The 57,671-nt window shown below is 49.8% G+C and carries 49 protein-coding genes and 3 tRNA genes (1 of these 52 only partly in view); 32 read left to right on the plus strand and 20 right to left on the minus strand.

Translation table 11 applies throughout. From position 1 onward, the window contains the following. The 3 genes from ACY0JR_RS03015 to ACY0JR_RS03025 all read left to right on the plus strand — a co-directional run. Positions 1-599, plus strand: partial view of a metallophosphoesterase family protein gene (locus tag ACY0JR_RS03015; protein ID WP_462632380.1) — the 3' portion only. The gene continues 214 nt to the left of window position 1, outside the view; 599 of the gene's 813 nt are visible here — the last part of the coding sequence; the start codon falls outside the window, past its left edge; it ends in the stop codon at positions 597-599. A 2-nt stretch (positions 600-601) separates the two neighbouring features. Further along, positions 602-1,192, plus strand: coding sequence for a hypothetical protein (locus ACY0JR_RS03020; RefSeq protein WP_462632382.1), 591 nt, complete (start codon positions 602-604; stop codon positions 1,190-1,192). A 984-nt stretch (positions 1,193-2,176) separates the two neighbouring features. Further along, a complete protein-coding gene (locus ACY0JR_RS03025) occupies positions 2,177-2,452 on the plus strand; it encodes a hypothetical protein (protein WP_462632384.1) in 276 nt (91 codons plus the stop codon). Between the two features lies 1 nt (position 2,453). Here the strand turns inward: ACY0JR_RS03025 and ACY0JR_RS03030 are convergent, their stop codons facing one another. Continuing rightward, positions 2,454-2,579 carry a nuclease A inhibitor family protein gene (locus tag ACY0JR_RS03030; RefSeq protein WP_462632494.1) on the minus strand — a complete coding sequence of 42 codons (126 nt, stop codon included), beginning with the start codon at positions 2,577-2,579 and terminating at the stop codon, positions 2,454-2,456. A gap of 388 nt (positions 2,580-2,967) precedes the next feature. Between ACY0JR_RS03030 and ACY0JR_RS03035 the strand changes: the two genes are divergently transcribed. From ACY0JR_RS03035 to ACY0JR_RS03045, 3 genes are all read left to right on the plus strand, one after another. Continuing rightward, positions 2,968-4,110 (plus strand): putative sensor domain DACNV-containing protein, encoded by a 1,143-nt coding sequence (locus tag ACY0JR_RS03035; RefSeq protein ID WP_462632385.1) that lies wholly within the window; start codon positions 2,968-2,970, stop codon positions 4,108-4,110. Between the two features lie 78 nt (positions 4,111-4,188). Then, positions 4,189-4,575, plus strand: a complete 387-nt coding sequence (locus tag ACY0JR_RS03040) for a (deoxy)nucleoside triphosphate pyrophosphohydrolase (protein WP_462632386.1) — start codon at positions 4,189-4,191, stop codon at positions 4,573-4,575. Between the two features lie 35 nt (positions 4,576-4,610). Then, on the plus strand, positions 4,611-7,712 hold the full coding sequence (locus ACY0JR_RS03045; RefSeq protein WP_462632495.1) for a DUF3427 domain-containing protein: 3,102 nt from the start codon (positions 4,611-4,613) through the stop codon (positions 7,710-7,712). Between the two features lie 13 nt (positions 7,713-7,725). Here the strand turns inward: ACY0JR_RS03045 and ACY0JR_RS03050 are convergent, their stop codons facing one another. Further along, positions 7,726-8,679 carry an HNH endonuclease gene (locus tag ACY0JR_RS03050; RefSeq protein WP_462632387.1) on the minus strand — a complete coding sequence of 318 codons (954 nt, stop codon included), beginning with the start codon at positions 8,677-8,679 and terminating at the stop codon, positions 7,726-7,728. 289 nt (positions 8,680-8,968) lie between these two features. Here ACY0JR_RS03050 and ACY0JR_RS03055 point away from each other — a divergent pair, with 289 nt between their 5' ends. Further along, positions 8,969-9,376, plus strand: coding sequence for a cupin domain-containing protein (locus ACY0JR_RS03055; RefSeq protein WP_462632388.1), 408 nt, complete (start codon positions 8,969-8,971; stop codon positions 9,374-9,376). 153 nt (positions 9,377-9,529) lie between these two features. Here the strand turns inward: ACY0JR_RS03055 and ACY0JR_RS03060 are convergent. The 3 genes from ACY0JR_RS03060 to ACY0JR_RS03070 form a co-directional block, all read right to left on the minus strand. After that, positions 9,530-9,594 (minus strand) — tRNA-Phe (locus tag ACY0JR_RS03060). Between the two features lie 96 nt (positions 9,595-9,690). Beyond that, entirely contained in the window at positions 9,691-10,797 is a 1,107-nt protein-coding gene (locus ACY0JR_RS03065; RefSeq protein ID WP_462632389.1) for a Fic family protein, read from the minus strand. 223 nt (positions 10,798-11,020) lie between these two features. Continuing rightward, positions 11,021-11,096, minus strand: a tRNA-Phe gene (locus ACY0JR_RS03070). Positions 11,097-11,279: 183 nt separating this feature from the next. On the opposite strand from ACY0JR_RS03070, the gene ACY0JR_RS03075 reads away from it, so the two are divergent. From ACY0JR_RS03075 to ACY0JR_RS03100, 6 genes are all read left to right on the plus strand, one after another. Beyond that, positions 11,280-12,632, plus strand: coding sequence for a 4Fe-4S dicluster domain-containing protein (locus ACY0JR_RS03075; RefSeq protein WP_462632390.1), 1,353 nt, complete (start codon positions 11,280-11,282; stop codon positions 12,630-12,632). Positions 12,633-12,729: 97 nt separating this feature from the next. Then, on the plus strand, positions 12,730-13,536 hold the full coding sequence (locus tag ACY0JR_RS03080) for a (Fe-S)-binding protein (protein WP_462632391.1): 807 nt from the start codon (positions 12,730-12,732) through the stop codon (positions 13,534-13,536). Positions 13,537-13,927: 391 nt separating this feature from the next. After that, positions 13,928-14,419 carry a hypothetical protein gene (locus ACY0JR_RS03085; protein WP_462632392.1) on the plus strand — a complete coding sequence of 164 codons (492 nt, stop codon included), beginning with the start codon at positions 13,928-13,930 and terminating at the stop codon, positions 14,417-14,419. Between the two features lie 15 nt (positions 14,420-14,434). Beyond that, positions 14,435-16,363: an OmpA family protein gene (locus ACY0JR_RS03090; protein WP_462632393.1), complete on the plus strand. Its 1,929-nt coding sequence runs from the start codon at positions 14,435-14,437 to the stop codon at positions 16,361-16,363. A 162-nt stretch (positions 16,364-16,525) separates the two neighbouring features. Further along, the gene (locus tag ACY0JR_RS03095; RefSeq protein ID WP_462632394.1) at positions 16,526-17,695 is read left to right on the plus strand and encodes an AIR synthase related protein; all 1,170 of its coding nucleotides are present in this window, start codon (positions 16,526-16,528) and stop codon (positions 17,693-17,695) included. A gap of 152 nt (positions 17,696-17,847) precedes the next feature. After that, complete coding sequence (locus tag ACY0JR_RS03100; protein WP_462632396.1) at positions 17,848-18,534, plus strand: DUF4476 domain-containing protein; 687 nt, start codon at positions 17,848-17,850, stop codon at positions 18,532-18,534. A gap of 124 nt (positions 18,535-18,658) precedes the next feature. Here ACY0JR_RS03100 and ACY0JR_RS03105 read toward each other — a convergent pair whose 3' ends face one another. Then, on the minus strand, positions 18,659-19,135 hold the full coding sequence (locus tag ACY0JR_RS03105; RefSeq protein WP_462632398.1) for a DUF4293 domain-containing protein: 477 nt from the start codon (positions 19,133-19,135) through the stop codon (positions 18,659-18,661). A 250-nt stretch (positions 19,136-19,385) separates the two neighbouring features. Between ACY0JR_RS03105 and ACY0JR_RS03110 the strand changes: the two genes are divergently transcribed. From ACY0JR_RS03110 to ACY0JR_RS03125, 4 genes are all read left to right on the plus strand, one after another. Further along, complete coding sequence (locus ACY0JR_RS03110; protein WP_462632399.1) at positions 19,386-19,823, plus strand: hypothetical protein; 438 nt, start codon at positions 19,386-19,388, stop codon at positions 19,821-19,823. Between the two features lie 203 nt (positions 19,824-20,026). Continuing rightward, complete coding sequence (gene truA / locus ACY0JR_RS03115; RefSeq protein ID WP_462632400.1) at positions 20,027-20,821, plus strand: tRNA pseudouridine(38-40) synthase TruA; 795 nt, start codon at positions 20,027-20,029, stop codon at positions 20,819-20,821. Positions 20,822-21,515: 694 nt separating this feature from the next. After that, the gene (locus ACY0JR_RS03120; RefSeq protein ID WP_462632401.1) at positions 21,516-23,282 is read left to right on the plus strand and encodes an ABC transporter ATP-binding protein; all 1,767 of its coding nucleotides are present in this window, start codon (positions 21,516-21,518) and stop codon (positions 23,280-23,282) included. A 129-nt stretch (positions 23,283-23,411) separates the two neighbouring features. Beyond that, on the plus strand, positions 23,412-23,936 hold the full coding sequence (locus ACY0JR_RS03125; RefSeq protein WP_462632402.1) for a GyrI-like domain-containing protein: 525 nt from the start codon (positions 23,412-23,414) through the stop codon (positions 23,934-23,936). Positions 23,937-24,055: 119 nt separating this feature from the next. Here ACY0JR_RS03125 and ACY0JR_RS03130 read toward each other — a convergent pair whose 3' ends face one another. The 4 genes from ACY0JR_RS03130 to ACY0JR_RS03145 form a co-directional block, all read right to left on the minus strand. Beyond that, positions 24,056-24,721: a hypothetical protein gene (locus ACY0JR_RS03130; RefSeq protein WP_462632403.1), complete on the minus strand. Its 666-nt coding sequence runs from the start codon at positions 24,719-24,721 to the stop codon at positions 24,056-24,058. Between the two features lie 300 nt (positions 24,722-25,021). Then, positions 25,022-25,150 carry a hypothetical protein gene (locus ACY0JR_RS03135; protein ID WP_462632405.1) on the minus strand — a complete coding sequence of 43 codons (129 nt, stop codon included), beginning with the start codon at positions 25,148-25,150 and terminating at the stop codon, positions 25,022-25,024. A gap of 605 nt (positions 25,151-25,755) precedes the next feature. Continuing rightward, complete coding sequence (locus tag ACY0JR_RS03140; RefSeq protein WP_462632406.1) at positions 25,756-25,929, minus strand: hypothetical protein; 174 nt, start codon at positions 25,927-25,929, stop codon at positions 25,756-25,758. A gap of 333 nt (positions 25,930-26,262) precedes the next feature. Further along, entirely contained in the window at positions 26,263-26,667 is a 405-nt protein-coding gene (locus ACY0JR_RS03145) for a hypothetical protein (RefSeq protein ID WP_462632407.1), read from the minus strand. 314 nt (positions 26,668-26,981) lie between these two features. On the opposite strand from ACY0JR_RS03145, the gene ACY0JR_RS03150 reads away from it, so the two are divergent. Then, positions 26,982-27,404, plus strand: coding sequence for a response regulator (locus tag ACY0JR_RS03150; protein WP_462632408.1), 423 nt, complete (start codon positions 26,982-26,984; stop codon positions 27,402-27,404). A gap of 79 nt (positions 27,405-27,483) precedes the next feature. Here ACY0JR_RS03150 and ACY0JR_RS03155 read toward each other — a convergent pair whose 3' ends face one another. From ACY0JR_RS03155 to ACY0JR_RS03190, 8 genes are all read right to left on the minus strand, one after another. After that, the gene (locus tag ACY0JR_RS03155) at positions 27,484-28,851 is read right to left on the minus strand and encodes an ATP-binding protein (protein ID WP_462632409.1); all 1,368 of its coding nucleotides are present in this window, start codon (positions 28,849-28,851) and stop codon (positions 27,484-27,486) included. A 4-nt stretch (positions 28,852-28,855) separates the two neighbouring features. Next, entirely contained in the window at positions 28,856-29,899 is a 1,044-nt protein-coding gene (locus tag ACY0JR_RS03160; protein WP_462632410.1) for a SpoIIE family protein phosphatase, read from the minus strand. Then, a complete protein-coding gene (locus ACY0JR_RS03165; protein ID WP_462632411.1) occupies positions 29,889-30,302 on the minus strand; it encodes an anti-sigma regulatory factor in 414 nt (137 codons plus the stop codon). The genes ACY0JR_RS03160 and ACY0JR_RS03165 overlap by 11 nt, the downstream gene beginning before the upstream one ends. Then, on the minus strand, positions 30,286-30,684 hold the full coding sequence (locus ACY0JR_RS03170; RefSeq protein ID WP_207433808.1) for an STAS domain-containing protein: 399 nt from the start codon (positions 30,682-30,684) through the stop codon (positions 30,286-30,288). Before ACY0JR_RS03170 ends, ACY0JR_RS03165 begins: the two co-directional genes overlap by 17 nt. Positions 30,685-30,696: 12 nt before the next feature. Beyond that, complete coding sequence (locus ACY0JR_RS03175; protein ID WP_462632413.1) at positions 30,697-31,584, minus strand: STAS domain-containing protein; 888 nt, start codon at positions 31,582-31,584, stop codon at positions 30,697-30,699. A gap of 305 nt (positions 31,585-31,889) precedes the next feature. Next, positions 31,890-34,301: an ABC transporter permease gene (locus ACY0JR_RS03180; protein ID WP_462632414.1), complete on the minus strand. Its 2,412-nt coding sequence runs from the start codon at positions 34,299-34,301 to the stop codon at positions 31,890-31,892. Positions 34,302-34,312: 11 nt separating this feature from the next. Beyond that, the gene (locus ACY0JR_RS03185) at positions 34,313-35,002 is read right to left on the minus strand and encodes an ABC transporter ATP-binding protein (RefSeq protein ID WP_462632415.1); all 690 of its coding nucleotides are present in this window, start codon (positions 35,000-35,002) and stop codon (positions 34,313-34,315) included. 247 nt (positions 35,003-35,249) lie between these two features. Then, positions 35,250-36,500 (minus strand): efflux RND transporter periplasmic adaptor subunit, encoded by a 1,251-nt coding sequence (locus tag ACY0JR_RS03190; protein WP_462632416.1) that lies wholly within the window; start codon positions 36,498-36,500, stop codon positions 35,250-35,252. A 518-nt stretch (positions 36,501-37,018) separates the two neighbouring features. Between ACY0JR_RS03190 and ACY0JR_RS03195 the strand changes: the two genes are divergently transcribed. The 13 genes from ACY0JR_RS03195 (at position 37,019) to ACY0JR_RS03255 (ending at position 54,223) form a co-directional block, all read left to right on the plus strand. Beyond that, on the plus strand, positions 37,019-37,555 hold the full coding sequence (locus ACY0JR_RS03195; RefSeq protein ID WP_462632417.1) for a YceI family protein: 537 nt from the start codon (positions 37,019-37,021) through the stop codon (positions 37,553-37,555). A gap of 117 nt (positions 37,556-37,672) precedes the next feature. Next, complete coding sequence (locus ACY0JR_RS03200) at positions 37,673-38,383, plus strand: pirin family protein (protein WP_462632418.1); 711 nt, start codon at positions 37,673-37,675, stop codon at positions 38,381-38,383. Between the two features lie 9 nt (positions 38,384-38,392). Next, on the plus strand, positions 38,393-39,334 hold the full coding sequence (locus tag ACY0JR_RS03205) for a ring-cleaving dioxygenase (protein WP_462632419.1): 942 nt from the start codon (positions 38,393-38,395) through the stop codon (positions 39,332-39,334). An 80-nt stretch (positions 39,335-39,414) separates the two neighbouring features. Continuing rightward, positions 39,415-40,053, plus strand: coding sequence for an alpha/beta hydrolase (locus ACY0JR_RS03210; RefSeq protein ID WP_462632420.1), 639 nt, complete (start codon positions 39,415-39,417; stop codon positions 40,051-40,053). Positions 40,054-40,083: 30 nt separating this feature from the next. After that, complete coding sequence (locus tag ACY0JR_RS03215) at positions 40,084-40,362, plus strand: GNAT family N-acetyltransferase (RefSeq protein WP_462632421.1); 279 nt, start codon at positions 40,084-40,086, stop codon at positions 40,360-40,362. A gap of 288 nt (positions 40,363-40,650) precedes the next feature. After that, positions 40,651-42,030: a sigma-54-dependent transcriptional regulator gene (locus tag ACY0JR_RS03220; RefSeq protein ID WP_462632422.1), complete on the plus strand. Its 1,380-nt coding sequence runs from the start codon at positions 40,651-40,653 to the stop codon at positions 42,028-42,030. Continuing rightward, positions 42,020-43,378: a sensor histidine kinase gene (locus ACY0JR_RS03225; protein ID WP_462632423.1), complete on the plus strand. Its 1,359-nt coding sequence runs from the start codon at positions 42,020-42,022 to the stop codon at positions 43,376-43,378. Before ACY0JR_RS03220 ends, ACY0JR_RS03225 begins: the two co-directional genes overlap by 11 nt. 167 nt (positions 43,379-43,545) lie before the next feature. Further along, positions 43,546-45,519: a DUF3857 domain-containing protein gene (locus ACY0JR_RS03230; RefSeq protein ID WP_462632424.1), complete on the plus strand. Its 1,974-nt coding sequence runs from the start codon at positions 43,546-43,548 to the stop codon at positions 45,517-45,519. Positions 45,520-45,643: 124 nt separating this feature from the next. Next, entirely contained in the window at positions 45,644-46,918 is a 1,275-nt protein-coding gene (locus ACY0JR_RS03235; RefSeq protein ID WP_462632425.1) for a carboxypeptidase-like regulatory domain-containing protein, read from the plus strand. Positions 46,919-47,296: 378 nt separating this feature from the next. After that, positions 47,297-49,333, plus strand: coding sequence for a DUF3857 domain-containing protein (locus tag ACY0JR_RS03240; RefSeq protein ID WP_462632426.1), 2,037 nt, complete (start codon positions 47,297-47,299; stop codon positions 49,331-49,333). A 30-nt stretch (positions 49,334-49,363) separates the two neighbouring features. Next, positions 49,364-51,277 (plus strand): DUF3857 domain-containing protein, encoded by a 1,914-nt coding sequence (locus ACY0JR_RS03245; RefSeq protein ID WP_462632427.1) that lies wholly within the window; start codon positions 49,364-49,366, stop codon positions 51,275-51,277. Between the two features lie 74 nt (positions 51,278-51,351). Further along, the gene (locus ACY0JR_RS03250; RefSeq protein ID WP_462632428.1) at positions 51,352-53,367 is read left to right on the plus strand and encodes a DUF3857 domain-containing protein; all 2,016 of its coding nucleotides are present in this window, start codon (positions 51,352-51,354) and stop codon (positions 53,365-53,367) included. A gap of 172 nt (positions 53,368-53,539) precedes the next feature. After that, the gene (locus ACY0JR_RS03255; protein WP_462632429.1) at positions 53,540-54,223 is read left to right on the plus strand and encodes a DUF2490 domain-containing protein; all 684 of its coding nucleotides are present in this window, start codon (positions 53,540-53,542) and stop codon (positions 54,221-54,223) included. 112 nt (positions 54,224-54,335) lie between these two features. On the opposite strand, the gene ACY0JR_RS03260 is transcribed toward ACY0JR_RS03255, so the two are convergent. Both ACY0JR_RS03260 and ACY0JR_RS03265 read right to left on the minus strand, forming a co-directional pair. Then, a tRNA-Pro gene (locus tag ACY0JR_RS03260) sits at positions 54,336-54,409 on the minus strand. 132 nt (positions 54,410-54,541) lie between these two features. Continuing rightward, positions 54,542-56,329, minus strand: coding sequence for an ABC transporter ATP-binding protein (locus ACY0JR_RS03265; RefSeq protein ID WP_462632431.1), 1,788 nt, complete (start codon positions 56,327-56,329; stop codon positions 54,542-54,544). Positions 56,330-56,474: 145 nt separating this feature from the next. Between ACY0JR_RS03265 and ACY0JR_RS03270 the strand changes: the two genes are divergently transcribed. After that, a complete protein-coding gene (locus ACY0JR_RS03270) occupies positions 56,475-57,575 on the plus strand; it encodes a Glu/Leu/Phe/Val dehydrogenase dimerization domain-containing protein (protein WP_462632432.1) in 1,101 nt (366 codons plus the stop codon). Positions 57,576-57,671 lie beyond the last annotated feature (96 nt).

The raw sequence follows: 57,671 nt of genomic DNA on the forward strand, positions 1-57,671 counted from the left end.
TGGCTTTTGTAGAGAAGGCCAATACCTTCCAGAACATAGACTTTGTGATTCACCTGGGTGATATCTCAGACTTTGGTATGTCACGGGAGTTCAGGTGGGTGCATGACATCATGAAAGATCTAAAGTGGCCGTACCTCACCGTCATCGGGAACCATGACATGTTGGGGAATGCCCGCAAGCTGTACGGCCAGATGTACGGGGCCCTGAACTACACCTTTACTTACGGACATGCCAAGTTCGTCTTCCTGGACACCAACAGCCGGGAGTACGGGTTCAACGGCAAGGTGCCTGATCTGGACTGGCTGGGGCAAGAACTGCAACGCAAACCCGATGAGCGTTGGAGCCAAGCCATAGTGGTATCGCACATGCCGCCGTTTGACACAGATTTTGACCCTCAACTAGAAATGCCCTTCCATCAGGTGCTGGCTTCCAGTGCCAATGTAGGGTTGAGTTTGCATGGACACCGGCACAGCTGGCGCTCCGAAACTACCTATGATGATGACATCCTGTACCACGTGACCACCACGGTGAAGGAACGCGGCTTCACGTACCTTAAGGTGTGGGACAAAGGGTATTCAGTAGATCAAATAGCCTACTAGCCATGAAACGCATTGCTATTCTTTTGCTCAGTCTGGGGCTGTTTTTCTACTCTTTTCCTGGTTTCGGCCAAAATCCGGAGAAGGAAAGCTCGCCGTATTACGTTAAAGCCCAATTTGCCGGTGACGTGGGGTTGGTGTCAGGTGGTATTGGCCGCGAATCTTTTAACCGGCGGCTGGAGACGGACCTCTCTCTGGGGTATCTGCCCAAGAAGTTCGGCGGAGACCACATTTTCACTCTGGCGCTCAAGTCTACCCTTTTGCCTTTTAAACCTGTCAAGATCAAGGCGGTAGACTGGTACGCGTTCACTACCGGCATGCAGGTGAGTTACACGTTTGGCGAGGAGTATTTCGCGTCTGAGAAGTTCCTGAGCCGGTACCCTAACAGCTACTATCGGTTCTCTACGGCGTTCAGGCTTTACCTCTTCGCGGGTGGTCAGGTGAACTTTACCCGCGTGCCAAAGCTCCACCGGTTCAGTACGTATTATGAGGCGGGCACCATGGGCGAGTACCTGATTTCCTACATTCAGAATCCGCGGTACCTGAGTCCTAGTAAAATCTTCCATTTGGCGCTGGGTGCGAAGATGCAGCTTTAGGGTCAAGTAAGGTTTTTTGTGAAAGGAAGTTGGGGGTTGATATGATAGGGTTGCGCTGATGCCTTGACTTGGCCGCTTTCTGGGTGGGTAGATGTAGGTGCATGCAGTTTGCTGTTCCCTTGGCTTGTCTGTTTTCTTCGTGGGTGCAAGTGCTGTGTTGTTTCATTTTAAGCGATAAGCGCTCACGGCCGCGAGGCCCCGCCTTCCGCCTTCGCGCTGTGATTTCTCCTTCGTCCACTTCGCTCTCGCTCAGGAACGGTCGAACTCTAGGCGCTCAGCCGAAAGGCTGGAACTTGGGAAAGCGGAGACTTCCCCTTTGAAGGGGGCGAAGGTAGATGTTTACACCTGCCGGTCACACGCATTCCCTTCTCCAATGAACATGGTTCAAGTCTGTGACTTGGACCCACCATGACCGGAAGTTTGCAACTTCCGTGAGGCGAGAGCCTCAAACTGGTATTGCTGAATCACAAACGGTAATCATTGCGCAATATCGCCTCTCAACAGGCCTCGTAGTGTCTGGAGGCCCTGCGTGTGTCTATGCTCGTGTCGTTCTCACCACCATCTTCTTTAAAGCAAGCTGTTTCTTTCCTTTCAGGGATTCACCCAAAGGCTTGTTTGTTTTAGGGCTGTTTTAAGAAAAATAAGGTTAAAATTGGACCGAAGAAAGAAGAAGATTAGATAATGAAACGACGGACAAACCAAGTAGCAAATCCCATCGTTGTAGAACTTGAATCGCTGTTCTAGGTGTGTGGGCGTTTACCTGTGCTTTTAGAAAAGGAGCTTGTAAATAGGAAAAGGTAGCTCATGGATTACGTTTCTAAGCGGCAGATAATAACGGTATTATCAACTTTTACACTAGGAAAACAGCGCAGAAGTAGTGAGAGAATAGTGCCCTAAGGGTGCTGCACCAAAATAAAAAAACTGTATCTTAAGCACTAAAGCAGTCTTTTAGAGCGTAAGAGAGAACAAATAGGCCATGCAGAGATGGAAATAAAAGTGAAGGAGTTCAGCCAATTGCCCCTGACAGATCAAATCAACTATGTGCAAAATACGGGTAGGTACTTACATGCCCGCTTGAAAGGCTGGTGCCACATCAGCTTATACTTTATGGGCTCTTTCTACGCCGAGGTCTGGTTTCTGGAGCATTGCGGCAGCGTGGGCATGGTGCGTACTTTCACCTCGCAGGAGCAATTGGAGCCCTATCTGAAGACTACCTCCATGGACAAACTCGTGCAAGACCTGTTGCACCCCAAAAGCTAACTCAGGTTTCTATCAGCGGGGTTTTCAAACCCAGCCACGTGCCAGCAGAGGTTTTCCCTACTTTATACGCCTGTATTCTTCTTTGTCCCACTCTATACACGCGTACGTCCTGTAAATTGCTTTCCAGTCACTGCTGTAAGGTTCAAAATTGTCGTGCTTCGGCCTGGGTATTGCCTAGGTAGGCACAAACCCTGAAAGCAGCATATTCAGGCAATCCTTTCTGGGCCGTTTTCTGTAAATCAGGCTCAAAACCACTTATTTCTTCTTAGGGCAAGAAGCAATTGGTTCAACTCACAGGAGAGTGATGGTTCTACCTACGCGGCTTGGCTGGGTTTGCTGAAACAATTTGTTTCCAGGGCTTGTACACAGGCAAACTTAACGTAAGTTAGAATCTGAAATCAGCGGAAACGCGCTCCTCCTATAAGAGAGAACCGCCTCCGGGTGCTTTACGCCACAGGGCCGGAAAACCGCAACGCTGCTACCCAGGATTTCTTTAGAAAAGCATACCTGTTTCCATGATCCGTAAGACCACCTACGCCGCGGCCAGAACCGTAGCGCCTGCCATAGAAATACATTTTGCGCAGCATCAGGCCGAGGCCCGGCAACGAGGCGAGTTGAATCTGGCCCCGGTTCCGTCTGTGAAGCTGATAGAAGCGCTCATTGACGTGGCTTTCTGGGCCAGCCTTAGAAAGGAAGAAGGACAATCGCCCAGAATCTCCCTTGCCTTTTTGCCGCCCGAGCAGGCCGGTAGTCCGCTGCTGTTCGCCCAGCGCCTTCCGCTTACCGCCTACAACCTCACCAAACTGGGTCCGGGGGTAGAACGGGCCGGTATTCACCTGGGCGTGTGGTTTGAGAAAGGCGAACTCTACATTTGGGGCACCACCCGCGAGATCCTCAGTTTTTGCTTTGTGCTGGATGTGTCTGAACCGGGTTTGCTGGTGGTCAAGTACCGGCGGACTAGCGGATTTGGGAAGTTCGCGAACGTAGCGGTGCTGAAAGGAGACGTGATCAAGCTCATAGATGAACACAGCGACAGCCTACCCGATTGCCCCGAGGTGCTCACCTCTCTGCTAGGGTTCACCAACCCTTCTACCTGGAACAACTCCGTCAATATTCTGGTGCAGTTGGCCGTTTCTATGCGCGCGCACGGCAATGGCGGCACGTTGCTGGTGGTGCCCACTGGTTCTGATGCCTGGCAAGAATCGGTGGTAAAACCCATGCAATACGCCCTTTCCCCGGCTTTCTCGGCTTTAACTGATCTAATGCAGCAGGAAAAGGAAGACCGCAGCCGAAGTATCTGGCAAGGGGCCCTTCGCCGTGAAATTGACGGCGTAGCGGGCCTTACCGCCATAGACGGCGCCACCGTGATCAATGACCGGCATGAGGTACTCGCCTTCGGGGCCAAGATTGTGCGGTCCTACGGAAACCAACCCGTAGAGCAGATAGTGGTCACCGAACCCGTACTGGGAAACGAGGCCCTTATCATTCACCCCAGCAACAACGGCGGCACCCGGCACCTCTCCGCCGCTCAGTTTGTGCACGACCAGCGCGACGCCACCGCCTTGGTCGCCTCCCAAGACGGCCGCTTCACCATCTTCAGTTGGTCTCCCTGCGAGATGATGGTCCACGCGCACCGGGTAGATACGTTGCTGTTGTAGGTGTTTTGGGGCTGGTTTGCCAAAAGAAGATTGAGAATACAGATATCCTAGTCTATTACAGAACTCAGTTCTTGATGTATGATTGACGTTACATGCGCTATAATCTTGTGGGAGGATAAAGTTCTAGTCACCCAGCGTAGTGAGAAGATGAGTCTTCCATTAAAATGGGAGTTCCCTGGCGGGAAGATTGAGCGGGGCGAAACGGCAGAAAGTTGCCTGCACAGGGAATTGATGGAAGAACTGAACATTCAGGTTGAGATCCTGAGAACGTTAAGTCCGTCCCCGTTTGATTATGGCAAATTCAGTATCAACCTCATTCCCTTTGTGGTAAATCACCTATCCGGAGAAATCATCTTAGCGGAGCACAAGACATGTAAGTGGTTAACAAGAAATGAATTAAAAGATATTGATTGGGCTCCCGCCGATATTCCTATCCTAGAAGAATTCTTAAAATTAAATATATGACCCCAGTAGGGCTTTATGAGCAACTTATCACTAAAATGGTTGCCTCGAAGTTGAATGAATTAGACCGAAACGAATTCTACATTAAAGAAACAACTTTAGATAAAATTGAAGCAGGAAGAGTTCTTTCCCAATATTTGTCTGGAGTAATCAAGCATGCCTTAAACCTGACTTCTGGGGAAGAAAGGATAGAAAAGCAGATAGAGCTTTCAAACAAAATAATTACTCTGCTGCAAAATGAATTACAAGAAGAAGAGTTTGAAGAAGATTTGATTCATACTGAGGCGAAGATTCTTTCCGCGGTCTTCTCCAAGATTGACGCTCGGTTTACTGATTTTGACAGGTACCTCAAAGAGATAACTCCTTATACCAGGTTAACCCAGAGCGAACTCTTTACCGGCAGCAACGCAGGTGTTTCCTTAGAAAGCGAGATAAAGAAGGAGATTCTTTCATCTGATAAAATCTGTTTTCTGGTTTCTTTCATCAAATGGACGGGTATACGAATCTTTGAAAGAGAGTTAGCAGAATTTACCCAGAGAGGCGGTCTGCTTAAAGTGATTACTACCTCCTATATGGGCGCTACGGACCTGAAAGCGGTAGAGTACCTTTCTTCTTTACCTAATGCTGAGATCAAGGTCTCGTACAACACAGACAATGAGAGGCTGCATGCAAAAGCCTACCTTTTCCTCAGAGAGACCGGATTCCATACTGGTTATATTGGTTCTTCTAACCTCTCACGTTCTGCGTTGACCAACGGGTTAGAGTGGAACCTGAAAGTTACCACCAAAGAGGTAGGGCATATTATTGATAAGTTTCAGAAAACCTTTGACACCTATTGGCAGGACAAAGAGTTTGAGCTCTTTGACAAGGCACGGGACGTGGAAAAGTTGAAAGGTGCTCTCAAAAAAGAAAAGCACACGGAGAGAGGTAACCCGGCCGCCTACTTTGATATCAAGCCATTTCCGTTTCAGGAAGAGATTCTAGAAAAGTTAGAGGTAGAGAGAATGGTTCATAACCGGCACAAGAACTTGATAGTAGCTGCCACCGGAACTGGTAAAACTGTTATCTCCGCATTTGACTTTAAGAACTTCAAGAGAAATCATCCCAATGCAAAGCTTTTATTTGTAGCACACAGGAAAGAGATTTTGCAACAAGCCCAAGCTACGTTCCAGGGAATTCTAAGAGAGAACAACTTCGGAGACTTGTGGCTAGACGGCATAGAGCCAGAAAGCTATGATGTTGTTTTTGCCTCTGTGCAGACGCTAAATAATCGGCTAGGATCTTTAAGCCTTTCCGCCGGTTTTTATGATTTCATCATTATAGATGAAGTGCACCACATTGCTGCTTCAAGTTACCGACCCATTCTAAACTATTTCAAGCCGAAGGTTCTGTTGGGGTTAACTGCTACCCCAGAAAGAATGGATGGGGAAGATATCTTAAAAGACTTCTGCAATACCATTGCTGCCGAGATAAGATTACCTGAAGCATTAAACAGAAAGCTGCTTTGCCCATTTCAATATTTCGGTGTTTCTGATAGTGTTGACCTATCAGGTGCAGAATGGAGAAATGGCCGATACCTACCTGGTGAACTGTCTAGAATCTATACCCAAAATGACAGAAGAGTAGGAGAGATACTTGCTAATCTAGAGAAATACTTAAGGGATATTCATGATGTAAGAGCGCTTGGTTTCTGTATCACCCAGGAGCACGCCCAATACATGGCCGAGAAATTTACCCTTGCTGGCCTAAAGGCAGACTACCTGGTGAGTTCTAGAAATGGAGAGCGTGAGACGCTTAGGGTCAAATTCGCTAAGAAGGAAATCAATTATCTTTTTGTGGTAGACATCTTCAATGAGGGGATAGATATTCCGGAGGTGGATACGGTTCTGTTTCTGCGGCCCACTGAAAGTTTAACCGTTTTCTTGCAACAACTAGGTAGAGGATTGCGGCTGGCAGAAAACAAAGATTGCTTGACGGTTCTAGACTTTGTAGGAAACGCACGTCCAGAGTATGATTTCGAAGGGAAGTTCAGGGCCTTGGTAGGTAAAACGAATACCTCTACTCAGAAAGAGATAGAAGATGATTTTCCGCACCTACCGCTAGGTTGCACCATCATTTTAGAAAAGAAGGCGAAAAACGTGATTCTTGAGAACATCAAGAAAGCAACGTCGGTGAACAGAAATCAACTGATTATCAAAATCAGGAATTATAAACACCAGACAAGCCTACCACTCACCTTGAAGAACTTTTCAGAGTTCTACCATATTCCGCTTCCTGCTATCTACAAAAGCGCTAATTGGAAAAGGCTTTGCGCACTGGCAGGGCAGATGGAAAATTACTCTGCCACCAATGAAGCTGAGGTGTATAGAGCCATAAGTAAGAAATGGCTTGCCTGTAGCTCAAGTTCCTACTTCCAGTTTGTCTTAGCCTTAGCAAAGAAGGGGTTTGAGGTAGAAATGGAGAACCTATCAGAAGCTGAAAAGGCGATGTGCTTAATGCTGCATTATGATGTGTGGCAAAATGCTGGAGGGTTTAATTCCTTGGAAGAAAGTATCAGGTCTATTGGTCAGAGCAAAATCTTAGTGGAGGAAATTGTTGAAGTCCTTGAGTTGCTAGAAGATAGAGTTGATTTCCTTGAAAGAAATATTCATCTTCCTTATGACCAGCCTCTAAAAGTGCATAGCCGCTATACAAAAGACCAAATTCTTGCCGGCTTCGGCTTTCATACTTTTGAGAAGAAATGTCCTTCCAGAGAAGGGGTATTAGTTTCTCCCGAGAAAAACACAGAGTTACTTTTTATCACGCTTAACAAGTCTGAAAAGGATTTTTCACCTACCACCCTGTATGAAGATTTTGCCATTAGTGAGAACCTCTTTCATTGGCAATCTCAAAATGCGGTAAGCCCCGACAGAGGGAAAGGCTTGAGTTACATCTATCATAAAGAACAAGGGAAAAAGATTCTGCTCTTTGTAAGGGAACGGAACGAGGATGAATATGGAAGCACAATGGGGTTTGTTTTCATTGGAGAAGGCAACCTTGCGGAACACTACGGTTCCAAGCCCATGAGCATCAAATGGGAGCTGAATGAACCCATGCCTCCGTTCCTTTGGAAGGATTCAGCGAAGATGGCGGTCGGTTAAGATCAAGGTAGGTTCATCCCTTAAAAACCATCTCCCGGTGCCAAGCCAAATTCTCAACCGCTGGATAGTGAATTGCCCCAAATGGTAAATTCAAGCGCTTTCCTTCCAGTTTTCTCAAAGCATAGGCATTCCCCTCATCTTCGGCAATAGCGGGAGAAACCACTACTTTCAACTGCGCGTCTACGGTAATCAAGCCCCGGTCGAAAGCGCGGTGCAGGTTCGGGCACAAGGCCAGGCCGTTGGTAACGCGGTCATCATTGCTTCGGCTGAAGGGCACAATATGGCAGGCATCTACCATAGAAAAGCCGTGGTTAGAAATAAGACGCATACCGGTAATGCAGCAAGTGAAGTTATAGACCTGCGGCACCAGTTTCTTGAACAAGCCACCGCGTACAAACTGCTGTTCTTCATCAGGGGCAACTTGGGGAATGGTATAGGTGGCCGCGCTTTCGTTTAAGATATAATCCTCCAAGTCGCGGAGATAACCACCCTCGTTTTTAGACTCTTGGTACACGTGCGCTTTAGCAGGAAAATAGCGGTTTAAGAGCGCTTTTTTCAGAATGGTCCGGGTTTCGGGAGCCTGAAGAAGTGCGTACAGGTCATCGGCTAGGTAAGCGAAGTCCACCAAACCATTCAGCACCTGAAAGCTTTTGACGTGGGCATTCAATTCTTTACCCGGTAATGTCTGAACAAACCAGAAACCCTCGCTGGCCAGGTAGTAAAAAGGCAGAAAGAAGTCAGGGTTATGGCCCGTGGTAACCAGCAGGGCGAAGTTCTCTTTGAAAACGCCTACCAATTCTGGAGTGATAAAGATCTTATTTTCAAGCAACTCGCCTTTCTCAAACTGCTCCATGATACTCAACAGCAAGATGGGCTTGTGTGGGGCCGGACCGTACTTGGTCACGCCCTGGCGTAAGCGGGTAACCTTCTGGAGATAAAAGGTAAGGCTGTCTGGAGGCGCAGGCATTGGCAGGAACGTTGATTTTACTTAACGAGTAAAGGAAGAATGCTTAGGTGTTTATTGCCAATTAGTCTAAAAGTAAACCTAAACAGACGGTTCTATAGGAAGATCATCTTTCCAAAGGTAGAGGGTGCTACTCATTATCAAAGCTCTTTCCCATCTGAAATATTTCAGTTCCGCTATGAAACAATTCAAGAATAAAAAGCTACCTTAAAGTAGAACAACACTGGTTCAAGGTTTTTAGCTGGCCTATGAACGATGGGGTACGATTTTGCATCACTTTACGGAAAAGACAATGGAAACAACAGACTCATTAGTGGCACCTATGCCGGGAGCCGAGCACCGCAGCGTGGGCGGGGTTCAAATGGACTTTGTGAAGGCCGGAGAAGCGCGAGTGAAACGGGTGATTTATCCGGTCGGGTTCCGGTGGTCTACCCACCTGAAGCAGATTGTAGGCACTGATCTCTGCATGCACGCGCACCTGGGTTTTCTGGCCAAAGGGCATCTCCAAATCCAATACGCCGATGGCATCTTGCAGGACCTCGTAGCGCCGCAGGTAGTGGCCATTGAACCCGGGCACGACGGCTGGGTAGTAGGAGAGGAGCCCGCCGTTTTGATTGAGTTCGATTTCGAGAAAGACACCCTCAGCCGCTTAGGAATGGAAACCTTCCACCACCATCGGCTTTTACCAAAGGCCGAGTAACCGTTTGTCTGTTCCTTTCCTAAGATGATGTCTTTGGCAATAAAGCAGCATCGCTAACCATAATCAGCGCGTTTTCAGGCTCATTTTCACAAAACACCCTCCAAACAGCAATCCCGCTCCAGATAATGTAGCGGGATTGCTGTTTTCTGCTAGTGGTGGTGATTGGAATCGGACCAACGGCACAAGGATTTTCAGTCCTTTGCTCTACCAACTGAAATGTTCAGCTAAAGCTTTCCGAAGGTAGTTTACTCTCTTTGTAAGGCAAGGCGCGTCAATAGGTGAGACAACCGACCGTCAATCTTCATTCTTTAACTTTAACTACTGCGGAGTATGCTATACAAGGCATCATTGATAAAGATGTTCTCCTTGCCAATTGTTTTCATAGAAAGGACCCCTGTTTGCTGAAGGGCTTTTAAGTACCTGGAAGCGGCTTTCCGTTCTATTCCTAGACCTTGTGAGATATATTCAATCTTGGTATACGGGTGCACAAAAAGCTGCTCTATCAAATCTTTGGAGTAGATTTTTGGTGCTTCCTGTTTCACTTTCTGCTGTATTTCCTCAAATAACAGATGAATAGCGTTGATTTGCTTAATGGTTTGCCGGGCAGTTTTCTCTGTGGCCTGTAACATGAACAGAATCCAAGCCTCCCAATTCTCCTTTGTTCTTACCTCCTGCAGCAGCCTGTAATACGCTGCTTTATGGGCGATGATATAGCTACTTAGGAAGAGGATAGGAATATCTAACTGTTGATGCAGGATAAGATAGAGCACGTTCAGAATCCTGCCGGTTCTTCCGTTGCCATCATAGAACGGATGAATACTCTCAAATTGATAGTGTTGGATGGCCATTCTAATGAAAGGCGAGATTTCTTCAGGCTCTTCATTGAGATATTCTTCCAGGTTACGCATCAGTTTGGTGAGTGCTTCTCTGTCATCGGGTGGGGTATAGATGGTGATTCCGGTAGCGTCGTTTTTAAGGGCGGTGCCCGGAAGTTGACGGGTGCCAGCCTCATTTTCGTCTAACAGCGCCTGTATGCGGCAAATGCTGTTGGTGTTCAGAAAGCCTCGTTCCTTTATTTCCTGAAAGCCATGTAACAGCGCTTCGCGGTACCGCAGTACTTCTTTAGTGGCTGGGTCTGGTTGTATTGATGTGGCCGCCATGGCTTGGTAAAGCCTATCATGGGTTGTAATGATGTTCTCTATCTCCGAACTGGCCTGCGCCTCTTTTAAGACAATAGCATTGATAAGGATTCCTTGGTTTGGCAATGTTTTGGCCAGTCCTTTCAGTTCTGCCACTGCTACTGCCGCCTTGCTCTCTTGCTTTAAGATGGCAATTGACTCTATCTGCTCAGTAGGAGGGGGTAATAAAGGTAAATGGTTATAAGGCTTGTCTACCTCTAAATCCTTAATGGTATTTGTCATGGGACAAAAATAGCAAAAATGGTACATGAATCACAGAACGTGTCCCATGATGGGACACGTCCTGTGATTCATGTACCATCATGGGACAACTAGGAATAAGACCTTCCGCTGCTATGGTTTTTTTCTAAACCGGTGCTGTAGCTGTTTCAGGCCTCTTTCTCCCAAAAACACCCCAAAAACAAAAATCCCACTCCATTATCTGAAGCGGGATTCTCTTTTCTGCTGGTGGTGATGATTGGAATCGAACCAACGACACAAGGATTTTCAGTCCTTTGCTCTACCAACTGAGCTACATCACCAGCACCTTTTTAGGAACCTTTCCGGAGGTGTTTCGCTGCCGTTCTGGTTAAAAAGTATGCAAATGTAAGGAGCCTGCGCGGATTTGCAAAACTTAAAGCAAAAAAATCTTTTATGCCCTTTTCAGAATACTTTGTTAAATTCGTTCGTAGTACAAGCAGTTTCCATCACTAAACTTCCCTTCTGTGATCAGTAATATTGCCTTTTTAATCGTGGCGGTGCTAGGTATCGGTCTGTTTGTGTGGCAGATCCGTAAAATTGTCCGCAATATAAACATGGGGCGTGACAAGGAGATTTCCGGTAACGTTTCAGAGCGAATCAAGACCCTTTTATTGGTGGCATTTGGCCAACAAAAAATGTTTAAGCGGCCCTTGCCCGCCGTGTTGCACCTGTTTGTGTACATCGGGTTTCTGGTCATTAACGTGGAATTGATTGAGATTCTGATTGACGGCGTCTTCGGAACGCACCGCATCCTGGGCGTACTGGGGCCAGTGTACAGCGTGCTAATGGCCATCAATGAGGTATTGGGGCTGCTGGTGATCATCGCCTGCGTCATCTTCCTGGCCCGCCGTAACCTCACCAAGGTGCCACGCCTCACCCGCGGAGCCGAAATGCGAGCCTGGCCGAAGATGGATGCCAACGTGATTCTGGTCACCGAGATCGTGCTCATGTTGGCCTTGTTCGCCTTCAACATTGCAGACCAGAAACTGGCGCAACTAAGCGGGCATCAACTGCCGGGGGCTTTCCCAGTGAGTGGCCTAATGGTAGACCTGTTCGGGAGCGATGTGAGTACCTTGACTGTGATTGCCGGTATTGGCTGGTGGGTGCACATTCTGGGTATTCTGGCCTTTATGAACTACCTGCCCAGCTCCAAGCACTTCCACATCATTACGTCTTTCCCCAACGTGTACTACTCCAAACTGGAGCCGAAGGGCCAGTTCAGCAACGTGGAAAGCATCACGCACGAAATCAAAGCCATGCTGGACCCCAGCTACGTAGTGCCACCCGCGCCCGAAGGTGCCGACCCGCAGAAGTTTGGCGCCAAAGACGTGGAAGATCTTACCTGGAAACAGCTCCTGGACTCCTACACCTGTACCGAGTGCGGCCGCTGTACCAGCGTATGCCCGGCCAACCTAACGGGCAAGCTGCTGTCGCCGCGTAAGATTGTGATGGACACCCGTGACCGGATGGAGGAGAAAGGCGAATCGCCGCTCATCTTCGCGCCCGCCAATTACAAAGAAGAATCTGAGCGCGTAAAGGTAACCGAAGAAAAAACGCTGTTACGCGGCTATGTAACGCCTGAGGAGCTGTGGGCCTGTACTACCTGCAACGCCTGCGTAGAGTCCTGCCCGGTGAACATCAACCAACTGTCTACCATCATTGACCTGCGCCGCTATCTGGTGCTGGAAGAATCGGCGGCACCGGCCTCTCTGAATACCATGTTCAACAACATTGAGAACAACGGCGCGCCGTGGGCCTTCTCGCCTAGCGACCGCTTCAACTGGGCCGATGATTTGTACACCGTTTCCAAAAACTAGCCCTAAAACAAAATCTTAGCTAACAAGCATTAGCTTTTGTGCGGCATGCCGAATAAATTGCATAGGAGCACATTAACTAATTAGCACCTTACCCTAGATGGCAGAGAAAAAACAGATACAAGTACCCGTCATGGCCGACCTGGCCGCACGTGGCGAAACCCCCGAAGTATTGTTCTGGGTGGGCTGCGCCGGTGCCTTTGACGACCGCTATAAAAACGTTACCCGTGCTTTCGTGCGCATCCTGGAGCACGTAGGCACCAAATACGCCGTATTGGGCATGGAAGAAACTTGCACCGGTGATCCTGCTAAGCGTGCCGGCAACGAGTTCCTGTTCCAGATGCAAGCCATGACCAACATCGCTACACTGGACGGCTACGGCATTAAAACCATTGTGACGGCCTGTCCGCACTGCTTCAATACCATCAAGAACGAGTACCCAGCGCTGGGCGGAAACTATGAGGTCATTCACCACTCCACGTTTTTGCAGAACCTCATCAACGAAGGCAAAGTGAAGATTGCCGGGGGCGGCGAGTTCAAAGGCAAACGCATCACCTTCCATGACTCCTGCTACCTGGGTCGCGCCAACAACATCTACGAGGCACCCCGTGAGGTATTAGCTGCTCTGGACGCTGACCTGGTGGAAATGAAACGCAGCCGCGCCAACGGCCTGTGCTGCGGGGCCGGTGGTGCCCAGATGTGGAAAGAACCGGAACCCGGCAACAAAGACATCAACGTAGAGCGCGCCGAGGAAGCCATTGGCACTGGAGCCACCATCATCGCCAGCGCCTGCCCGTTCTGCATGACCATGATGGCCGATGGTGTGAAAAGCCAGAACAAAGAAGACTCCGTTCAAGTATTTGATATAGCCGAACTCATTGCCCAAGCTGAAGGCATTAATGCGTAGTTTGAGTACCAAGTAGCGCGTATCAGGTAGCACGATTAGTAAGCAAAAGCGTTTCAAGGCAGTTTTCAGAAAGCAGGCTTGAAGCGCTTCCATTACATCCATGCACATCCATGCTTCAAGTTTGTAACTTGGAGCTTTTATTGCCGCAAGTTTGCAACTTGCGTATTCCACAAGAGAGATTCGGAAGTTACAAACTTCCATCATGAAAGCCACAAGTTATAAACTTGCGGCATGTGTAGAGGGCATAGATAGAGTGAGGAAGCAATGTGTTTTTGGCCTGAATTTCAGAAAACAGCCTCTAAACGCAGATTACCAGATGTGCTTTCGTGCCGTTCTTAACGTATGGAGTAATTAGCACATCAGCACATTACCATATTAGCAGATTACCAAAATGTACGTTCCTTTTGAACAATTGCCGCCGTATAGCCGGCTGTGGGTGTACCAGATCAACCGTCCGCTTACCTTAGAGGAGGAGGCACGCATGAACCAGCTGTTGCAGGATTTCGTAACGGAGTGGAGTAGCCACGGCCGCGATTTGCAGGCATCTTTTACCATCAAGGAACGCCACTTTCTGTTTCTGGCCACCAATGAAGAAGTGGCCTCGGCCAGTGGGTGTTCCATAGATAAATCAGTCGCTTTCATAAGGCAATTAGAGCAGGATTTTAACGTTCAATTATTTGACCGTACCCAGTTGGCGTTCAGCCAGGAAGACAGGGTGCAGTTAGTGCCCATGGCGAAGATAAAAGCCGAGGTTGCGGCCGGAACATTATCGCCTGATTCGCTTTATTTTGATACCTTGATACCCACGGTGGGGGCGCTCCAGCAACAGTGGCCCAAACCGGCAAAAGATACTTGGCTGGCTCGGTACTTTCAGAGCCAATAACACGTGTAAATGCACATGATGCGACAGAACAGAACCCTTGTACTAGGAGTGGCCTTGTCTTTGGCAGTGGCGGCTTGCGGGCCTTTCCAGAGCTCCGTGCAAAAAGGCAACAAAAGCTTCGGCAAAGAAGAATACCAGCCCGCCATAGAGCACTACCAGGCCGCTTTGAAAAAAGGCCGGACCGGGGCAGAGGTGAACTTCAAGTTAGCCGAGGCGTACCGGCTCTCTAACCGTCTGCCGCAGGCCGAAGAGTTCTACAAAGCCGCCCTAGACGCCCGCAAAACCGAGGAAACCATGTTCCGGTATGGCATGGCGCTCAAGGCGAACGGCAAATACGAAGAAGCCGCCACCCAGTTGCAAAGCTACCTGGCGGTGGCCTCTAACAAGACGTTCATCAAACTGGCGCAGCAGGAGGTGAACAACCTGAAGCAGGTAGCCAGCATCATCAATACGCCTACTTACAAGATTGTACGGCCGGTTCCCGCTGCCAACACCGCTGCTTCTGAGTTTTCGCCCGTAATCCTGAACAACGAGGTCATTTTCTCGTCCACCCGTGAAGATATCAAGTACAAAGGCAACGGCGAAGGCTTCCTGAATCTGTACGTGGTGCCCGTAGCCGATACCGGAATGGTCGCTGCTCCTTCGGTAAGGCCTTTTGCGGCGGCTTTAAATGCCCCGGAAGTGCACGATGCTTCTCCCGCTTTCACTAACGAGGGTCGTACCATGGTCTTTGCTAGAAGCAACACTGGCAAGAAGAGCGGAACCGCCAACGTGGACCTGTACATTTCGCAATACAAAACCGGAGAATGGTCAGAGCCACGTCTGGCCAGTTTCAATGACCCGGTAGCCTGGGATTCTTCGCCCGCGTTCTCGCCAGATGGTCGCACGTTGTACTTTTCCTCTGACCGCCGGGGCGGGCAAGGCGGCCGCGATATCTGGATGACCACCTTAGATGCCGGCGGGCGTTTCTCCCGTCCGGTGAACCTGGGCCCTACCATCAACACGCCGGGGAATGAGTCCTTCCCGTACGTGGCGGCAGACAGCACCTTGTACATTGCCTCAGACGGTCACCCGGGCTTAGGCGGCTTGGATGTCTTCCGCATCAGCGGAGATTCAGTGATTAACATGGGTACGCCCATCAACTCCGTAGGCGATGATTTCTCTATCCTGCTTACTGGCGAAGACCAGGGCTTTTTTGCCTCTAACCGCGCCGGTGGCCAGGGCGGCGATGATATCTATTCCTTCGTGAAACGCCAGCCTAAGCTGGTTAACTTCTTCGTAGACGGCCGCGTGCTGGAGCGCAACGAAACCACCAACACTACCACGCCCATGGCGAACGTGCGGGTTACCCTGCAGAATGCCGAAGGTGTGAAAGTCACCGAAGCCACCGCCGATGCCCGCGGAAACTTCACCTTCAAACTGGATTCTGCCAGCGTGTATTCTGTGATTGCGGAGCGAACCGGCTACTTTGCGGCCCGTCAGCCCGTAGTTACCCAAGGCAAAACGCCGCCGCAAAGCGAATTAACGCAGCCAGTCACCGACATCCGTTTGACAACCACGCTCACGCTTTCCAAGATTGTGCGCAACAGAGCCATTGTGGTAGAGAATATCTTCTATGACTATGACAAAGCCGATATCCGGCCAGATGCGGCCGTGGAGCTGGACAAATTGGTGCAGACGCTAAGAGATAACCCGGCTATTACCATTGAGCTGAGTTCGCATACAGACAGCAGGGGCGTAGATATCTACAACCAGGACCTGTCGCAACGCCGGGCCCAGAGTGCCGTGGACTACATCATCTCCAAAGGCATAGATGCCAAACGCATTACGGCCCGTGGTTACGGCGAGTCCAGACCAGTGGTACGTAACGCCCGCACCGAGGCCCAGCATCAACGCAACCGCCGCACTGAGTTCACGGTAACCCGCATTGACGAACAGCCATAAGTGAACAGCTGGCGATTACTACTCAATTTGAAATACCAAAAGAAAAGCCTCTCATAACCGGGAGGCTTTCTTATTTTTGCCCTGCAATGGGCAGCACTATGTTTTAGGGCTGTTTTTGTAAAACGAAGCCCCAAACGGCTTTTTACCTCAATCACTACCACCATGGAAAACCGGTATTTGCAGCGCGGCGTCTCCGCCTCTAAAGAAGATGTGCACAACGCCATTAAGAACATAGACAAAGGCTTGTTTCCGAAAGCGTTTTGCAAAATCATTCCAGACCTGTTGGTGGGTGACCCCGAGTTCTGCAACATCATGCACGCCGATGGCGCCGGCACCAAATCTGCGTTGGCCTACCTTTACTGGCGCGAAACCGGTGATCTTTCCGTCTGGAAAGGTATTGCCCAAGACGCCATCGTGATGAATACTGATGATTTGCTCTGCGTAGGCGCTACCGATAACATTCTGCTGTCTTCCACCATTGGCCGGAACAAGAACCTGGTGCCCGGTGAGGTGATTGCCGCCATCATTAACGGTACCGAGGAAGTTCTGCAAATGCTCCGCGACAACGGCATTGGCATTTACAGCACCGGCGGCGAGACCGCCGATGTAGGCGACCTGGTACGCACCATCATTGTGGACAGCACCGTCACGGCCCGAATGAAACGCTCTGACGTGATCTCCAACCATACCATTCAGCCCGGCGATGTGATTGTGGGTTTCTCGTCCTATGGCCAAACCACCTACGAAACCGAGTACAACGGCGGCATGGGCAGCAACGGCCTCACTTCGGCCCGCCATGATGTGTTCGCCAATTACTTGGCCAAGAATTACCCAGAGAGCTTTGACCCGGCCGTACCTTCTGACTTGGTGTACTCTGGCTCTTGCAACCTAACCGATGTGAACGAGGAAACTAGCTTAACCGTGGGCAAACTGGTGTTGTCGCCCACCAGAACCTATGCGCCGTTGGTACAGGCCATTTTGAAAGATTACAGAAGCCAGTTGCACGGCATGGTGCATTGCAGCGGAGGGGCGCAAACCAAGGTGCTGCATTTCACGGAGAAGGTACACATCATCAAAGACAACTTATTGCCAGTGCCACCGCTGTTCCGGCTTATTCAGGAGCAGAGCAACACTAGTTGGCAGGAAATGTACAAAGTCTTCAACATGGGCCACCGCCTGGAACTGTACGTGCCCGAAGCCATTGCGCAGGATTTGATTAGTATCAGTCAATCTTTCAACCTGGAGGCGCAGGTAATTGGCCGGGTAGAGGCCAGCGAGAAGAACGAACTCACCATCCAGAGTCCGTACGGCCAATATCATTACGAGGGATAAGCCTCCAAATAACAGAACGCATAAAAAGAAATCCTTTCCGGTTAGGGGTTGTTTTCCTGAAAACAGTCTCTAACCGGAAAGGATTTCTTTTTGCTATATAGGTTTGGCACACTATTGGATTCAGGCCTTTGTGTCTCTAAATCACTACTACTATGAAACGTCTCTACTTTCTGCCTTTTCTTTTGCTCTGCCTGGTGGAAGCTTTGCACGCCCAGCCTAACTTAGACGCCGCCCTGCTAGTGGAAACCCAGCGTGGCGAGTATTTCCATTTGACCATTGGTGGTAAATTGATCAATCCGGTGCCGTATGCTAGGGTAGCGGTAAGTGATTTACCCGCAGGCCGGCATATCCTGCACGTGCGGGTGTTGGGCAGAAGCCGGAGGGCCCAGAACATTACCGCTGAGGTGATCTTGCAGCATGGTTTTGAGAGTGTGTACGTGTTGGCGCCCACCGTGCCGGGCCGGGCTTTCCCGTTGGTGTTACGCAAAGTGGAGGATGTGCCGTTGTCCCAGCCCGCGCCGCCTGCTCCCGGAAATGACATCTGCCGCTACGTGATGGAAAAGCCCGATGTAGACCGGGTGTTGCGGTTCATGAAGGAAGAAGGCTTTGACGACCGAAGGCTGGAAATCGCTAAGGGTGAAATAAAACTGGCCGGAGGCCTCATGACCGAAGACCTGTATTTGCTCATGAAAGCGCTCAGTTTTGAAGATCGCAGAGTGCAACTGGCCAAATTCGCGTATGAGTATGTGTGTGACCGCCAGCGGTTCAGCCGTGTGCTGGATGCCCTGGAGTTCAGCAGCAGTAAACGTGAGTTGCAAGACTTTCTCTATAAGCAATAGCGTGGTATTAGGCAGAAAGGGGGGTAAAGCAAAGTGGAAGTTTTCCCGTTCGGGAGAAGGCCCGTAAACCAAAAGAGGCTCCGCTTATACAAGCGGAGCCTCTTTCTTGAAAGGTGATCAGGTTCTAACGCAGGCGGTCCATAGAACGCACCAAGTCTTCATCGCGCTTGATAAAGCGGTTGGCCAATACGTTCATTAATAAACCGAAAGCCGGTAAGTAGAAACCAGAAAGGTATTCGCCCTGGGTTTGGGTTTTAACCATGTCTTCGCCCACGTAAGAAGAAAAATAGAAAGCGCAACCCATGAGAGCGGCCATTACCAAGGAGTTCAGCAAGCCCAGTTTCATTTGGGTAAGGCGGCTCTTGTACTGGAAAATTTCATATAACGCAATCAACGCGGCCACACCAGCCAGAATAGCGATGAAGATGGTGCTCTTGGAGGCAGCGTCTGCCCCTCCGTTTACGGGTGCTAATGAAAAAGCGGTTAAGGCATATTCCTGACCATTGGCGGGATTGGTTTTTGCCCAGATAGGCAAAAAGAACATGGCCACCATGGCAATCACAATCAGCAACAGGAAAACGCTCTGGACTCTCTGTATCATAAATTTGGTTTGGTTTCGGTTTTACTGCAAAACTACACAAAACTTGTTAATCAGATAAGGGACGCCCCAGAATCATAGCATCTCTCTTCTGACACGCGCTCTTTTCTTCAGCGAAGGTAACATACGCCAAAGGTAGAATTTAGGGAATCAGAGTATCAGTAGCTTATAAAATATTAAAACAAGAGATGGGTTTTCTGCCTGTTTTGGCACAAACGTTGCAAAAGCAATGGTAAATACAAAAGCCTGAAATATGAAACGATTGGTCCTGTTCAGTTTGGTGAGTTTGGTGTTGTGGGGGAATGAAGTAGCTTCGGCGCAGCCGATGGAAAAGAACCCGGTGATGGAAGCCCGTATGAAACAAGCTTCCAAAGCAGAAAAGCAACGCGCCAAAGCACTAGCCAAGGCTGCCCGCCAAGATGCTGCTTACCAGCAGGAAACCGCGAAAGCCAAGGGAAAATACGAACGCGACCAAATCAACCTGAAAGAAGAATATAACCGCCGCCAGCACAAGCTACATGATAAGTATGCGAAGTCTAACGCTTCTGGTTTTGAGCAGGAAGTAGCCCACCTGAAAGCCGAGTACGAGCAGGACAGACAGCAGTTGCAGGAACGCTATGAGCGGAAGCGTGACCAACGGCAAGCAGCCTGGCAGTCGCAGAGAAGTTCGGTTTCTTTGGTGAGTCTGTAAAAAGTGCCTTAAAACATAATCCATCCGTCAGCCAGAGCGGCCTCTTTCTAAGGGGCCGTTTTTTTTGTGCGGATGGTGTTCAGAGGAAGGTAGAAGCTTATTTTAAGGCTGATTTCTGTAAAAAGGCCGCAAAATAGGTTTGCTTTCTCCTGGGGAAGGGGGCAGAGCCCGAGACTCAGGGCGTATTTGCGTATCTTTGCGGTATGCGGTATTTTTTAGAAGTGGCGTATGACGGCACCAGGTTCCACGGCTGGCAGACGCAACCCAATGCATTGACCGTGCAGGAAGTGCTGGATGACAGCCTACGCAAGGTGTTCCGGTTACCCCAGGTAGAGACGGTAGGCAGCGGCCGCACCGATACGGGCGTACACGCTACCCAGCAGTGGGTGCACGTAGACTTACCCCAAGCAGTTCAGCCGGAAGAAATTCAATACAAGCTCAATCGTCTTCTACCATCCGACATTTCAGTAGGGCAGGTGCTGCCGGTCGGGCCCGAGGCGCACACCCGTTTTGATGCCATTAGCCGCACCTATGAATACCGGGTTACGTTGCAGAAGAACCCGTTTTTGGTCCGGTACGCCTACCATCTTTCCAGAAAGCCCGATGTTGCAAAGATGAACGAGGCCGCCCAAGCCTTGCTGCAACTGGAAGATTTTACCACTTTCTCTAAAGTAAAAGGTGACACCAAGCATTACCGCTGCACCATTACCCAGGCCCAGTGGCAGGAAGAAGGGGATGAACTGCTCTTCACCATCAAAGCCAACCGGTTTTTGCGCGGCATGGTGCGGTTGGTAGTGGGTACGCTGTTGGACGTGGGCAAAGGAAAGCTGACCGTGGCGCAGTTCAGGGAGTTGATTGAACGGCAAGACCGAAGCTTGGCGAGTGGGGCTGCTCCCGCGCAGGGCTTGTTTTTGCATCGGGTAGAATATCCGGAGGGGTATTTTGCAGAGCAGAAGGTGCTTTTTGAGCAGGCGGTGAAAGCGGCTATGGAAGAGTAGAGTTTTGTGCATGGGGTTTGCCTGTTGCTGGCGTGGCGAGTGGTTAATGCGGTGCCCTTATGCTTTGTTGTTGCATGGCTGCCCTCCGTGCGCTCACGGCCGCGAGGCCCCGTCTTCCCCTCGCGCACTGCCCTTTCGGCCTGATGTGTCCTTTGCGCTTAGTCTTGCCTTTGCAGGGCCGAAAGCGAGGCGCGCTTGGGAAAGACTGGAAAGGGGAAAGTAGCAGAAGACGTTATCAGATATCGTAGAGACTAGGCACTGCCTTGTCTCTAGTACGCATTGCTATCTCTAGTGAAGAAAATCTGCCCTCTAAAGCAGAGACTTTCCCTTTGAAGGGGGCGAAGGGGGATGTTTACACCTGCTGATCACACGCGTTCCTTTCTGTTCTGTACATGGTTCAAGTCTGTGACTTGGACCTACCATGTCCGGAAGTTTGCAAATCCGTGAGGCGAGAGCCTCATCGCGTCTCTAAACTTGCGGGTGTTTGTGACAATAACAGGGGCCGGAGAATCGTCTGATTATTCCGTGGTTTATTGCGTACTTTTGTGGTGGAAAGCGTACGTTCTTTTTAGGGCTTTTTCTGGAAAAGAGGGGCCAAACGCTTTAACCGGGGTGGGTGCTGCACCTGCTTCTGCCTGTTCTACGTTAGCAGGAACGAAGCGGCACGTTTATCATACTACAGACACATCAATCCATGAGTGAAATAGGAGGCAGCAAAACCGGAAGTGCGTTTGACTGGGAAGTGCTGCGCAAGATATTCCGGTTTGTAAAACCGTACCAGAAGGTATTTTATCTGGTGATTTTTTTAACCGTCGCCTCAGCGATTCTGGCTACCGTTAGACCGTTCCTCATCCAGGAAATGGTAGATAAGCAGATTCTGCAGTACAACTGGCAGGGGGTGAACCGCATGTTTCTGTGGCTCATTGTGCTGCTGGTAGCGCATACGGCGGTGTCTTACTTCCACACGTACTTTGCGGGCTGGCTGGGCCAGTACGTGGTACGGGACATCCGGGTGAAACTGTACGAACACATCCTCAAGCTTCGGCTTAAGTTCTATGACCGTACGCCCATCGGCACGTTGGTAACTCGCAACGTGAGCGACGTGGAAACCCTGTCAGACGTGTTTTCTGAGGGGCTGGCTGCCATGATTGGCGATGTGCTGCAGCTTATCTTCATCCTGATCTACATGTTCTGGATTGACTGGAAACTTACCTTGGTGAGCCTTTCCATGTTTCCGCTGCTTATTATTAGTACCTATATTTTCAAGGAGAAAGTGAAAGCCTCGTTCCAGGAGGTGCGGGGTGCGGTGGCTAAACTGAACGCGTTTGTGCAGGAGCATATCACGGGCATGATGGTGGTGCAGATCTTCAACAATGAGGAGCGCGAGATGAAGAAGTTCCAGGCCATCAACAAAGAACACACCCGCGCGAACATCAAGTCGGTGTTGTACTACTCCATCTACTTCCCAGTGGCCGAGGTCATCGGCGCGGCCGGAACAGGTCTCTTGGTGTGGTACGGAGCCAAAGGCGTTATTCAGGATACGGTTACGCTGGGGTCGCTCATCGCCTTTATCATGTACATAGGAATGTTCTTCCGGCCAATCCGGCAAATTGCCGATAGGTTCAATACGCTGCAGTTGGGGGTGGTGAGTTCGGAACGCATTATGCGGTTGCTGGAAAGCAAGGAGATGATTTCAGACTCCGGTACCTACGCTCCCAAAGAAGTGAAAGGTGCGGTGAAGTTTGAGAACGTGTGGTTTGCTTACAATGACGAGGACTGGGTGCTCAAAGGCGTTTCTTTTGCGGTGCATCCGGGGCAGACGGTGGCCTTGGTGGGCGCGACGGGCGCCGGAAAAACGTCTATCATCAACTTGCTCAGTCGCTTCTACGAGATAAACAAAGGGACCATTAAAGTAGATGACCATGATGTGAAGGAGTACAACCTGGAGGTGCTACGCCAGCAGATTGGCGTGGTGCTACAGGACGTGTTCCTGTTTTCCGGTACCATTGCCGACAACATTAGCCTGGGCAACAAAGAAATTACTGAGGCCCAGATGTGGGAAGCCGCCCGTCTGGTAGGTGCCGACAGGTTCATTGAACGTTTGCCCGGTGGTCTGCACTACAACGTGATGGAACGCGGGGCAACCTTGTCTGTGGGGCAGCGACAGCTGATTTCGTTTGTACGCGCTATGGTGTACAACCCTAAAATTATCATCCTGGACGAGGCTACTTCCAGCGTAGACTCTGAAACTGAGGAACTGATTCAGTTCGCCATCGGGCAGTTGATGCAGGGCCGTACCTCCATCGTGATTGCCCACCGCCTCTCCACCATCCAGAAAGCCGACAACATTATTGTGCTGGACCGTGGCGAAATCAAGGAAAGCGGACGCCATGAGGAACTGATCCAGACGGGCGGTTACTACGCTCAGTTGCACGAAATGCAGTACAAGAACTTTGTCTAGAGACCTCGTTTTGGCAGTCATTTCAGAAAAACAGCTCTAAAAAAGCCTCAGTAAGGGCAGCGGAACCATTGCCGATAATGGATTACCTTTGCCTTTTACAGAAAGCAGCTCAACAAGTAAGTAGCGTAGATGAATAAGAAATTTTTGATTTTCCTGGCCATCATAGCTGGCGTGGCATTGGTCATATATACTTACATGGGTGGCTTTGCCGAAGTGAAAGTGACCCAAGCGGTTTCCTCACCGGTGGTTATTGCCGGGAAGTATTATGAAGGCAGCACAGAGTCAGAAGAGTTGGGCCAAATTTACCAGCAGGTTGGAAAAGCGGTAGAGCAGAAGCAACTCACCGGCGACTTTGCGGGCATTTACTACAACAATCCCAGCAAAGAATCTAAAACGGTGAAAGCCTTTATTGGGGTAGCCGTGCAAGATTCCACCGCAGCTTTGCCCACAGGCTTTACAGTACGTACCGTACCCGCAGGCAGACCAGTACTGAGAGGCGAATTGGACGCCAACATCACCATCGCGCCCAAACGCATTTACGGGGCGCTTTTTGATTACGCAAAGGAAAACAAGCTCACCTTGCAGGAGTTCTACGTGGAACGTTTCCCCGAAGGTAAACCTGCGGTGATTGAAGTGAATGTGGCTAAAAAGTAAACATCTGTTTTAGGATAGATTTAGCGAAAAGAGCCTTAAAACGTATGTGAAAGAGCCTCCAGAAAACATTTCTGGAGGCTCTTTTTGTAGCTGCATTTTAGATTGCTTGGTAGTAAAAGTTATTCACCAGTCGTGCGGCCTAGGTACAGAGAGATACCTAAAGATGCGCTGCTTAAGCCGAAATTTGCTCCGAAGTTGCTGGTCTTGTTGTAGTCCTCAGAACCCTCCTGCTGTAATTTCATCTTAGAATACCGAATACTTCCCATGGTGAACTCTAGCCCAATGGTTCTGCTAGGGAAAAAGACAAACCCCGGTGCAATACTAGCCCCTCCTCCTTTAGAAATTGTTGCTGAAGAGTTCATAAACGAATAACTCTCATATTCAGACTTGCCGTGGCTGTAGTAAGCACTTATCTGGCCAAAAAAAGCAGCTTTCTCACCTAGTGGTCTGTAAGCACGCACAAAAGGACCTATATTGAAGGTGCGGCTGGTATAATCAACCATAATATTCGTGGGATAGCCAATGGGCGCAATCACATTCAAACTCTGTGGTGAAAAAGTAGATTCATATCCGGCCGAAATGCCCAGTACTACCCGTTGGCTTACAAAAAAGCCAACCTGAGGTCGTACTCCAAACCCACTGTTTTTATATTCAATTCCAGAACTGATTTCTGACTTGTTGTTGAAGTAGCTGATAGAGCCAGAAATGAGGGTTCTTCCAAAGTCTTGGGCATTAACTAAAAAAGAGGTACTGCAGAATGCCACTAGGGCTACTAATTTTTTCATGAAGGAGGTAAAGGTTGAGCAGGTTGTATAAATTGGTTAAGTATTGAATTAGATGTATTGATTACTCTTGTGTATGCTATACTTTTTCAATCCTGTTTTATGGCTAAATATAAGAGATTCACTATTATTAAAAGGTAATAAGTTGTTGTTTTACGTCTTACTGATTGAGTTTCAAAAGAATGGATTTGTACAAGATGGCTAAAAAAAGAAGGACCAGCTTTCTACGGCTGGTCCTTTCGTTTATGCTTGGCTTGCGCCTTATCTATTATATATCAGCCCCGTGTAGGGGTACGGTTTCTGTTAGCTGCGGGTGTTCATGATTCGGAACGCCTCAGCTCGGGTAATTTCTTTCTCTAGCAGCAGAGAGTTATTCGCGTTGATGATCAGGAGCAGGAATTGGTTTTTCAGGTCATGGTAGTAAATCAGCATGGTTAAGTCTTCATAACCACGCTGAAATATGTTTCTGGCCTTCGTTCTAAGATTATACAGTTCCAATTTTATCTGCCTCAGTTTTCCTGTCATGACTCACGGTCTCTTTCCTAAGAGGTTGTAGAGTAGTTATACTGAAATACAAATACTTTGTTACATTAAAAAGAAGTAATTAAATTGTATTATTACAGTAAAGACGAAGGTAGTTTAATATGTAAAAACCTTATATTATGAGCTTTGTGAAATTTATATACTTGTTTGGTGAAATTAGGTTTAGGGTTTTTCTTGGATGGAAATTGAGGCAGAGAGGAGGTGCGGTTTAACGCAAGGGCAGTCAGGTGCTCATGATAAGCTGAGGTCTTTTCCCTGTTTTTAGGAGTAAGCAAAAAGTTGAGTGACCATGCTTGCTCACCTTGCAAAGCCACTTACAAAGTAATCATGTAATACTGCTTGGTAAATGGAAACTGCTTCGTGGCAAAAAGCCAAAGAAAGGCGACGCTTGATTCTATCCTCTCTAAGGAAATAGGGTAGAAATAAAAAAGTAGGTAAAAAAAGACCCAAGCACCGGTGAGTTAGTGCTTGGGTCTCTGTTCCTGGTTTTCTTTTCAATTATCTGAGAAAGTATAACCGCAGAAGTTATAGATCTCAGCCAGAGGAGCTACCGGTGGCAAGGTTTGTTGCAGCACCAGCGGTGGGTTATGCGTAGATTCAAAACCCCAACGGTTGCGGTTGCAGTAATGCAACTCTTTCGGTAATTCTAGTTTTCGGTGTTGTCCCATGATATAATACCTCCTACTATAAAGATTGAAATACAAGGTGTTACCCCTACCTACACACGTCACTAACAATAAATTTATCTTTAAGCGTATTTTTGTCTAGTTGCACCTGGGCACTTATTCTAGGCATGAAAATGAAAATTCAGGCAAAAAACGGCTGCTGCACTGCTGCATGAAGTATTCATAACCGCAAAGTAAGCCTCAGTAATCAAAGAACGCTTCAAGGACTTCAGCAGTATTTCCTGTTACTGACTACAGAGCTTTTGATGCTGACAGACCCGTAAAAAGTACGTTTGCTTTAGGCCTTAAATCCCAAAATGATGCCAAAAACGACTATTAAATATGTTTGGTTAAGTCTCTGATTCTGCTGCGCAGGTGGTCCAGATTGTTTTGCTGCTGCTTCTGCTTTTCAATCTCTTCCAATTGGTGCAGCAGCGCCTGCATCTCGGCCAAGTACGCGGCCCGGTCTTTCTTCAATCCCGCAGGCGGAACGTTTTCTCCCTCTTTTCCTTCGGTCTTAAAAACGTTGCCCTCCCCGTAAATCACCCAACGGGAATTCAGGTCTGGCAGTTGCTTCAGCAGTTCTACTAAGTCATCCATGCAGTAGTCTTCGCCCTGAAGAATGCAGCCTACGGTTTCTGGAGGCGTCTTGGTAAGCACACTCAATTGGTACACATCTAATTCCTTGATCCGCATGTAGAAGTTAAGCCGTGCGCTGGTCTGCTGAAGATTTATAGCCATTTTCTCTATAGGTTAGAAGTACGAGTAAACGGGTGTCTCCGGGTCTTTGTACAAAGGGGGAAGGCCGTACTTAGAGCGGGTCAATCCTTTTTGCTCATACGCAAGATCAGGAACTTGCGTTCATGTGCCCGCATTTGGTCATTCAGGTTTGTCCAAAGCAAGCCGGTCAAGGCTCTCTAAGCGTAGAAGTGGCTTTGGTTCTGCCTTTTAGCCTGATAAACTTAAGTTAATCAAAGATTGACTAAACTTCTGCTATATTTGTACCATAGACAAATACGGCCAATTTGGCCTTTCCCCCTATAAAAAGGATTCATATGAAAACCCAGTTTGCGCCGTTGGATTTGATCATGTTGGTGGACGATGATGATACAACCAATTTTGTGAATAAGCGCTTGTTGACCAAGTTGGGAGTAGCCAAGGAGATTTTGGTCAAAAAGAATGGTGCCGAAGCCTTGGAATACCTGCAGAAATCTGCGCAGGAGGGCACCGCGTACCCAGATCTTATTTTCCTGGACATCAAGATGCCGGTGATGGATGGGTTTAGCTTCCTGGACGAATACCATAACCGCGCCCTGGCTGAGAACGGCAGCATGATCATCCTGATGTTAACCTCTTCGGCCAGTTTCTATGACTTGGAGCGTCTGAAGGGCTACAGCTCTGTGAAAAAGCACTTCTCCAAAGCCCTCACAGAAAGTGACGTAAAAGAGATTATGACCGATTATTACCAAAAGAAGTAAGATCCAGAACTATCTTATAACAAAAAAGGCGCCGTGTAGTACGGTGCCTTTTCTGTTATAATTGGGGGTAACTAAGTGCTTAAATAAGCTGATTTGCCGTAGACGGCACAGAATCAGTTTCTATGGGCCAAGTAAAATGCATAGCCGTGCCCCGTTCCTCTGAGTGCACCCACACGCGGCCGCCTTTCTCTTCCATGATTTTCCTTACAATGGCCAGCCCAATGCCCGTGCTGCCCGGGTGGTTTACGTCACTGCTGGTTTCAAACAACTCAAAGATTTTCTCCTGCGCTTCGGGCGCAATGCCTGGTCCGTTATCTTCTACCACAAATTCCCAGAAGCCTTTCCGCTGGAACCCGTTTACCCAGATTTTGCCGGTTGGTAAATCATTATACTTGACGGCATTGCTGAGGAGATTCCCGAAAATCTGCTGCAAATAGATTTCTTCGGCCATGAGCACGGGCAGGTTATCGGCAATGAAAATCTGGAAGCTGGCTGGTACGGTTAACCCCGCTATGATGTTAGACACCAACTGGCGCACCGCAACCAGTTTCTTCTGGATCTGCTGACGACCAGTTAAGGAATAGGCTAACACATCTGTGATGAGGAGGTCCATGCGTTTGATCTGGAGCTGAATCATAGGCATTACCGCTACGGCCTCCTCTTTGCTGTCTTCCTCCAGGAAATCTACCACGGCCTCAGAAAGGCCCAGAATGTTCTGCAGCGGTGCTTTCAGGTCATGGGTTACGGTATGGGCAAACTCATCTAAGGTCCGGTTCACTTTCTCCAGTTGTTGGTTTTTGGTTTCCCGCTCCTGCAACAGGGCGTTTATCTCCTGGTTGGAAGTCTGGAGCTCCTGGTTCAGGTGCTGGATTTCCTGCAACTGGTATTCGGCCTCAATGGTGCGCACGCGCAGCTGTTCCATGAGCTCTATGAGCTGCATGTTCTGGCGTTTTATCTCGGCGTAAGGCGATATCTCAGATTCTGTGTTGAAGTAGTCTGCCCAGCCTTCAATAATGGCTTTGTTGATGGGCGGATGGTTCACTGGAATGCGCTTCTGGAGCCGTACCCGGGTTCCTTTCTCAAAATCGCTTTCTAATGAAAAGTAGTCTACCAGTTTGCGGGAACTGTAAATGCCCTGGCCTTTGCTTCCCGCCTGGGGAGAGTACCGGCGGTCCAGCAGTTCCTGCACGTTGGGAATACCCCGGCCCCTGTCGGTTACGTAGGCTTCCAGCAAAAAAAGACCCCTGTTTTCCAGCATGCTGAACCTGATGGTGCCTTCGCCCACGTGCTCCAGAACGTTCCGGCAAATCTCAGAAACCGCCGTCGCGAATTTGGTCTGAGAGGCAACCGGCAAACCTGAGAATTCAGAAAGCTGCATGGCTCGTTTGTAAGCCAAAACAACGTCCAGCTCGTTCTGCAACTTAATAGTGGTAATAGGTTGGTTCATGGGATTATTCTGTAGCGCGTACCACCACCACCAGGGTGTCATCTGTGGTGCGGGTGTTGTCTTTGTAGAGTACTGCCGCTATCAACGTTGGGTCATGCCTGGTCAGTTCCGGGTACTTGCTTAAATCCCACCTGGTTTTGAGGCCATCTGAGTGCAGAATCATGACATTGTTCCGCTCCCAGGGAAGGTGTTGGTCATTAATGGTGTTAGGCACGTTCATGCCCAGCGTACCATTGTAGGAAATCATGCTCTTAGATCGGTCTGACATAATCAGGCGACCCGCAATATTGCCTATGCCACAGAAAAGCAAGGAGCCGCTTTCTGCGTTCCAATGGGCAATAGCGCCCACGGCCCCTCGCGTTCTTTTGATTTCAGCATGGATACCGCGCAGCATCTCAGAGGGAGTTAATTTAGGCTGCTGCTGGAAGGCCTTGAGGGCCATTACGGCAGCCTCATGGGCGTGCACGCCGTGGCCCAATCCGTCTAAGGTCATCAAGTAAGCGCCTTCATGTGACAGCCTGATTCCCCAGCCGTCGCCGCTTACTTTCTCCCCGGCTTTGGGTACCATCACGGCACCCACCTGAAACCGCTGGGCACTGCGGGCCGCCGATTTGGGGGCTTGCCCTTTGCGGTAAATGCGGGAGAGAAGAACGGTACCTATGCCGCGTTGCGAATAAATGTCAAAGAAATCTGATTGCCGTTTAATAGCGCCCAGACCCTGGCCCATGCTGCCATAGGTGGATACGCCGTCTTCCATCATGCGCTGCGGGTCGCTCATGCCGGGGCCGTTGTCCAGACACAGCAGTTCTATGCCGCAGGCAGTTCCGTTCTCGTGGCAAACGGGTTTCACCAGAAGCTCTCCGCCTAGGGTACCGGCATGCTTGAGCAAATTGGTGGCCATCTCCATCACCACCAGGTTTACCCGACCGGCTTCTGCTTCAGAGAACCCGGCAGCCTCGGCAATCTTGGTGATGTCGCGCTTGAATATGTTCAGGAAGCTTCGGTCTGGCAGAGGGAATTGTTGATGCGCCTCAAAATTAAAGTCCATTTTTCCACCGGATGATTGTAACGGTTGTGCCTTTACCGGGTTCACTCTTGATATCAAACTCATTCACGAGCCGTTTGGCCCCCGGTAAGCCCAACCCTAAACTCTTACCAGTAGAATAACCGTCTTTCATGGCTAATGTTACATCCTTAATGCCTGGTCCCTCATCAATAAAGGTGAGACGCACCCCCGGAATGCTGTTTCTACTCACAACTTCCAGGTGAATGATACCGCCGCCGCCATAGCGCAGCATGTTACGCACCAATTCACTGGCTGCCGTGATGAGCTTGGTCTGGTTAACCAGGCTCATCCCAATTTTGGTGGCTAATTCTTTGATTCGGTTCCGGAACAGAACTACATCCTGTTCTTTCTGTATGGGGAGCTTCTCTTTAGATAAAACTATCATAGAGGCCTTCCTCATCGGTGTCTAGGTGGCCAATTTTATTGCGTAACAGTTCCATGCCTTGTTCTACGTCTAACGCGGTGTGTACGCCAGAAAGGGTGAGCCCCAGTTCTACCAGCGTAATGGCTACCGCGGGCTGCATGCCCACCACCACCGTGGCGGCATCCATAATTTTGGACATAGACGCAATGTTGCCCAAAATACGGCCCATAAAAGAGTCTACAATGCTTACCGCAGAAATGTCAATCAACACGCCTTTGGCTTCGGTCTTGCTCACCATGTTGATGAGGTCATTCTCCAGGGTAAGGGCCAGCCGGTCATACAAATCCACCTGAATGGTGACCAGCAGGAAGGGGCCCATTTTTAAAATAGGAATTCTTTCCATGGCAGTGTTGCGTTAAAACCCGAAGTTCTGTTTAGAGCCAATTTGCCCGTTCTGAGCTGCCCGGGTTACCTGTATGTTCAGCATGGAGAAAGACATCTTCAAGGCGCTGGCCAAGGAGGCTTTGGTGTAGATATTGGTTAAGTCAATGCCCAGGTGCACAATGGTCTGCGCAATCTCGGCTCTGATGCCACTGATGATGCACTCGGCACCCATCAAGCGGGCGGCACTCACGGTTTTAATCAAATGCTGGGCTACCAGAGAATCTACCGTAGGCACCCCAGAAATGTCCAGAATGGCGATGCGGCTACCCGTGGCGACAATCTCTTCCAGTAACGCTTCCATCACTACCTGGGTACGGGCACTGTCCAGCGTTCCTATAATCGGCAGCGCCAGAATTCCTTCCCACACGCGTATTACCGGCGTAGAAATTTCGCTCATCTCATTGGTCTGGCGCAGAATTACTTCCTCGCGGCCTTTGATGTAGGTTTCCATGGTGAGCAGGCTCAGGCTGTCCATAATTTTGTTCATGGAGATTATCTCTTTGTACAGCACCACTGGCTCCTCTCTGAAACGCTCTTCCAGTATCTGGCTCAAAACCTCTTTCAAACTCAGAACATAAGAACTGGTTTCGCGCGGCGAAAAGCCCTGGCGGGCCCGCATGATGGAGATTTCATTCAGAATATCATGGATAGGCTCATAGCCTTCAGACTCGGTGTCTTCTGCGCGGGCAGAGCCAAACGCTTTCAACAAAGAGGACAATAATTCCTCTGATTGCTGCTGCAAATCGGCCACACTCATTAAATCATCACGAAGGGCGGCGTCTTTCAACTGGTTGGCCATCCATACTTCCATGATTTGCTTTTTCTTTCCTTTCAGGGCCGCGGCGCTTTCTTTGTTCATAAGGGGTGCAGGTTATGGGAGACAATTTTGGTTTTTCGCCTCTTTCCTGAAAACAGCCCAAAAACGAGGGGTAGGAGGCATGGGGTAAAAGTAAGAAATAAAGCGTCTTAAACGGGAGTAATCAAGATTTGTTTTTGAAAACGCCTTTTTCTGCCCATGTAAAACAAAAATCCCCGCCGGGAAATACGGCGGGGAAACACTCAAATATGGGGCATTGGTTAACCCGAAAGCAGTTCAATTTTGTATCTCTGTTTTAAGGTTATTTTGAAGAAAGTAGTCCTAAAACAGGGCACAGGAATTGGGTTCTATTCTGTTTTCAAAGCCCGCACCGGGTTAGAGAACGCAGCTCTTAGTGCCTGTACGCTTACCGTGGTTAAGGCAATCAATAAGGTAAGGGCTCCGGCGGCTAAGAACACCCAATAACTGATGTCTATGCGGTAGGTGAAGTTTTGGAGCCATTTTTCCATAAAGTAGTAAGAAATAGGTCCGGCAATGACAAAGGCGATGAGCACCAGTTTCACGAAGTCCACAGAAAACAACCCTACAATGCTAGCGGAGGAAGCGCCCAACACTTTACGTACGCCTACTTCTTTGGTGCGCTGCGCCACCATGAAAGACACTAAGCCATACAACCCAAGGCACCCAATGAGAATGGCGATGACCGAAAAGATTTTGAACAAATGCGCCTGCCGCTGTTCTTCCTCATAGAAACGGGCAATGGAATCATCAAAGAACTCATAATAAAACACATCCTCTGGGTAGGCGGTTTGGTAGACATTCTGCAGATGGGCCAGGGCTGCCTTCGCGTTTTTTTGCTCCAGTTTTACATTAAGAAACATGTAAAAATAAGTGGCGGTGGACATCACCACTGGCGGAATTTCGTCACGCAAGGAGGCCAGGTGAAAGTCTTTCACCACTCCCACAATCTTGCCTTGGTTTTGATTTCCGTTTATCACCAGGTCTTTGCCAATAGCCGCCTGCGGATTTTTTTCGCCCACTTGCCTCAGGAAGGTCTCATTTACCAGGAACTCCCGCATGGTGTCGCTTTTCTCGTACATGCGGCCCGCCAGTAACGGAATGTTGAACGTCTTCAGATAATGCTCATCGGCCATTTTCATGTTCACGCTGAAGTTGCGCTCCACAGAAAAGTCATCGTACCGGAAAGACGTGTTCATGTCAATATTGGCAGACGGCGGGGCAATGGCAAAGGAAGTTGCTTTGATGGCAGAGTGCGCTTCTATCTGCGGCCGAAGGGCCATCAAGTCCTGGGCTTTGCCCGAAGGGAGTGGTATGTTCACGATGGCTTCCTTGTCAAACCCCAGTGAGGCCGACCGTAAGTATTCCATTTGGTTGTGCACAATGATGGTACAAATAATAAGCACCTGGCAAATGGTGAACTGCAACACCACCAGCGTACGGCGCAACGACAGCCCCGCCACTCTGGCCGTAGCGGTCTTGCTTTTGAGTGCTGAAATGGGCTGGAATCCTGAAATTACCAACGCAGGATAGAAGCCCGCAAAGAAAGTAACCATCACCAACGTCACTAGCAGAAACGCCAGTACTTGGGCATCGTGCAGAATGGAAAACGAGATGTGCAGCTCCAACAGCTTGTTCAGGGAGGGCAGCAGCAACTCCGCAAAAACCACAGACAGGGCAAGGGAGAAAAATGTAATCAAACCTGTCTCCAGCAGGAACTGCGTCATGAGTTGCGATTTGTTGGCACCTAACACCTTGCGCATACCCACTTCTTTGGCTCGGCGCAAGGCTTGTGCGGTGGCTAAGTTTACAAAGTTGATGGACGCTACCAGCACCAGGAACACTCCAATCAGACCCAGTGCCCACAGCGTGGTTTTACTAACCGTGCGGTTACTGAAATTGCCATACCGTTCATCAAAGTGCATCTGCGAAAGGGGCTGAAACGTGTACCGCTCTTTTTCACCGGGAGAATGAGGACGGTACTTCGCGGCCACCTCATTTAAGCGGTCTTCGGCTTGTTTCAGGTTAGCACCCGGCGATACTGCGAAGTACACCTGCTGGTTACTGTAAGTGCTGTTCCAGGAATCATTGGAGAACGTGTTGATTTTTTTGGAAGACTCGTAATCAATGAGCATCTGGTAAGGCAAATCTGTGTTGGCCGGCGCATCTGGGATTACCCCGGTCACCTTCAGGTTCACCTTGTTGTTCATGCGCAGCACCCTGCCCACCGGGTTTTCACCGGGAAAGTATTTATCGGCAATGCTTTGGGTGAGCAGAACGGTGTTCACGTCTTTGATAGCCTCTTTCGCATTGACGCCGTTGGTAGGAAAGTCAAACAGGTCAAAGAAGGCAGGTTCCACAAACAAGACGTTCTTTTCTTCTCTGAATTTCTTGGGCGGCACTTTATCATTAGAAGTAACAATGGTAAACGTGCCGCCTTCTTCATTGAATAAATGCGTGGCAGGCGTTAACTCAGGCAGTGACGCTTTGAGCGTGGCCAGCATAGGATACGGCGTACCCGCCGAGTTCTCAGGCCCGTGGGCTGAAACCTTGTCCACGTTTATCCGGTAGGTACGCTCTGCCTTGCTATGGAAAGTATCATAGCTGAGCTCATGCCGAATTACCAGAAAAAGCAACAGACTGCACGTGATGCCCAAAGCCAGCCCTACTACGTTAAGGGCAGTGTACCCCATGCTGCGCTGAAGTGTGCGTACGGCTACTAGAAAATAGTTCTTGAACATAGCTACCGGTGTTACAAGATGGCAAGCTCTTTCACATTCTCAGAGATGATCTGTCCGTCAAACAGGTTCACAATGCGGTGGGCGTAATCAGCATCGGTAGGGGAGTGGGTTACCATGACAATGGTGGTTCCTTGCTCGTTCAGGCTGCTCAACAACTGCATCACTTCCTGGCCGTGGGCCGAGTCCAGGTTACCGGTAGGCTCATCTGCTAACAACAATTTAGGCTTGGAAACCACTGCCCGCGCTATGGCCACCCGCTGCTGCTGACCACCCGATAATTGCTGCGGAAAGTGGTTGCGGCGGTGGGCAATCTGCATCTGCTCCAATACCTGTTCCACCCGTTGCTTGCGCTCCGCGTTGCCCACCTTCAGGTAAATCAATGGCAGTTCCACGTTTTCATACACGGTCAGTTCATCAATCAAATTGAAACTCTGGAACACGAAGCCCAAGTGCTCTTTGCGCAGGTTCGCCCGTTGCCGCTCACTGAATCTAGAGATCTCCTGGTCCAGAAAGTGGAACTCACCACTGCTAGGATTATCCAGCAAACCAATGATGTTCAGCAACGTGGACTTACCACAACCCGAAGGACCCATAATGGCCACAAATTCGCCCTGGCGTACATGCAGGTTTACATTCACCAGCGCGGTGGTTTCCACCTCATCAGTGGTATATTTCTTCTGAAGGTTGACGGTCTTTATCATAGGGCTTTATTGTTAATGGCTTATTGTTGATTTTTCAAATACTCTTGTTGTTTGTCCTCCCTTTAAAGGGGGTAGAGGATGATTTCTGTTGCTGATTAGGTATTAGCTGGTGTTTTCATTGCTTACTATGGCGCGGAAGTTTCTTCCGTGACTCAAGGAGTTCTCTACAAGAAAGTCACGGAAGAAACTTCCGCGCCATAGACTATTTCAACTCAGAACTCAAGACTCAGAACTCAGGACTAATTTATCATTTCAGCTCCAACTTGTCTTTGTCGTTGAAGGTCTCATAGGAGGAGACAATTACCTGCTCACCGGGTTTGAGGCCTTCCAGTACTTCATAATACTCGGGGTTTTGGCGGCCCAGGCGGATGCTGCGTTTGGTGGCTACTTTTCCAGATTCATCCAGGACATAGGCCCAGGCGCCGCCAGTGCTTTGGTAGAAACCACCTCTGGGTAGCAACACCGCTGGGGCAGGGTCAGATAATTGCAGCCTGATTTGCAAGGTCTGCCCACGGCGAATGCCTTCCGGCACTTTCCCGATGAACTTCATATCCACCGGAAACTGCCCATTGGTCACTTCTGAGTACACCAAAGAAATTTCCAGCGGATAGGTCTGCCTGTTGTAGGTGAAGGAGCCCCGCTGCCCGGCAAACACGCGGCTCACGTAGTGCTGGTCCAGTTCTGCTTTTACCTTGAAACCGCTTAAATCATCTATCTGCCCAATGATTTGGCCTGCTTCCACCGGCGTTCCCAACTCCACCTGTATAGAGGAAAGCTGCCCCGAAATGGGGGCTTTGATGTACAGGTTCTTGAGATTGTCTTCCATCATCTGCAGGTTGCGGCTGGTGCGGTTGATGGTGGTTTCCAGTTGGGCTATTTGCTGCTTAGCGTTGTTTTCTTCAAATTTTTGGGATTCCAGCTCAATCACCCGTTCGGCTTTTAAGCGGTCGTATTCTCTTTTGAACCCGTAAAACTCTTGCTGTGACACGGCTTTAGCTTCATACAAGGAAATATTGCGCTCATACACATCTTTGGCAGCATCTACCTGTGCGTTCAAAGTAGCCAACCGGCGTCTCAGGTTGAATTTATTCTGCTGTAGGCTCAGTTTGGAGTTCTGCAGGTTGTTGATGAGGTCGTTCATGAGGGTTTCTTGGTTCATGAAGTCCAGCACCAGACGGTTATTGGTGAGTTTGAGGATAGGGTCACCTTGCTTCACCGGCTTGCCACCTTCAAGATACTTCTCATCTACGGTACCGCCTTCCACCGCCGGAATCATAATGGTTTTGATTGGGTGCACCGTGCCATCTACCGGAATAAACTCTTGAAAAGAGCCCTGACTCACAGTAGCCATGGTAACCTTCTGGCTTTCTATGTTCAGTTTGGAGCGGTTATCGGCGAAGGCAATGAAGTAGGTCAGTAAGCCTATCAGTAACACGGCTCCTGCGTAACCGGCTATTTTGGTAGGCGTCCAACGTTTCTTTTCTATGATGCGGTCCATGACAATTACTTCTAATGTGTAGTAGTCCTGCCAATTGCTGTGCCACTTTTGTAAATGGCTGTAATTCAGAGATAAACTAATTGTTGGTTTTCAAGAGTGTGCGCCAGCGGACACTTTTTGTTCATGCCCGCACATCACCTGAACACCGCGTGTGCCCGAACGTACTTTGCCGACTACCAAGGAATAAGGAATTTACTGAGTTCTTGAGAGAATACGCCAAGGTTCTTTCAGCTTGTAACTAGAGCAATTGGAGGGTAAACCTGTTAGAGTATATTCCACTTGTTTTCACAAAAACGGGGTAGAAACGACCCATGCACCACCCAAAGCCTTATTGCTTTGGGTGGTGCATGGGTCGCTGTTAATGTCTGAAAGTTAGGTGCTTCCGGATGAGGGTGTAAGAGAGAAGAAAAATATTTTGAAACTTTTAGCGAGAATTATATGTATATACATTAAATGTATATACATTTGTATCATCAACTCAGAATTAGTAACAGTTAATCTAAACAAAAAGTAATACCATGGCAACTACAAAATGGGCAGTAGACCCAATGCACTCAGAAGTACAGTTCAAAGTGAAACACTTAATGATCACTACGGTGACTGGTTACTTCCAGAACTTTAACGTGGAGGCAGAAACCGAAGATGAGCAGTTCACCAGCGCAAGCAGCGTTGTGTTCACCGCCGATGTGAATTCTATCAACACCAACAACGAGCAGCGTGACACGCACTTGAAATCAGCTGATTTCTTTGATGCAGAGAATCACGGCGAGATTCGGTTTGTAGGAAACCGCTATGAAAACGTAGGTGGCGATGATTACCAACTTCACGGCGACTTAACCATCAGAGGCATCACCAAGCCGCTGACCGTGAAGGTAGAGTTTGGCGGTATTGTGGTAGACCCATACGGACAAACCAAAGCCGGTTTCACCGTAACTGGTAAAATCAGCCGCAAAGAGTTTGGCCTTACCTGGAATGCCGTGACCGAAGCAGGAAGCGTAGTAGTGAGCGACGAGATCAAGCTGCAAGCCGAAATCCAGTTGGTGAAACAAGGCTAAGCCTTCGCCGGGGAAGCAAGCCGCGCAGCACGGCCCATCCTCAAGAGAACCAAGAAGTAACACAAACCTGCAGGGTTCTTCTTACCTGTTACCGTACAATCTCCTAAAACAAAAGAGATGCAACTAGAAAGATATTCGCCCGGGCAACGGGGCCTGAAAGACATAGGCTGGCTGAAGAGCAATTTCATCTTCAGCTTCTCCAGCCACTATAATCCGGTAAGGGCAGGTTTTGGTTTGCTCAGGGTCTTCAACGATGATTACGTGGCACCGGAAAACGGCTTCGGGATTCATCCGCACGCCAACATGGAAATCATCTCCGTGATGCTCTCCGGGTCCATGAGTCACATTGACTCTTTGGGCTACAAAGAAACGGTGCACAAAGACTGGGTGCAGATTATGAGCGCCGGCAGCGGACTGCGGCACGAGGAGCACAATGTGGGCCAGGACGAGGTCAACTTTCTGCAGATCTGGGTTGAACCCAAGCTGCAGAACATCACGCCCCGGTACCAGCGCCGCTTCTTCCCTGAGGAGAAACGGGTCAACCAGCTGACCACCATTGTGAGCAACGAGGAAGGCCAAAGCCACTGCTGGATAAACCAGAACGCGAAACTCTCTTTGGGGTACTTTGAGAAAGGCCAGCCGCTTACGTATTCTTTTAACCCTCTGAACAAAGGCCTCTTCGTTTTCAACATCAGCGGTTCATTTCAAGTGAATGGCGAGCCGCTGACTGACCGCGAAGCGTTGGGTCTTTGGGACACAAATCAGCTTCAATTTAGTTTCCAAACCGATAGCAGATTCCTCCTCGTTGAGGTACCTATCAACCATTAATCACGCATCATGGAAAATAGAATATTAGGCCTGCACCACATTACGGCCATCGCAGATTCGGCTAAAAAGAACGTAGACTTCTATACCAAAGTCCTGGGGCTGCGCCTGCTCAAGAAAACCGTCAACTTTGACGACCCCGGCACTTACCACCTGTACTACGGCGATGAGCGCGGCAGTGCGGGTACCATCTTAACCTTCTTCCCATACGAGGGTGCGCGCCGTGGCAGCGCCGGAACCGGCATGGCCACTAACATTGGTTACTCGGTGCCCGAAGGAAGCTTTGATTTCTGGATAAACCGGTTTGAGAAGCACAACGTCATCTACAACAAGCCTTCGGAGAAATTCGGGGAGCAGTACCTGACCTTCCTGGACCCGGACGGCCTCAAACTGGAGCTGGTTATCCCTAAAAACCAGGACAACCGGGTAGTCTGGGAAACAGAGGAAGTGAACGCCAGCGTCGCCACTAAAGGCTTCCACAGCGTGACCTTAACCCTGCGTGACATTAAAGGTACCGCGGCGGTTCTCACCAATATTTTAGGTTACACCTTGCTGGAGAAAAGCGGCAACCGTTACCGCTACATCACCGATGCCGTGGAGCATGCCGCCATCATTGACCTGGTGGAATTACCCAACGAGGCCCGCGGCATCGGCGGAGCCGGTACCAATCACCACATCGCGTTCCGGGTGAAAGACGAGGAAACGCTCATGCAGTTCCAGCAGAAAGTAAGGCGCGCCGGTCTGGGTTTGCAGATTACCGAGAAAATCGACCGCAACTACTTCTACTCACTGTACTTCCGGGAGCCGGGTGGGGTGTTGTTTGAGATTGCCACTGATAACCCCGGCTTCGGGATTGATGAGCCTTGGGACCAACTGGGTTCCAGCTTGTTGCTGCCACCGCAGTACGAGCCACGCCGCGCCGATATTGAGGCTGTTTTGCCAAAACTAGACTAAAAACGAAAAGGCTGCCTTACGGCCGAAGAAGATCTTCGGCCGTAAGGCACTTTCTGGTCACTTATGTAATCACAAAAGCGATGTACACCCACCAAAAACAGGTTATTACCCAAGGCAAGCCTTTGTCAGAAACGGGTAAGGCGTTGATCATGATTCACGGCCGTGGGGCCTCCGCAGAAAGCATTCTGTCTTTGGCAGACCATTTGCCGGTAGATGATTTCTCTTTGTTCGCGCCGCAAGCCACCAACCACAGCTGGTACCCTTACAGTTTTATGGCACCCACCCAGCAGAACCAACCCGCGCTGGATTCTGCGCTGGCGCAAATCCATGACTTGGTAAAAACCATTATTGGGGAGGGAATTAGCAGCCAACATATTTACTTATTGGGGTTCTCACAGGGTGCTTGCCTTACGGCAGAGTACGCTGCCAGAAACGCGCAGCAATTTGGCGGGCTGTTCCTCTTCACTGGCGGGTTGATTGGTCCGCAACCGGACACCAGTAACTACCAGGGAGACTTCCAGAACACGCCTGTCCTGATTACTACGGGTGACCCAGACGCGCACGTGCCAGTAAGCAGGGTAGAGGAGACCGTCCAAATCATGGAAAGAATGGGTGCCGTGGTCACAAAAAAAATCTACAAAGGCCGTCCGCACACCATTCTGCCCGAAGAAATAAACCTGGCCCGGGAGATACTGACCAAAGCGCAGGTAAGCGAATAATGCTTATTTTTAAATGAAGCAAAAGCAGCTATGGAACTAGACATCAAAAACAACCCGGCAGCCCATCGGTTTGAAACCACAGTAAATGGGCATACCGCCGTTGTGCAGTACAGAATGAGAAACAACGTCATGACCGTGCTGCACACCATTGTTCCCAAAGAGCTGGAAGGGCAGGGTATTGCCGCGGCTTTGACCAAACAGGTATTGGCTTACATTGAAGCCGAAAAGCTAGAGTTGGTGCCTTTGTGCCCGTACATGGCCGCTTACCTGAAAAAGCACCCTGAATACCAATCACTGGTGAAGAAGTAAGGGCAACCCTTGTGGTTGCCCCTTTCCATTCCCATGCCGTTTCCCACAGAATGTACGGACAGGTCGCGACCTGTCCTACGATAGCAGAAAACATTCATCGGCAAAGGGGGAGGGCAATCACAAGGGATTGCCCCTACGAGGAGGTGTTCACCAGCGAACACTTTTTGTTCAGCCTTGAACACTATCTTGTCGGTTGAATTTGTAAATTCACCTTGCCAGCCGCTCCAGCACATTTTTCTTGGTCTGGCACAGTTTAGGTGTACTTCTTACAAAACGCAGCCAAATCCCGTGGAACAGAACCTAGGCAAGATCCTGATCATAGACGACAACGAGGACATTCTCTTTTCAGCCAAGATGCTGCTGAAGAAGTATGCCCAGCAGGTACTTATTGAGAAAGACCCGCGCAAGATCCCGTTCCTCCTGAACCACGACACCTATGACCTCATCCTGTTGGACATGAACTTCCGGGAAGACACCACCAGCGGAAACGAAGGCTTTTACTGGCTGAAGGAAATCCTGGACAAAGACCCCTCGGCAGTGGTCATTATGATTACGGCCTTTGGAGATGTGGAGATGGCGGTGCGGGCGTTGAAAGAAGGTGCCACTGATTTTGTGCTGAAACCCTGGCAAAACGAGAAACTGATTGCCACGCTCTCGGCGGCGGCTAAGCTGAAGACGTCTTACAAAGAGATTTCCACGCTCAAGAAAACCAACAGTGCGTTGGCCTCGCAACTGAGCCAGAATGTGGATTTGGTGACGGGGCAAAGCCCGGCCATGCAGCAGTTGTTGCACCTTATGGGCCGCGTGGCTAAGACCGATGCTGATGTATTGCTTTTAGGCGAAAACGGTACCGGAAAAGAAGTCATCGCGCGCAGCCTGCACCAACAATCGGCGCGCGCCGATAAGGTGTTTATCTCCGTGGACATGGGTTCGCTCACCGAGACCTTGTTTGAAAGCGAATTATTCGGCCATAAGAAAGGCGCGTTTACTGATGCCAAAGAAGACCGCGTAGGTCGTTTTGAAATGGCGAATGGCGGTACCTTGTTTTTGGATGAGATTGGCAATTTATCCATGGCCATGCAAGCCAAGCTGCTCACCGTGCTGCAACGTCGCGAGGTAATCAGGGTAGGGACGGGGCAGCCTATTCCCATCAATGTGCGGCTCATTTGCGCCACCAACATGCCCTTGCAGCAGATGGTGCAGCAGGGCCGTTTCCGGCAGGATTTACTGTACCGCATCAACACCATAGAACTCCATCTGCCCGCCCTGCGCGACCGCTTGGAAGATCTGCCGCTGCTGGTAGACCATTTCCTGAAGCGCTACGCCCAGAAGTACAAGCAACCGGCTAAATCCGTGTCGGCGGCGGCGCTGGAGCGGCTGAAACGGTATGACTGGCCGGGGAATATTCGGGAACTGGAGCATGTGTTGGAGCGCGCGTCTATCATCTCAGAAAACCACATACTGCAGCCCCAGGATTTCTTCTTTTTGCAGATGAATCAGCCCTCTTTTTCAGAAAACATGCCGCAAACGCACAATCTGGATGAAGTAGAGCGGGCCACGGTGGTGAAGGCCATGGGCAAGTACGAAGGCAATATTTCTAAGGCCGCCAAAGAACTGGGTTTGTCCCGCGCCTCCTTGTACCGCCGTCTGGAGAAGTATGGGCTTTAAGAACTTCCGGTTTCAGGTCATTTTGCGGGTGCTGCTGCTGGTGGCCTCGGTGTTTCTGTTTTTTGAGGTAGATTTCAAGGCATCGCTGGTAGCTACGCAGGTAGCCATTGGGGTTTTGATTGTGGCCCAGACCATAGCGCTGATCCTCTACATTGAACGTACCACCGAACGGCTCATCAAATTCCTGAACACCATCAAGTACGATGATTTCTCTGAGGTTTTCTCCTCGCGCGGCGAAGGAAAGGTTTTTGACGAGCTCTACCAGCGCTACAATGAGGTCATCCGGAAGTTCCGCGACATTCGTTCTGAGAAGGAAGCCACCACGCAGTATTTCCAGACGGTGGTGCAGCACATCGGTATTGGTATCCTTACTTTCAGGAAAACGGGCGAGATTCAGCTCATTAACAATGCCGCCAAGCGCCTGTTGCAGGTGCCGCACCTTACCCACGTGGAACACTTGCGCCAGGAAGCCCCCCAACTGGTAGAACAGCTACTTCAACTGCCCGCCGGGCAGAGCGTGGTACTGCAGTTAAAGCGCGGCAAAGAGCGCGTGCCGGTGTCTTTGTTTGTGGTGGATTTGGTCATGCGCGGCGAAGACTTCCGGTTGGCCTCTATCCAGAACATTCAGCGGGAGTTGGAAGAGAAAGAGATGGAAGCATGGCAGAACCTCATCAGGGTGCTCACGCACGAAATCATGAATTCGGTGACGCCCATTTCCTCGTTGGCAGGCAGCGTGGCCGCCGATATCCAGGATGTGCTGGAGGCGCAACCTGACGGGCAGATTCAGTTGCAGCGCGAAGAAACCGAAGACATGGGTTTAGCCTTGCAAACCATTGAGCGCCGCAGCCAGGGCTTGGTGCGTTTTGTGCAGGATTTCCGGAGTCTGGCCCGGGTGCCGGTACCCAAAAAGCAGTTCTTCTCGGTGCCCCAAATGCTGAAACAGCTGCAAACGCTTTTTCAGGAGGAACTCACCCATGAGCACATTCAGCTTAGATGGCATTGCCCCTTAGAAGACCTACAAGTGCTCGCTGACCGCGAACTGGTGGAACAGGTGCTCATTAACCTCATCCGGAACGCCATTCACGCCTTAGTAGACCAGCCGGTGAAAACCCTGCAGCTAGAAGCTTTCTCAGACCAGGATAGCCGCGTGGTCATTCAGGTCACGGATAACGGGAGCGGCATTGCCGAAGAAGCGCTGGAGCAGATTTTTCTGCCTTTCTACACCACCAAACCCACCGGCACCGGCATCGGGCTGAGTTTGTCCCGCCAGATTATGCGACTGCACAAAGGCTCGCTTACGGTTAGTTCAGAGTTAGGCGAGGGCACTACGTTCACGCTGCGTTTTTAAGGTAGTTTAAGGAAAAGAAGCCTAAAACAAGTTCGGCCACACGCAGGCAGGCCGTTTACTTCAACATGCACAAGATATTCCGTGGCTCAGCTTTGGCGAAGCGCAAGGAATATTCATAAAATATGGTAATTTGGGAGGCGGTTCCTGTACCCTTTTACCTTACGTAGATGCGCCTTGTTTCTCCCTCTTCCTTCCGATGGATGTTCTTCTTGCTGCTTTCTTTCGCCGCTCACCTGTCCTTTGCGCAAGAGGAGCCACCGGTGAAATACGGGCTGGTTTCTGAAGAAGAGGTGAAAATGAAGGTGTATGCCAAAGACACCAGCGCCACAGCCGTCATACTAGCAGATTATGGCTATTTGCATTTCCCCAAGCCACTAAGCCAGAAGTTCGTTCTTGAACGGGTGACCCGCATTAAAATCCTGAAAAAGGGAGGCTTGGAATGGGCCAACATGGAGATACCATACTACAACAAAAGTACTTCTTCCAAGGAGGAAGTCACGAATCTTGCCGCTGCTACTTACAACTGGGAAAACGGCCAGGTGGTGAAAGTAGCACTGGAAAATACCGCGGTATTGGAGGAGAAGGTGGAAGGGGCCATGTACCTGAAAAAGATTGCCCTGCCTGCCGCCAAAGAAGGAAGCGTGCTGGACATTACGTATTCTATCTCCTCTGAATTTCTTTTCAACCTCAAGGATTGGGACTTCCAGCACGCCATACCCGTGGCGCACAGTGAGCTCAGGGCCCAGATACCTGAATATTACAAGTACCAGCCGTATTTGCTGGGGTATGAACCCCTGTTGATAAACGAAGTAAAAGCGGGGGTGCTGCCCTCGGGCAAAGCCAAAACAAAGGAATACCGGTGGGTGATGAAAGATGCGCCCGCTATTACCCAGGAAGCCTACACCACTACCATTGCAGACTACATTACCCGGTTGGAGTTCCAACTGCAGGCGGTTCATATACCAGGCCTATCCTTTGGGCAGTTGTCGCTTACCTGGGGCGGGTTTGCGGCGGCGTTGCAGGAAGAAGAGAATTTTGGGCAACTGTTGGCGCAAGCCGACTTCTACCAGCCCGAGATACGCAAGTTCAAAGACATCCGTGATCCGGTGGAGCGGATAGCTGCCGTGCAGGAGTTTGTGAAAAGCCAGATCAAGTGGAATGGCTATGATGGGATATTGGCTACGCAGAGTTTCCGGAAGACCCTCTCGTCCAAAACCGGCAATGTAGCAGACATCAACCTTTTGCTTATGGCCATTCTCAGAAGCACAGGGCTCTCGGCACAGCCGATGTTGTTAAGCACCCGCGAGCACGGCATGGTTCCCCGGCACACCCCCATTCCTGAGAAGTTTAACTACGTGGTGGGCTACCTGCAAATTGGCGAAAAAAAATTTCTGTTAGATGCTACCGACCCTGTTTTGCCGGTGGGTATGCTGCCAGACCGGTGTTTGAACGGCGAAGGGTGGCTGGTGGGACCGCCGGTAGGGGTTTGGATGCCGCTGCAAACAAGTGAGAAATCGATCAGTTTTCTGACTGCCGAGGTACAGGTAACGCCCGATGGAGTGCTGAGCGGCAAAGGAAAGGAATCGTTCAGGGGGTATTTTGGTTCGGGCATGCGCAAAGTCATTCTGGCGGCGGGTGAGGCCAACAAACTGTACGACCAGGCAGACGCAGACCGCAAAGTGCAGCGGGAGAAGCTGCTGGTCCAAAACCTGACGGAATACCGCAAGCCCCTCAACCTGGAATATGACCTTACCAGTGAAAGCAACTTCAGCAGTAACGGAATCATTTACCTGCAGCCCATGCTGCTAAAGACCCAGACAGAGAACCCGTTTAAGCTGACTACCAGAAAATACCCGGTAGACTTCGGTCACCCGTTAGAGGAAGTGTATATGTGCGCCTTTACCTTACCGGAAGGCTACGTGGTAGAAGAACTGCCCAAGAACCTAAAACTCGCCTTGCCTGAAAACGGAGGCAGCTTTACCTATGTCTTGGAATTGGCAGAAAACAAACTAAAAGTCACCAGCAAGCTGACCATTGCCAAGCCTCTTTTCAACGCCGAAGAGTATGGTTTCCTCAAGGAGTTTTACAACCAAATAATCGCTAAACAGGCAGAGCAGATCGTGCTCAAAAAGAAAGGGTAAGCCTGCGGGTACCACCTTCACCCTGCGTTTCTAGCTTGTTTTAGTTAAAAGAAAGTTAAAGTAGGAAAGCTGTATCAGCAGAAGTTCGGTCAGAAGTGTATATTTCCTGAATAAAGTTTCTGCTATGCCGCTCCCCGTCCGTGAATTCTTCAAGCTGTTCTGGCCGCTGGTACTTCTTGCCCTGCTGGTGTTCTCCTCCAGTGGGAAAGCCTATGGACAGAGTGGGAGCGTGGTGGGTACCATCATAGATGCCCAAACTAAACAGCCGCTGGGCTTTGCCACGGTCTTCATTGCCCAAACCACGTACGGCACCAATTCCGCGGAGGACGGTACCTTCAAGCTTCCCAAGATTCCGGCGGGTACGCATGAGTTGGTGGTTTCCTTTCTGGGGTATGAAACGCTTTCGCATAAGTTTACTTTGCAGGAAGGGCAGCAACTGGCATTTCGGTTTGAGATCATGCCCAAGGCTAACGCGTTGCAGGAAATTGTCATTCGGCCAGACTCTAACTGGCGTTACAACTACCATACCTTCCTGAGAAACTTCATAGGGCAGACGGCCAATGCGGCAAAGACCGAAATCATTAACTCAGACGTGTTATACTTCCACTTTGACCCAGAGACCCGCACGTTAAGTGCCGAAGCCTCTAAGCCTTTGGTGATAGAAAACCGGGCCCTGGGGTACCGGCTGCACTTTGAGCTGGAAGCGTTTAAAACGGACTTCGGGAACGGGCAGACGTTTCATGCTGGCTACCCCAGGTTTGAGAAAATGAAGCCCCGCAGCAAAGCCCAGGAAAAGCGCTGGGAAGAAGCCCGGCTGAAAGCCTATCATGGTTCCATGATGCATTTTGGGCGCGCACTGTATAATAAAAATTTGGAGGCCGAAGGGTTCAATGTACGGAAACTGCAACGCCGGCCCAACCCCAACCGTCCGCCCGAAGAGCAGATACAGGCGGGCTTAAAGCGGGCCAGAGCCCTGGCGCAAGGAAGCACCATTACTATCCATAAGAGCGGCGAACCGGAAGACAGCCTCAACTACTGGTTGCGTATGCAGCGGCTAGACAAAACGGTGGCCTACCTGTTCAAAGATCCTGTGCCGTATGAGCAGATGGTGGCGCCAGACTCCGTAAGCGGGAAACTCAGGCTGCAGTTCACAGATCATTTAAGTGTGGTGTACACCAAGGAAAAAGAAGAGTTGGGGTTTGTAAACCAAAGCGCTTTCTCTGGTCGCCGTGCGCCCACCTTCCAAACTTCCCTGCTTTCTTTAACGGAGCCTTACACCTTTGTGGAGCCCAATGGCATGATCTTAAACCCGTATTCCCATTTTGTGGAAGGATACTGGGGCTGGGAGAAATTAGCCGAAATGCTACCGCTGGATTACGCTCCTACACCCGTAAAATAGAGAAACCCTTCTGAGAAAAAGGCTACTTTGCCGGGTGGCCGGCCTACGTGCGTTAAAAATTTTCTAAATTACTTGCGTGCATAGTGGTTTTTAACCGGAATAGTTACATATTGTATCCAAATTCAGTGAAAGTGCAATCCATATTAGTTTTGTGAAAAAGAGAAGTTGCTTTTGAAAGCCTATAAGGCGGTTCTTCGCTTTTTTGTACCCATTACCTTCCGTATAAATACATTAGCGGTGCGTAGCCTCTTCTAAAAGTACCTGAATACCTATAAGAATAAATAGAAAGCAAGGCCAATCTTAGTTGGTCAATAGTTGAAATTATCCCTAAAGTACAGAATTATCACTTAGTAAATACCTACTTCAAACCACCGCTCTATGCCCAACTCTACCCTTTTTAACACGCGGTCTCTCCTGACCGTGACCTTCCTTCTGTTCTATTTTACGGCTTTCGGCCAGGAAACCCCGGTTAAGTTCGGGAAGGTGACCGAAGATGAACTCAAAATGAAGGTGTATGACAAAGACACCAGCGCCGCCGCCGTTATTCTGGCAGACTACGGGCGTTCCTATTTTACCTACAACCAGGGGTTCAAAGTAAACTTTGAGCGCACGCTGCGCATCAAGATCCTAAAGAAAACCGGTTATGAGTGGGCCAACATGGTGGTGCCCTATTACCAACGCAACAGCCGAAAGGAACTGGTGACCAACATCAAAGGAGTGACCTATAACCTGGAAGCCGGTAAGATGGTGAAAGTCAAAATGGAAGACAAAGCCGTTTTTGACGAGAAAGAAAGCGCCAACTGGTTCAACAAGAAATTCACCCTGCCAGCCGTGAAAGAAGGGTCTGTGCTGGAGATTGCGTATACCATCTCCTCAGATTTTGTTTTTAACCTTCGGGACTGGACCTTTCAGTCGTCTATTCCGGTGGTGTACAGTGAGTACCGCGCCTCTATTCCGCAGTACTTTGAATACAAACAGGTGCCCCAGGGCTATGAACCTTTCGTGATAAGTGAGTCTCTGCCCGGCAACACGAACTTCACTGTGCATTACAGCGGCCAGAACGTGGGCAGCGGGTTTAATTCGGCTCGGGTTCCGGGTGGTTCAGAGACCATCAACGCCAGCACCGTCAACCACCGGTGGGTCATGAAAGACGTGCCGGCCATTGCCTCAGAAAGCTACATTACCACCCTCAACGACTATATTTCAAAAATTGAGTTTGAATTGGAATGGGAGCGGTTTCCGGGTGAAATCCCGAAAAGATACGCAGGAAACTGGAATGACCTCACCGAGGAATTGATGGACGATGAGCAGTTCGGGTTGCAGTTGAACCGCACCGGCTTCTTCAAAAACGAAGTTGCCTCCCTGCCCGCTAGTACAGACACCCTTACCCGCCTGAACACCATCTACGAGTTTGTGAAGAGATCAGTGAAATGGAACGGCCGGGGCGGAAAATACACCACTAACACCCTCCGCAAGGCCTTTGACACCAAAACCGGAAATGCGGCCGACGTGAACCTGCTGCTGGTTTCCATGCTGCGTGATGCCGGGTTTGAAGCCCATCCGGTAATTCTGAGTACCCGTGACAATGGTCGCGTGCCGTTTTCCCCGGTTTTAAGCAAATTCAACTACGTGATTGCCTACGCCAAAGTAGGGAACAGAGCCGTTTTGATGGATGCCACAGATCCATTGATGCCTTTAGGCTTATTGCCGAAACATTGCCTGAACGGCCAGGGCTGGTTGGTTTCCAAAGCAGGCAGTGACTGGATTACACTCCAAGCCTCTGACCGTACCACTGAACTGGTAAATGCTGATCTGCAGGTGCTGCCCACCGGAATTCTGAACGGGAAAGTAACCGAGTCCAGAAGTGGCCTTTGGGCGGTGAATCTGCGGCGCAACGTGCAGGAAACCGGCGAAAGCAAGTACCTGGAGAAACTGGTGAGCAACCAGAACCAGTTTGAGCGGAAAGCGCCGGTGCTGCAGAACCTGAAAGAGTTGCACAAGCCGTTCGGGGTGCAGTATGACTTGGCCAGCGTGGGAGATGATCAGGCCAAAGATATTATCTACCTCAACCCCATGCTCTTGAAAGGGCAGCAAGACAATCCGTTCAAGAACGCCAACCGCAAATACCCCGTGGACTTCGGGCACCCAACCGAAGAGGTCTATATCTGTAATTTTACCATACCGGAGGGTTACGCAGTAGAGGAAATGCCTAAGAATGTAGTGCTGGCGTTGCCTGAAAACGGCGGAAGGTTCACGTACATGCTGCAGGTAGTAGGAAACAAGATTCAGGTCATGAGCAAAGTGACTATTGCCAAACCGGTTTTCTACGCCGCAGAATATGAGTACCTGAAGCAGTTTTACACCCAAATGGTGGCAAAACACGCCGAGCAGATTGTATTGAAGAAAAAAGGGTAATCTTGTTTTAGGCTTATTTTTCTTAAAACTATGCAAAAACGATTCGCAGCGCTCCTGCTTTCTCTGCTGGTGAGTGCCACCGCCTGGGCCGGAGACACGCCTACATATGCTTCCTTCAGCATCAACCCTGCCTTGTCTAAAGGTGCCGATGCGGTGATCAGGACAGAGGAAACTGTCTTTACGGTTACTTCTCCAAAATCTGCCACAGAACGCATCAAGCGGGTGGTCACCGTCCTGAACGAAGAAGGGAAGCGGTACGCTCAACTGGTGGTTCCTTATGACAAACTAAACAAAGTAGACTACATCAAAGGAACGGTCTACGATATGTTCGGGAAGAAATCTGGGGCGCTGAAAGCGTCTGAGATAAAGGACTTCAGCAACACCAGTGACTTCTCTTTGTATGAAGATAACAGGGTGAAAGTAGCGGCACTGTCAATGCCTTCTTACCCTTATACGGTGGAATATGAATACCAGACCACCTCTTCCAACATGCTGTTCTATACCAAGTGGGCGCCTTTAGACGGCGAGAAACTGGCGGTAGAAAAAGCTACTTTTCAGGTAGCCATGCCCGCCGGAATGCCTCTTAGATACAGAGAGCAACTGGTGCCTGCCAAAGTGAGCGTGAAACAGGAAGGAGCCCAGCAGGTGTACGCTTGGGAAGTGAAAGATTTGTCTCCCATTGAGCGCAAACCTTACGGCCCGGCCTTTTACGAGTTGGTTCCCATGGTGCATACCGCACCCGGCACGTTTGAAGTGCAGGGCTACGCCGGAACCCTGGAAACCTGGAAATCTTTTGGCGAATGGCAGAACAAACTCAACGCAGGACGGGAGCAATTACCGGAGGCCACCAAACAGCAGATCTTAGCCTTAGTCAAAGACCTGCCTACCCCAGAGGCCAAGATCAAGGCCATTTACCAGTTCATGCAGAACAAGACGCGTTATGTGTCTATTCAGTTAGGTATTGGCGGTTGGCAGCCTTTTGAAGCAACCATGGTAGACAGCAAAGGTTACGGAGACTGCAAAGCCCTGAGCAATTATACCAAAGCCTTACTGGACGTGGCAGGCATCAAAAGCCATTACGCCTTGATCTACGCCGGAGATGACAACCGCCCGGTGTTCAAAGATTTCCCTAACAGCCAGTTCAACCACGTGGTGGTTTGCGTACCTACCGCCAAAGATACCGTTTGGCTGGAATGCACGAACCAGATGGCAGATGCGGGCTACACAGGCTCTTCAACCGGCGACCGGTACTCCCTGCTCATCACCCCAGAGGGAGGGAAACTGGTTTCTACCCCTACCTTCACCGCTTTTGACAATACCCAGAAAAGAGCAATCCAGGTAAAACTGAATGCGCAGGGCACGGGTGTAGGGCAGGCGTTCACCAGCTTTACCGGCCTGCAGCATGAAGATAGAAAAGGCATTCTTCAGCACTATACACCCGAAGAACAACTGAAATGGCTCTACAAAAACACCCAGATTCCGGCCTTTGAGATCAAGAACTACCAACTGGAGAAAGTGAAGGATGCCCCGCAGGTTAAAGAGAAATTGCAACTGGAACTACCCAAACTGGCCTCTGTAAGTGGCCGTCGTCTTTTCATTACGCCTAACCTTATGAACCGCTGGAGCAGTGTGCCTGCCACCGATGAAAGCCGCAAGCAGGACGTGATCTGGCCCATGTCTTTCCATGACGTAGACAGCGTGGAGTACGAAATTCCGGCCGGTTACAAAGCCGAGAACATGCCCAAACCGGTGAAAATAGCCTCGGCCTTTGGCGAATACCAGGCCCAGGTGCAGATGCAGGGCAGTAAGCTCCTCTACGTACGCCAGCTCACCATGCACAAAGGTCGGCATGCCGCCGCCAAATACATGGAACTGGTCAACTTCCTGAAACAGGTATCAAGGGCAGATCAGCAGCAAGTGGTGCTGGCCGCCGAAACCACCTGATGTTACCTTAGCCTGCAAGAAAGAACTTCTTGCAGGCCTCTTTTGCCTTTCTTCTCCCATATTAAATCCTCTACATGACCAATATTTTAAAAACCTGGCTGGCGTTGCTGTTGTTTGTGCTTTGCGCCAGCACACCGGGTTATTCTGAAGACCCTTTCAAGCTGGGCCAGGTCACGCCCGAAGATCTGAAAATGACCTCTTATGCCCCAGATACCAGCGCTGCGGCCGTGGTACTGTATGACTTAGGAGAATCTTCCTTCCTTTTCACCAAAGGCACCCAACTGCAGTTCAAACGCATTACCAGAATCAAGATCCTAAAAAAGAATGGGCTGGGCCAAGCCGATTTCGTGATTCCCTATTACCGCCGGGGCGATGGCAACAAAGAGGAAGTACTCAATGTGAAAGGCGTCACCTATAACCTGGAAAACGGCGAAGTGGTGAAGCTGAAGCTAGATGAGAAATCTATCTTTGACGAAAAGCAGGACGCCAACTGGTACCTGAAAAAACTGACCTTACCTGGTGTGAAAGTGGGTTCAGTGATTGAGCTAACCTACACCATCAAGTCAGATTTCATCAAACTGCTGCGGGAGTGGGAGTTTCAGCATACCATTCCGGTGAAGTGGAGTGAGTACCGCGTAGGCATGGTGCCCTTCTTTGAGTACAGCCAGGTCATGTACGGAGCCCATCCGTTTCATATAAAAGACGCCAAAATAGAACGTAAAACGGTAGCTATCTCCTGGAAAGATGATGTAGGTATTGCTAATATTGAAAAATCTGGTTCACTCTCCATGACGGTAGTACAATACCAGTGGGCCATGAAAGATGTGCCTGCCTTTACCGAGGAACCTTTCCTTTCCAGCGCCAAGGATTATGTTTCTAAACTGGAATTTGAACTCTCCAAAGTGCAGTACCCAGACCAGAAACCCACCTTCACCTCAGGCGATTGGGAAAGCTTCACCAAGGAGCTCCTGAAAGAAGAAGAGTTTGGCGGTCAGTTGGCCAATACTGCCTACCTGAAAAAAACCGCCGATGGCTTGGTAGCCGGCAAAACCGATTCGCTGGAGAAAGTAAAGGCCGTGGTGGAGTACGTGAAACGGACCATGCGCTGGGACGGCAAGCACCGCATCTACACAGAAAACTTGCGCAAAGCTTTTGATAAACAACAGGGCTCTTCTTCTGAGGTAAACCTGTTGCTAACTGCTCTTCTGCGCGAAGCGGGCGTGGCCGCCAACCCCATGCTGGTGAGTACCCGCGAGCATGGCCGCCCCATGGTGAAATCCCCAATGATCAGTAAGTTTGACTATGTGATCTCCTGCGTATCTGTGGGCGGCAAAAACTACCTGCTAGATGCCACCGAGCCAGATCTGCCCTTCGGGATGCTGCCTATGCGCTGCCTGAACGGTCAGGGCTGGGTGCTGCAGGCGCCCGCCGGAAAATGGGTGCCGCTCACGGGCGTAGAGAAAAACGTGCACCTGGTTTCTGGTAAGCTTAAAATTCAGCCTACCGGCGAAGTAACCGGGGCTATGACCGAAAATTACCTGGGCGTGCCTGCCTTGCGTACCCGTTCCTCCATTAGGACCAAAGGACAGGAAACGTATATTAAAGAATTCGCCAATGCCGGACCAGACTGGGTGCGGGAAGGAGTAAAAATCCTGAATCTGGAGAATCTGCAGGAACCTCTCAAAAAAGAGTACCAACTGAACAGAAGCGGTGAAAGTGAACCAGCCTCGTTATTATACGTTTCGCCCATGCTCACCCACGGGCAGGACGAAAACCCATTTAAATTGGCTACCCGGCAATTCCCTATTGATTTCGGGACACCCGTGGACGAAACGTATATCTTTACTTACCAACTGCCCCAAGGCTATGACCTGGAGGAAATGCCCAAAGCGGCTGTGATGGCCTTGCCCGGAAATGCCGCCAAATTCACTTATATGGTGCAGATGGCAGACGGACAACTGCAGATCACCAGCAAACTCAACATCAACAAAACCTTTTTTGAAGCCTCTGAGTACGGAAACCTGCGGGAATTCTACAACCGGATGGTAGCCAAACACGCAGAGAAGATTGTCTTGAAGAAAAAAGGTTAAGTCTATTTTTAGAGTCTTTTTAGGAAAAAACCTTTAAAACAGATTCAGTACTTCTAAATCTCTGCTTACATGACCACTTGCAGGAGAAGCCTTGCCCACTGGTAAGGCTTCTCCTGTGAAAAGGAGAGAATGTTTAGGCTGCGCTACAGAAGTAAAGAAAAGAAGAATTGAGATGAAGTTAAGGCTGTTACTGTTGCTGATGATTTGTGCGCTGCTCCTGCCAGAAGAAGGTATGGCCCAACCAGATAACTATAATCACTGGCTGCAGTATTCCGGCTCGTATTGGTTCAGCCCCCGTTGGGTAGCCACCACCCATTTGCAGTACCGCACCTACAACCCTATCAAGAACCCTCGGGCCGTTTTTACCGGGGCAGAGGGTTCCTACAACTTCAAAGAAGCTCCCGTTACCTTGACCACTGGCTATACCCATCTGTTCAACCGCAACTACGTCACGGCAGAGGAAACTGATTTCGCCCATGAAAACCGCTTGTACCAGGCCATTAACATTAGGGGTAATCTCGGCAAAGTTGGCATCACGCACCGCTATCAGGTAGAAGAACGCTGGCTTCCGCAAGGCTATCACACCCGCTTCCGCTATCTGGTGGGGCTCAGGATTCCGCTGGGGCCGAAGGAGCAAGAGGTGCGTCCCTGGTACGGCATCTTGCGCAACGAGGTGCGGGTAATTATCCGTGACCAGCCGTTTGACTCTAACCGCGTCTTCGGCGGGGTAGGCTACACATTCAGCAAACATCTCACGCTAGAGGGCATGTGGATGTCTCAGTTACACGGCAGCGGCACCAGGCACCAACATTTCACTATGTTCACGCTCAGGCATGACTTTGGGCGAATGGAATAGCAGATGAGCTGGCTCTTTTGGGGCTGTTTTCCAGAAATAGCCTCAAAACAGCACCACGTAAAAAGCAGAAAGCCCGTTGCTCTGAAAAGAACAACGGGCTTTCTGCGTTAAGTCGGAATGGCAGGATTTGAACCTGCGACCTCCAGCACCCCATGCTGGCGCGATACCAGGCTACGCTACATCCCGATTTGTAGTATCTGCTGCAAATAAAACAAAAAATGAGAAATCAGGAAAGCAGATACAGAAATTGTCTGGCAAAATTTAAGAAATAAACGTCCGTTTGAGGCCTGTTTCCCTAAAAACAGGCCTCAAACAAGGCTATTCCATATCCTCGGTCTGGAGTTGGCGCTCATATAAAGCGCGGTACAGGCCATCGCTTTCCAGCATCAGTTCTTCGTGGGTGCCGTTTTGCACCACCACGCCATCGTCTAAGACCAGAATGCGGTTGGCCAGTTTCACGGAACTTACGCGGTGCGAGATAATGATGGAAGTGCGGTTGGCCATCACGCGCTGCAGACTATTGAGAATAGCGTTCTCGGTTTTGGTATCTACCGCCGAGAGTGAATCGTCCAGAATTAGAATCTTAGGCTCGCGGGCCAGGGCGCGGGCAATGGACACGCGTTGTTTCTGACCACCAGATAAGGTGATGCCGCGTTCCCCCAGCACCGTGTCAAACTGCGCCGGGAAATTCATGATATTCTCGTAGACATCGGCGTCTTTGGCGGCTTGCAGCATTTTCTCCTCGGGCAGGGCATCCACCCCAAACCCGATGTTGTTCCGGATAGAGTCTGAGAACAGGAACACGTCTTGTGGCACGTACCCAATCTGGCTGCGCAGGTTCGTGATCTTGTAGTTTCTAATGTCTTCGCCGTCCACCAAAATTCGTCCGCCGGTGGCGTCATACAAGCGGCAAACCAAGGCCGCAATGGTGCTCTTGCCCGAACCCGTATTGCCAATCACCGCCAGCGTATCGCCGGGGTTGATCTTAAAGGACAGTTTCTTGAGGGCGTGAATGCCGGTGTCTGGGTACACAAAATCCACTTCGTCAAAGACGATGGCTCCTTTGATGTCTTTTTCCAGATTCTGGTGCGAGATGATGTCAGTCTTGGTGTTCAGGAACTCGTTGATGCGTTGTTGCGAGGCCGCCGCACGCTGTACCAAAGAAGTAGTCCAGCCCAGCGCCGTTACGGGCCAGGTGAGCATGTTCACGTAGATGAGGAATTCGGCAATAACGCCTGGGGTAATGCTGCCGTTAATCACTTCCTTTCCGCCGTACCACACGGTAATGATGGTGCTGAGGCCAATCAAAAACAAAATAAGCGGGAAGAACAGCGAGTTCACGAAGTTCAGCTCCAATGACTTGTCTTTGTAGGTGTCGCTGGCTTTGGTGAAGTTGGCGTGCGAATCCTGCTCCCGCACAAAGGATTTCAATACCCTGATGCCCGAGAACGCCTCCTGCACAAACGTGGTGATGCCGCTGAGGCTTTTCTGGATCTCGTCAGATTTCTTCTCAATAATGTTGTTCACATAGTAAATGCTTACGCTCAGGATAGGCAGCGGCAGCAGCGTGTAAATGGTCAGTTCCACGTTCACTGAGAGCATATATGGGATCACCATCAGAAACAAAACCAAGAGGTTAATGCCGTACATGATGGCCGGCCCCAGGTACATGCGTACGCGGCTCACGTCTTCAGAAATACGCGCCATCAGGTCGCCGGTGTTGTTGCGGCGGTAGAAGGAGAGGGGCAGCGTCTGGTAATGGGCGTAAATCTCGTCTTTGAGGTCGTTTTCAATCAACCGGCTCATGACAATGATGGTCTGCCGCATGAAAAACAGGAAGATGCCACGCAGCAAAGCCATGAGCACAATGACCGCTCCATAAAACAAGGTGCTGCGGGCGAAGGAATCATATACCTGTTCCTGCTGGGCGAAACCGTCATGAAGGTTGTACATGGTAATGCCTTCGCGCACCAGGTCAAACGCGTGGCGCACCACCTGCGCCGGAATAATGGCGAAAATGTTGGAGACAATCACAAACACAATGCCCCAGAAGAATCGGAACTTGTATTTGAGCAGATATTTGTTGAGGTATTTAAGTGATTTCACGGGCTAGGTTTAAAGAAAATACGTACTAACACTTGTTAGGATTTTCTTGGTCTTCAAAAATATAAATTTAATTTTGCATCAAAATTACCGATTCGCTTCCCCAATATCTAACAAAGTCTGATTGGTATTTAAGGTAAAACAAAACATGATAGAAGTTAAAGATCTAACTACTGAGCAGGAAACCTCGGTTTTCAGCCAAATAAGCGAATACCACCATGAGCAAGTGGTTTTCTGCCACGACCATGACACCGGCTTAAAAGCGATCATTGGCGTGCATAACACCGTTTTAGGGCCTGCCTTGGGTGGTACCCGTATGTGGACATACGCAACTGAGGCCGAAGCGCTGCGCGATGTGCTGCGTCTTTCGCGTGGCATGACCTTCAAATCGGCTATCTCAGGCCTGAACCTGGGTGGCGGAAAGGCTGTGATCATAGGCGATTCCAAAAAAGACAAGACCGAAGCCATGATGCGCAAGTTTGGGCGGTTCGTGAACAACCTGAACGGTAAGTACATCACCGCCGAGGACATGGGTATGACCACCCAGGACATGGCTTACATCGGGATGGAAACCAAGTACGTAGCCGGTTTGCCAGAATCACAGGGCGGAAGCGGTGACCCATCGCCGGTGACGGCTTACGGTACTTACATGGGCATGAAAGCCGCCGCCAAGAAAGCGTGGGGCAACGACAGTTTGGCCGGGAAGAAAATCTCTGTGCAAGGAACCGGTCACGTAGGCGGGTACCTGATTGAGTATCTGGCCAAAGAAAATGCCCAGTTGTTTATCACAGACATTGACCAGGAGCGTTTACAGCGCATCTCGGCCGCTACCGGTGCCACTGTAGTTGGTCTGGACGAAATCTATGACCTAGACGTGGACATCTACTCGCCTTGCGCCATGGGAGCCACCATCAATGATAACACCCTGTCTCGCCTGAAGTGCCAGGTGATTGCCGGCTGCGCGAACAACCAGCTCAAAAACGAAGACATCCACGGACCAGCGTTGGTAGACATGGGCATTGTGTATGCGCCAGACTTCCTGATCAACGCCGGTGGGATCATCAATGTGTATTCAGAAGTGAAGAAACTGAACCGCGAGTGGGCCATGCAACAGACTGAGCAGATTTACAACACCACGTTGAATATCTTCGCGAAGGCTGAGGCCGATGGTACGCACACCCAAAGAGCCGCCACTGAAATTGCGCAGAAGCGTATTGATGACATGGCCAAGATTAAGCAAACCTATTAATTACTGCCTCCCTAAGGAGGAATAAAGAAAGTGAATGCGTTTTCGGACTGGTTTGAAAGAACTGGGCCGGAGACGCATTTTTGTTTAGTGTCTATT

Source organism: Rufibacter sp. JT3400010, from assembly GCF_054956755.1.

Excerpts from the sequence above, each read along its gene's own strand:
- ACY0JR_RS03020 (WP_462632382.1), top strand. The coding sequence starts at position 602 with ATGAAACGCATTGCTATTCTTTTGCTCAGTCTGGGGCTGTTTTTCTAC.
- ACY0JR_RS03025 (WP_462632384.1), top strand. The coding sequence starts at position 2,177 with ATGGAAATAAAAGTGAAGGAGTTCAGCCAATTGCCCCTGACAGATCAA.
- ACY0JR_RS03035 (WP_462632385.1), top strand. The coding sequence starts at position 2,968 with ATGATCCGTAAGACCACCTACGCCGCGGCCAGAACCGTAGCGCCTGCC.
- ACY0JR_RS03040 (WP_462632386.1), top strand. The coding sequence starts at position 4,189 with ATGATTGACGTTACATGCGCTATAATCTTGTGGGAGGATAAAGTTCTA.
- ACY0JR_RS03045 (WP_462632495.1), top strand. The coding sequence starts at position 4,611 with ATGGTTGCCTCGAAGTTGAATGAATTAGACCGAAACGAATTCTACATT.
- ACY0JR_RS03050 (WP_462632387.1), bottom strand. The coding sequence starts at position 8,679 with ATGCCTGCGCCTCCAGACAGCCTTACCTTTTATCTCCAGAAGGTTACC.
- ACY0JR_RS03055 (WP_462632388.1), top strand. The coding sequence starts at position 8,969 with ATGGAAACAACAGACTCATTAGTGGCACCTATGCCGGGAGCCGAGCAC.
- ACY0JR_RS03065 (WP_462632389.1), bottom strand. The coding sequence starts at position 10,797 with ATGACAAATACCATTAAGGATTTAGAGGTAGACAAGCCTTATAACCAT.
- ACY0JR_RS03080 (WP_462632391.1), top strand. The coding sequence starts at position 12,730 with ATGGCAGAGAAAAAACAGATACAAGTACCCGTCATGGCCGACCTGGCC.
- ACY0JR_RS03085 (WP_462632392.1), top strand. The coding sequence starts at position 13,928 with ATGTACGTTCCTTTTGAACAATTGCCGCCGTATAGCCGGCTGTGGGTG.
- ACY0JR_RS03090 (WP_462632393.1), top strand. The coding sequence starts at position 14,435 with ATGATGCGACAGAACAGAACCCTTGTACTAGGAGTGGCCTTGTCTTTG.
- ACY0JR_RS03095 (WP_462632394.1), top strand. The coding sequence starts at position 16,526 with ATGGAAAACCGGTATTTGCAGCGCGGCGTCTCCGCCTCTAAAGAAGAT.
- ACY0JR_RS03100 (WP_462632396.1), top strand. The coding sequence starts at position 17,848 with ATGAAACGTCTCTACTTTCTGCCTTTTCTTTTGCTCTGCCTGGTGGAA.
- ACY0JR_RS03105 (WP_462632398.1), bottom strand. The coding sequence starts at position 19,135 with ATGATACAGAGAGTCCAGAGCGTTTTCCTGTTGCTGATTGTGATTGCC.
- ACY0JR_RS03110 (WP_462632399.1), top strand. The coding sequence starts at position 19,386 with ATGAAACGATTGGTCCTGTTCAGTTTGGTGAGTTTGGTGTTGTGGGGG.
- truA (WP_462632400.1), top strand. The coding sequence starts at position 20,027 with ATGCGGTATTTTTTAGAAGTGGCGTATGACGGCACCAGGTTCCACGGC.
- ACY0JR_RS03120 (WP_462632401.1), top strand. The coding sequence starts at position 21,516 with ATGAGTGAAATAGGAGGCAGCAAAACCGGAAGTGCGTTTGACTGGGAA.
- ACY0JR_RS03125 (WP_462632402.1), top strand. The coding sequence starts at position 23,412 with ATGAATAAGAAATTTTTGATTTTCCTGGCCATCATAGCTGGCGTGGCA.
- ACY0JR_RS03130 (WP_462632403.1), bottom strand. The coding sequence starts at position 24,721 with ATGAAAAAATTAGTAGCCCTAGTGGCATTCTGCAGTACCTCTTTTTTA.
- ACY0JR_RS03135 (WP_462632405.1), bottom strand. The coding sequence starts at position 25,150 with ATGCTGATTTACTACCATGACCTGAAAAACCAATTCCTGCTCCTGATC.
- ACY0JR_RS03140 (WP_462632406.1), bottom strand. The coding sequence starts at position 25,929 with ATGGGACAACACCGAAAACTAGAATTACCGAAAGAGTTGCATTACTGC.
- ACY0JR_RS03145 (WP_462632407.1), bottom strand. The coding sequence starts at position 26,667 with ATGGCTATAAATCTTCAGCAGACCAGCGCACGGCTTAACTTCTACATG.
- ACY0JR_RS03150 (WP_462632408.1), top strand. The coding sequence starts at position 26,982 with ATGAAAACCCAGTTTGCGCCGTTGGATTTGATCATGTTGGTGGACGAT.
- ACY0JR_RS03155 (WP_462632409.1), bottom strand. The coding sequence starts at position 28,851 with ATGAACCAACCTATTACCACTATTAAGTTGCAGAACGAGCTGGACGTT.
- ACY0JR_RS03160 (WP_462632410.1), bottom strand. The coding sequence starts at position 29,899 with ATGGACTTTAATTTTGAGGCGCATCAACAATTCCCTCTGCCAGACCGA.
- ACY0JR_RS03165 (WP_462632411.1), bottom strand. The coding sequence starts at position 30,302 with ATGATAGTTTTATCTAAAGAGAAGCTCCCCATACAGAAAGAACAGGAT.
- ACY0JR_RS03170 (WP_207433808.1), bottom strand. The coding sequence starts at position 30,684 with ATGGAAAGAATTCCTATTTTAAAAATGGGCCCCTTCCTGCTGGTCACC.
- ACY0JR_RS03175 (WP_462632413.1), bottom strand. The coding sequence starts at position 31,584 with ATGAACAAAGAAAGCGCCGCGGCCCTGAAAGGAAAGAAAAAGCAAATC.
- ACY0JR_RS03180 (WP_462632414.1), bottom strand. The coding sequence starts at position 34,301 with ATGTTCAAGAACTATTTTCTAGTAGCCGTACGCACACTTCAGCGCAGC.
- ACY0JR_RS03185 (WP_462632415.1), bottom strand. The coding sequence starts at position 35,002 with ATGATAAAGACCGTCAACCTTCAGAAGAAATATACCACTGATGAGGTG.
- ACY0JR_RS03190 (WP_462632416.1), bottom strand. The coding sequence starts at position 36,500 with ATGGACCGCATCATAGAAAAGAAACGTTGGACGCCTACCAAAATAGCC.
- ACY0JR_RS03195 (WP_462632417.1), top strand. The coding sequence starts at position 37,019 with ATGGCAACTACAAAATGGGCAGTAGACCCAATGCACTCAGAAGTACAG.
- ACY0JR_RS03200 (WP_462632418.1), top strand. The coding sequence starts at position 37,673 with ATGCAACTAGAAAGATATTCGCCCGGGCAACGGGGCCTGAAAGACATA.
- ACY0JR_RS03205 (WP_462632419.1), top strand. The coding sequence starts at position 38,393 with ATGGAAAATAGAATATTAGGCCTGCACCACATTACGGCCATCGCAGAT.
- ACY0JR_RS03210 (WP_462632420.1), top strand. The coding sequence starts at position 39,415 with ATGTACACCCACCAAAAACAGGTTATTACCCAAGGCAAGCCTTTGTCA.
- ACY0JR_RS03215 (WP_462632421.1), top strand. The coding sequence starts at position 40,084 with ATGGAACTAGACATCAAAAACAACCCGGCAGCCCATCGGTTTGAAACC.
- ACY0JR_RS03225 (WP_462632423.1), top strand. The coding sequence starts at position 42,020 with ATGGGCTTTAAGAACTTCCGGTTTCAGGTCATTTTGCGGGTGCTGCTG.
- ACY0JR_RS03230 (WP_462632424.1), top strand. The coding sequence starts at position 43,546 with ATGCGCCTTGTTTCTCCCTCTTCCTTCCGATGGATGTTCTTCTTGCTG.
- ACY0JR_RS03235 (WP_462632425.1), top strand. The coding sequence starts at position 45,644 with ATGCCGCTCCCCGTCCGTGAATTCTTCAAGCTGTTCTGGCCGCTGGTA.
- ACY0JR_RS03240 (WP_462632426.1), top strand. The coding sequence starts at position 47,297 with ATGCCCAACTCTACCCTTTTTAACACGCGGTCTCTCCTGACCGTGACC.
- ACY0JR_RS03245 (WP_462632427.1), top strand. The coding sequence starts at position 49,364 with ATGCAAAAACGATTCGCAGCGCTCCTGCTTTCTCTGCTGGTGAGTGCC.
- ACY0JR_RS03250 (WP_462632428.1), top strand. The coding sequence starts at position 51,352 with ATGACCAATATTTTAAAAACCTGGCTGGCGTTGCTGTTGTTTGTGCTT.
- ACY0JR_RS03255 (WP_462632429.1), top strand. The coding sequence starts at position 53,540 with ATGAAGTTAAGGCTGTTACTGTTGCTGATGATTTGTGCGCTGCTCCTG.
- ACY0JR_RS03270 (WP_462632432.1), top strand. The coding sequence starts at position 56,475 with ATGATAGAAGTTAAAGATCTAACTACTGAGCAGGAAACCTCGGTTTTC.